This window comes from Acinetobacter sp. FL (genome assembly GCF_040744925.1).
Taxonomy (GTDB): Bacteria; Pseudomonadota; Gammaproteobacteria; order Pseudomonadales; family Moraxellaceae; genus Acinetobacter; species Acinetobacter radioresistens.
In genome coordinates this window covers 576,714-634,384 of the sequence record NZ_CP160437.1, presented here as the reverse complement: position 1 = coordinate 634,384, position 57,671 = coordinate 576,714, and the positions used below count along the sequence as shown (strand labels likewise).

General features: G+C 44.1%; 46 protein-coding genes, 2 tRNA genes and 3 rRNA genes (1 of these 51 only partly in view). 29 read left to right on the top strand and 22 right to left on the bottom strand.

Features of this window, described 5'->3' with window-relative positions; translation table 11 throughout:
• On the bottom strand, positions 1–514 hold the beginning of the coding sequence (locus ABZP31_RS02910) for a multidrug effflux MFS transporter (RefSeq protein WP_026444220.1). 695 nt of this gene lie to the left of the window's left edge; 514 of the gene's 1,209 nt are visible here — the first part of the coding sequence; the start codon lies at positions 512–514; the stop codon falls past the left edge of the window.
• A gap of 138 nt (positions 515–652) precedes the next feature.
• Here ABZP31_RS02910 and yccS point away from each other — a divergent pair, with 138 nt between their 5' ends.
• From yccS to ABZP31_RS02895, 3 genes are all read left to right on the top strand, one after another.
• Positions 653–2,824: a YccS family putative transporter gene (gene yccS, locus ABZP31_RS02905; RefSeq protein WP_034429048.1), complete on the top strand. Its 2,172-nt coding sequence runs from the start codon at positions 653–655 to the stop codon at positions 2,822–2,824.
• A gap of 86 nt (positions 2,825–2,910) precedes the next feature.
• Positions 2,911–3,471 (top strand): hypothetical protein, encoded by a 561-nt coding sequence (locus tag ABZP31_RS02900; protein ID WP_005016053.1) that lies wholly within the window; start codon positions 2,911–2,913, stop codon positions 3,469–3,471.
• Between the two features lie 168 nt (positions 3,472–3,639).
• A complete protein-coding gene (locus tag ABZP31_RS02895; RefSeq protein ID WP_262475395.1) occupies positions 3,640–6,249 on the top strand; it encodes a sulfite reductase flavoprotein subunit alpha in 2,610 nt (869 codons plus the stop codon).
• Positions 6,250–6,310: 61 nt separating this feature from the next.
• On the opposite strand, the gene ABZP31_RS02890 is transcribed toward ABZP31_RS02895, so the two are convergent.
• The 3 genes from ABZP31_RS02890 to ABZP31_RS02880 all read right to left on the bottom strand — a co-directional run bounded on the left by ABZP31_RS02890 (position 6,311) and on the right by ABZP31_RS02880 (position 9,721).
• A complete protein-coding gene (locus ABZP31_RS02890) occupies positions 6,311–6,802 on the bottom strand; it encodes a DUF934 domain-containing protein (RefSeq protein WP_005024839.1) in 492 nt (163 codons plus the stop codon).
• Entirely contained in the window at positions 6,795–8,438 is a 1,644-nt protein-coding gene (locus ABZP31_RS02885; RefSeq protein ID WP_248134417.1) for a nitrite/sulfite reductase, read from the bottom strand. The genes ABZP31_RS02890 and ABZP31_RS02885 overlap by 8 nt, the downstream gene beginning before the upstream one ends.
• A gap of 149 nt (positions 8,439–8,587) precedes the next feature.
• Positions 8,588–9,721 carry a CaiB/BaiF CoA-transferase family protein gene (locus tag ABZP31_RS02880; protein ID WP_248134419.1) on the bottom strand — a complete coding sequence of 378 codons (1,134 nt, stop codon included), beginning with the start codon at positions 9,719–9,721 and terminating at the stop codon, positions 8,588–8,590.
• Positions 9,722–9,926: 205 nt separating this feature from the next.
• Here ABZP31_RS02880 and ABZP31_RS02875 point away from each other — a divergent pair, with 205 nt between their 5' ends.
• From ABZP31_RS02875 to ABZP31_RS02855, 5 genes are all read left to right on the top strand, one after another.
• Positions 9,927–10,937 (top strand): AraC family transcriptional regulator, encoded by a 1,011-nt coding sequence (locus ABZP31_RS02875; RefSeq protein WP_005016061.1) that lies wholly within the window; start codon positions 9,927–9,929, stop codon positions 10,935–10,937.
• Between the two features lie 188 nt (positions 10,938–11,125).
• Positions 11,126–12,331 carry an acetyl-CoA C-acetyltransferase gene (locus ABZP31_RS02870; RefSeq protein ID WP_248134421.1) on the top strand — a complete coding sequence of 402 codons (1,206 nt, stop codon included), beginning with the start codon at positions 11,126–11,128 and terminating at the stop codon, positions 12,329–12,331.
• Between the two features lie 10 nt (positions 12,332–12,341).
• A complete protein-coding gene (locus tag ABZP31_RS02865; RefSeq protein WP_248134423.1) occupies positions 12,342–14,480 on the top strand; it encodes a 3-hydroxyacyl-CoA dehydrogenase NAD-binding domain-containing protein in 2,139 nt (712 codons plus the stop codon).
• Positions 14,481–14,687: 207 nt separating this feature from the next.
• Positions 14,688–15,014 (top strand): hypothetical protein, encoded by a 327-nt coding sequence (locus ABZP31_RS02860; RefSeq protein ID WP_005016067.1) that lies wholly within the window; start codon positions 14,688–14,690, stop codon positions 15,012–15,014.
• A gap of 19 nt (positions 15,015–15,033) precedes the next feature.
• Positions 15,034–15,903 (top strand): patatin family protein, encoded by an 870-nt coding sequence (locus ABZP31_RS02855; protein WP_075040890.1) that lies wholly within the window; start codon positions 15,034–15,036, stop codon positions 15,901–15,903.
• Positions 15,904–15,996: 93 nt separating this feature from the next.
• Here the strand turns inward: ABZP31_RS02855 and ABZP31_RS02850 are convergent, their stop codons facing one another.
• Entirely contained in the window at positions 15,997–17,217 is a 1,221-nt protein-coding gene (locus ABZP31_RS02850; protein WP_248134426.1) for an SAM-dependent methyltransferase, read from the bottom strand.
• A gap of 102 nt (positions 17,218–17,319) precedes the next feature.
• On the opposite strand from ABZP31_RS02850, the gene ABZP31_RS02845 reads away from it, so the two are divergent.
• Positions 17,320–17,961, top strand: coding sequence for a hemolysin III family protein (locus tag ABZP31_RS02845; protein WP_248134428.1), 642 nt, complete (start codon positions 17,320–17,322; stop codon positions 17,959–17,961).
• Between the two features lie 139 nt (positions 17,962–18,100).
• Positions 18,101–19,414 (top strand): MFS transporter, encoded by a 1,314-nt coding sequence (locus tag ABZP31_RS02840; RefSeq protein WP_034683950.1) that lies wholly within the window; start codon positions 18,101–18,103, stop codon positions 19,412–19,414.
• Between the two features lie 68 nt (positions 19,415–19,482).
• Here the strand turns inward: ABZP31_RS02840 and ABZP31_RS02835 are convergent, their stop codons facing one another.
• Positions 19,483–20,493: a metallophosphoesterase gene (locus tag ABZP31_RS02835; RefSeq protein ID WP_248134430.1), complete on the bottom strand. Its 1,011-nt coding sequence runs from the start codon at positions 20,491–20,493 to the stop codon at positions 19,483–19,485.
• Positions 20,494–20,629: 136 nt separating this feature from the next.
• On the opposite strand from ABZP31_RS02835, the gene ABZP31_RS02830 reads away from it, so the two are divergent.
• The gene (locus tag ABZP31_RS02830; protein WP_005404333.1) at positions 20,630–22,228 is read left to right on the top strand and encodes a phospholipase D family protein; all 1,599 of its coding nucleotides are present in this window, start codon (positions 20,630–20,632) and stop codon (positions 22,226–22,228) included.
• 67 nt (positions 22,229–22,295) lie between these two features.
• On the opposite strand, the gene ABZP31_RS02825 is transcribed toward ABZP31_RS02830, so the two are convergent.
• Positions 22,296–23,132: a 1-acyl-sn-glycerol-3-phosphate acyltransferase gene (locus tag ABZP31_RS02825; protein ID WP_005016092.1), complete on the bottom strand. Its 837-nt coding sequence runs from the start codon at positions 23,130–23,132 to the stop codon at positions 22,296–22,298.
• Positions 23,133–23,285: 153 nt separating this feature from the next.
• On the opposite strand from ABZP31_RS02825, the gene ABZP31_RS02820 reads away from it, so the two are divergent.
• The 5 genes from ABZP31_RS02820 to ABZP31_RS02800 all read left to right on the top strand — a co-directional run bounded on the left by ABZP31_RS02820 (position 23,286) and on the right by ABZP31_RS02800 (position 26,489).
• Positions 23,286–23,426 (top strand): hypothetical protein, encoded by a 141-nt coding sequence (locus tag ABZP31_RS02820; RefSeq protein WP_158695751.1) that lies wholly within the window; start codon positions 23,286–23,288, stop codon positions 23,424–23,426.
• Between the two features lie 89 nt (positions 23,427–23,515).
• Positions 23,516–24,856, top strand: a complete 1,341-nt coding sequence (gene hflX, locus ABZP31_RS02815) for a ribosome rescue GTPase HflX (protein ID WP_005016093.1) — start codon at positions 23,516–23,518, stop codon at positions 24,854–24,856.
• A 38-nt stretch (positions 24,857–24,894) separates the two neighbouring features.
• Positions 24,895–25,266, top strand: coding sequence for a hypothetical protein (locus ABZP31_RS02810; protein WP_005016094.1), 372 nt, complete (start codon positions 24,895–24,897; stop codon positions 25,264–25,266).
• A gap of 12 nt (positions 25,267–25,278) precedes the next feature.
• Positions 25,279–25,947, top strand: a complete 669-nt coding sequence (locus ABZP31_RS02805) for an LrgB family protein (protein ID WP_005406959.1) — start codon at positions 25,279–25,281, stop codon at positions 25,945–25,947.
• 95 nt (positions 25,948–26,042) lie between these two features.
• Positions 26,043–26,489: a DUF2147 domain-containing protein gene (locus ABZP31_RS02800; protein WP_005404335.1), complete on the top strand. Its 447-nt coding sequence runs from the start codon at positions 26,043–26,045 to the stop codon at positions 26,487–26,489.
• Positions 26,490–26,600: 111 nt separating this feature from the next.
• Here the strand turns inward: ABZP31_RS02800 and ABZP31_RS02795 are convergent, their stop codons facing one another.
• From ABZP31_RS02795 to pdxA, 3 genes are read right to left on the bottom strand one after another with little or no spacing between them, the layout of a single operon-like run.
• A complete protein-coding gene (locus tag ABZP31_RS02795; RefSeq protein ID WP_005016098.1) occupies positions 26,601–27,443 on the bottom strand; it encodes a symmetrical bis(5'-nucleosyl)-tetraphosphatase in 843 nt (280 codons plus the stop codon).
• Positions 27,444–27,446: 3 nt separating this feature from the next.
• Positions 27,447–28,259 carry a 16S rRNA (adenine(1518)-N(6)/adenine(1519)-N(6))-dimethyltransferase RsmA gene (gene rsmA, locus ABZP31_RS02790; protein WP_005016100.1) on the bottom strand — a complete coding sequence of 271 codons (813 nt, stop codon included), beginning with the start codon at positions 28,257–28,259 and terminating at the stop codon, positions 27,447–27,449.
• 20 nt (positions 28,260–28,279) lie between these two features.
• Complete coding sequence (gene pdxA / locus ABZP31_RS02785; protein WP_005016104.1) at positions 28,280–29,245, bottom strand: 4-hydroxythreonine-4-phosphate dehydrogenase PdxA; 966 nt, start codon at positions 29,243–29,245, stop codon at positions 28,280–28,282.
• 553 nt (positions 29,246–29,798) lie between these two features.
• Between pdxA and rplM the strand changes: the two genes are divergently transcribed.
• The 5 genes from rplM (at position 29,799) to ABZP31_RS02760 (ending at position 32,760) form a co-directional block, all read left to right on the top strand.
• The gene (gene rplM / locus ABZP31_RS02780) at positions 29,799–30,227 is read left to right on the top strand and encodes a 50S ribosomal protein L13 (RefSeq protein WP_005016108.1); all 429 of its coding nucleotides are present in this window, start codon (positions 29,799–29,801) and stop codon (positions 30,225–30,227) included.
• A 12-nt stretch (positions 30,228–30,239) separates the two neighbouring features.
• Positions 30,240–30,626: a 30S ribosomal protein S9 gene (gene rpsI, locus ABZP31_RS02775; protein ID WP_005016111.1), complete on the top strand. Its 387-nt coding sequence runs from the start codon at positions 30,240–30,242 to the stop codon at positions 30,624–30,626.
• A gap of 336 nt (positions 30,627–30,962) precedes the next feature.
• Positions 30,963–31,616, top strand: coding sequence for a glutathione S-transferase N-terminal domain-containing protein (locus ABZP31_RS02770; protein WP_005016115.1), 654 nt, complete (start codon positions 30,963–30,965; stop codon positions 31,614–31,616).
• Between the two features lie 9 nt (positions 31,617–31,625).
• Positions 31,626–32,054, top strand: a complete 429-nt coding sequence (locus ABZP31_RS02765) for a ClpXP protease specificity-enhancing factor (protein ID WP_248134432.1) — start codon at positions 31,626–31,628, stop codon at positions 32,052–32,054.
• Positions 32,055–32,073: 19 nt separating this feature from the next.
• Positions 32,074–32,760 (top strand): hypothetical protein, encoded by a 687-nt coding sequence (locus ABZP31_RS02760; protein ID WP_248134434.1) that lies wholly within the window; start codon positions 32,074–32,076, stop codon positions 32,758–32,760.
• 360 nt (positions 32,761–33,120) lie between these two features.
• On the opposite strand, the gene rrf is transcribed toward ABZP31_RS02760, so the two are convergent.
• The 5 genes from rrf to ABZP31_RS02735 form a co-directional block, all read right to left on the bottom strand.
• Positions 33,121–33,235 (bottom strand): 5S ribosomal RNA (rrf, locus tag ABZP31_RS02755).
• 190 nt (positions 33,236–33,425) lie between these two features.
• Positions 33,426–36,315, bottom strand: a 23S ribosomal RNA gene (locus tag ABZP31_RS02750).
• A 363-nt stretch (positions 36,316–36,678) separates the two neighbouring features.
• Positions 36,679–36,754 (bottom strand) — tRNA-Ala (locus tag ABZP31_RS02745).
• Between the two features lie 55 nt (positions 36,755–36,809).
• Positions 36,810–36,886, bottom strand: a tRNA-Ile gene (locus ABZP31_RS02740).
• A 61-nt stretch (positions 36,887–36,947) separates the two neighbouring features.
• Positions 36,948–38,484, bottom strand: a 16S ribosomal RNA gene (locus tag ABZP31_RS02735).
• The 16S, 23S and 5S rRNA genes sit together here with 2 tRNA genes alongside, the layout of an rRNA operon.
• 549 nt (positions 38,485–39,033) lie before the next feature.
• Between ABZP31_RS02735 and ABZP31_RS02730 the strand changes: the two genes are divergently transcribed.
• The 5 genes from ABZP31_RS02730 (at position 39,034) to ABZP31_RS02710 (ending at position 43,048) form a co-directional block, all read left to right on the top strand.
• Positions 39,034–39,939, top strand: a complete 906-nt coding sequence (locus tag ABZP31_RS02730; protein ID WP_248133978.1) for a VacJ family lipoprotein — start codon at positions 39,034–39,036, stop codon at positions 39,937–39,939.
• Positions 39,940–40,063: 124 nt separating this feature from the next.
• On the top strand, positions 40,064–41,032 hold the full coding sequence (gigA, locus tag ABZP31_RS02725; RefSeq protein ID WP_005016128.1) for an RsbU family protein phosphatase GigA: 969 nt from the start codon (positions 40,064–40,066) through the stop codon (positions 41,030–41,032).
• A 113-nt stretch (positions 41,033–41,145) separates the two neighbouring features.
• On the top strand, positions 41,146–41,676 hold the full coding sequence (gigB, locus tag ABZP31_RS02720; protein ID WP_248133976.1) for an STAS domain-containing protein: 531 nt from the start codon (positions 41,146–41,148) through the stop codon (positions 41,674–41,676).
• A gap of 23 nt (positions 41,677–41,699) precedes the next feature.
• A complete protein-coding gene (locus tag ABZP31_RS02715; RefSeq protein WP_248133974.1) occupies positions 41,700–42,524 on the top strand; it encodes a carbon-nitrogen hydrolase family protein in 825 nt (274 codons plus the stop codon).
• Positions 42,525–42,622: 98 nt separating this feature from the next.
• On the top strand, positions 42,623–43,048 hold the full coding sequence (locus ABZP31_RS02710; protein ID WP_248133972.1) for an organic hydroperoxide resistance protein: 426 nt from the start codon (positions 42,623–42,625) through the stop codon (positions 43,046–43,048).
• 71 nt (positions 43,049–43,119) lie between these two features.
• Here the strand turns inward: ABZP31_RS02710 and gspE are convergent, their stop codons facing one another.
• Positions 43,120–44,607, bottom strand: coding sequence for a type II secretion system ATPase GspE (gspE, locus tag ABZP31_RS02705; RefSeq protein ID WP_248133970.1), 1,488 nt, complete (start codon positions 44,605–44,607; stop codon positions 43,120–43,122).
• A 103-nt stretch (positions 44,608–44,710) separates the two neighbouring features.
• On the opposite strand from gspE, the gene ABZP31_RS02700 reads away from it, so the two are divergent.
• Positions 44,711–45,532, top strand: coding sequence for a hypothetical protein (locus ABZP31_RS02700; RefSeq protein WP_005023544.1), 822 nt, complete (start codon positions 44,711–44,713; stop codon positions 45,530–45,532).
• 9 nt (positions 45,533–45,541) lie between these two features.
• Positions 45,542–46,465, top strand: coding sequence for a mechanosensitive ion channel family protein (locus ABZP31_RS02695; RefSeq protein ID WP_005023542.1), 924 nt, complete (start codon positions 45,542–45,544; stop codon positions 46,463–46,465).
• Here the strand turns inward: ABZP31_RS02695 and ABZP31_RS02690 are convergent.
• Complete coding sequence (locus ABZP31_RS02690) at positions 46,455–49,304, bottom strand: DUF2339 domain-containing protein (protein WP_248133968.1); 2,850 nt, start codon at positions 49,302–49,304, stop codon at positions 46,455–46,457. The genes ABZP31_RS02695 and ABZP31_RS02690 overlap by 11 nt on opposite strands.
• Before the next feature lie 153 nt (positions 49,305–49,457).
• Between ABZP31_RS02690 and polA the strand changes: the two genes are divergently transcribed.
• Positions 49,458–52,217 carry a DNA polymerase I gene (gene polA, locus ABZP31_RS02685; RefSeq protein WP_034679536.1) on the top strand — a complete coding sequence of 920 codons (2,760 nt, stop codon included), beginning with the start codon at positions 49,458–49,460 and terminating at the stop codon, positions 52,215–52,217.
• Positions 52,218–52,287: 70 nt separating this feature from the next.
• Here polA and ABZP31_RS02680 read toward each other — a convergent pair whose 3' ends face one another.
• The 5 genes from ABZP31_RS02680 to ppx are packed head-to-tail and all read right to left on the bottom strand — an operon-like array spanning position 52,288 to position 57,412.
• Positions 52,288–52,857, bottom strand: a complete 570-nt coding sequence (locus ABZP31_RS02680) for a YggT family protein (RefSeq protein WP_005016149.1) — start codon at positions 52,855–52,857, stop codon at positions 52,288–52,290.
• A gap of 26 nt (positions 52,858–52,883) precedes the next feature.
• A complete protein-coding gene (gene proC, locus ABZP31_RS02675; RefSeq protein ID WP_171057103.1) occupies positions 52,884–53,720 on the bottom strand; it encodes a pyrroline-5-carboxylate reductase in 837 nt (278 codons plus the stop codon).
• A gap of 10 nt (positions 53,721–53,730) precedes the next feature.
• A complete protein-coding gene (tilS, locus tag ABZP31_RS02670; protein WP_248133965.1) occupies positions 53,731–55,095 on the bottom strand; it encodes a tRNA lysidine(34) synthetase TilS in 1,365 nt (454 codons plus the stop codon).
• Positions 55,032–55,856, bottom strand: coding sequence for an acetyl-CoA carboxylase carboxyltransferase subunit alpha (locus tag ABZP31_RS02665; protein ID WP_111280460.1), 825 nt, complete (start codon positions 55,854–55,856; stop codon positions 55,032–55,034). Before ABZP31_RS02665 ends, tilS begins: the two co-directional genes overlap by 64 nt.
• Before the next feature lie 35 nt (positions 55,857–55,891).
• Complete coding sequence (ppx, locus tag ABZP31_RS02660) at positions 55,892–57,412, bottom strand: exopolyphosphatase (protein WP_111280458.1); 1,521 nt, start codon at positions 57,410–57,412, stop codon at positions 55,892–55,894.
• Positions 57,413–57,671: the final 259 nt, after the last annotated feature.

Sequence of the window (57,671 nt, the reverse complement as noted above, 5' to 3'; positions counted from 1 at the left end):
AAATAGCATGCCATTCAAAATAGATGAGGAGCCAGGCGCCTAAGGCCGGTGCCATAACAGGCGCGATTCCCATCACAATCATCATACTGGCAAAAGCTTGTGCAGAAGCTTGAACATCTAGCCGGTCACGGATTGCAGCACGGGCAATCACAACACCCACACATCCGCCTAGAGCCTGTAATATTCGGCTGAAAATCAGGCTCCATTCACTGGTAGCGAATGCACATAGCAGACTGGCCACGACGTACAGAAGCAAACCAAAATAGAGAGGTTTTTTCCGTCCAATACGGTCACTGACCGGACCATAAATCAGCTGCCCGACAGCAAGTCCCAAGAAATAGGCTGGCAAGGTATTGGCCACCATTTGTGTACTGACGCCAAATTCCTCTGCCATGCCGGGTAAAGCCGGCAGATACATGTCGATCGAAAGCGGGCCTAAAGCAGTCAGCGAGGCCAGCAGCATCAGCCACGGTAAGCTGTAGTGCGAACGACTATTATCCTTGGATAGGTCCATAGATGATTGATGAATTTATAAGATTAAAGACAAGCTTACACGCTCCATAGTATGATTTGTCATAGTGATTCGTGAAGTTTCACATTATGCAGTGTCTTTGAATAATTTTTATACAACCTGTTCTTAAAAAGGTGTCGATTGAAAGCTTGGCTTACCCGTGTTCAGCAGGCCACGTACAATACGTCCTTCATGTATAACGTGCGCATGATTATTGCCTTTACTGCAACCGCATTTGTGCCTTATCTGCTGGGTCAGCAACTGGCGACCATTCCTTTAACTTTGGGTGTAGTCGCGGCTGCACTAAGTGATATTGATGACCGTTTTTCAGTCAGGATTATGAATCTGGTCTATACCTATATCGGATTCTTTATCACGGCTGCTTCTATCCAGTTTCTGTTTCCCTATCCAGTCCTGTTTGCAATTGGGCTGATCATTTCCTGTATTGGCTGGATATTGCTCGGTTCTCTGGGCCGGCGTTATGCCACTATTTCATATGGCTGTCTGGTTATTTCAGTTTACTCAATGTTGGGAGTACACCTGTTTGATCACTGGTATAGCCAGCCTTTGCTCTTGGTCGCAGGCGCAGTCTGGTATGGAGTGATTTCCACCATCAGTTTCCTGCTATTTCCAGTACGTCAGGTACAGGATAAACTTTCCCAATGCTATTCGGCACTGGGTGATTTCCTGTTTGCCAAATCTGCCCTGTTTGATGTTGATATGACACCCGACAGCTATCAGCAAAGTATGATTGACCTGTCACTTGAAAACGGCAAGCTTGTGGGTATTTTCAATGAAATGAAAACTGCCCTGCTCACCCGATTAAAAGGTGACCGGGGTCAACGTGATACCCGTCGCAGTCTGCACTATTATTTTGCGGCCCAAGATATTCATGAGCGGGTTGACTCAGCTCATATTGACTATCAGAAACTGGCAAAAATCTTTGAACATAGTGACATCTTGTTTCGTTTTCAGCGCATTCTCACTATTCAGGGCAAGGCCTGTAAAGACTTGGGTGAAAGTATTTTAAAGCGGACGACGTACCAGCATAACCGCCGCTTTAAGCATGCATTTGAAAATCTGCGTATTTCATTAGAGAAGCTGCGGGATGAACAGCATTATGATCAGGTATGGGTAAATGCACTGTTTGCCTTGTATCGCAACCTGAAATCGATTGATGCCCAGCTGCGCAATGTTGAAACTGAACGTTATGTAGTTGAAAGAAGCAGATACCTTGAAAACCAGCTTAAAGATGATGATTTAAAAGGCTGGGATGATATTGTAATTCGTATCAAACAGCATCTGACACCAGAATCTGTCCTGTTTCGCCATGCTGTGCGTTTATCAATTGTACTGTTTATAGGGTATGTGTTCGTACAGCTCACCAATATTCAATATGGTTACTGGATTTTGCTCACCGCCCTGTTTGTAAGCCAGCCCAACTTTAATGCTACCAAGCGCCGCTTACGTTTGCGTATTGTAGGTACACTGGTCGGTATTATTATTGGATATGCCATTTTATATTTTGTACCTTCAATAGAAGGCCAGCTTTGTTTACTGGTATTAAGCGGCGTTCTGTTTTTTGAGCTGCGCAGTAAACAATATGCCCAAGCTACTGCATTCATTACCATTTTAGCCCTTATCAACTTCAACTTGGACGGAATGGGATTTACCGCCGCCTTACCGCGTATGATAGATACCCTAATCGGCTGCGCGCTGGCATGGTTCGGTGTCAGCTTTATCTGGCCTGACTGGAAATTTCGCCGATTGCCACGCAGTATTCAGCGAGCACTCAGTGCACAGTGCGACTATTTAAATGAAGTCGTTCAGCAATATCATGAGGGCCGTAACAATGGTTTAACCTATCGGATTGTTCGCCGTAGCGCGCACAATACCGATGCTGAAATGGCATCTCTCATTTCTACCCTGGCAACTGAACCCGATTTTGATCCGTTACAGAAAAGTCGGGCATTCGAATTTTTATGTCTGAGCCATACCTTTTTAAGTTACATCGCAGCATTAGGTGCTCATCGGGAACAGGTAAAAGACCAAGAGATTCTTAAACTGCTAGATCAGGCTTTAGATGACATACGCGGCGCCCTGTTACGTGATGAGACACCAGACCTGAGTGCCCAGAATATACTTATTGCAACTCGCGAACGTCTCAGACAAAATCATGAAGAAGATCAAAAGTCTCTGATTATTCTGCAACAACTTTCACTAATGCTCAGTATTTTGCAACAGCTCAGTACGCTCAAGCAAAGCCTTAGCAATGAGCAGGATAATGCTGCGACCGAATTGGCTTCCTTGTAATTCAGTCTTAAATTGGCACAATATACTCCCTGAACGGGCAGAATTAATGCTAAACTTTGAAGAGTTTACCATTCATTATTTGCACTATGAACGCGAAAAATACTTATAGCTATACTTTACAGCCGGTCAATTACGAAGTTTCAGAAGCCGAACAGCGTCAGGTTCAGTTGCTGATCTGGCGTAGTACCAACAAGATCGGTATGAAAGCCTGGGCCATTATGGGCGTAATTGCCGTTCTGGCTATTTTGGGGATTATCTTTCTTAAAAACTACTCAACCATTTTCTGCTGGGTAGCTCTGGTTGGTGTAGCGCTTTACCTGCTGGTACGCAAATATGGTCTGGAGTGGTATGTTAAGCGCAAAATGACTGAATTTCCGGTTCAGGAAATCAAGGGAATTCGTTTGGGCGTTCAGCCACATGGCATTGTTATGCGCCAGAAAATGGGTATGCAGGAAGGTGTAGGAACCATCGGCTGGAAAGATGTTTATGAATGGTATGATGCGCCGGACTTTATTCTGATGAATTTTAAAGTAAAAGATCAGCCAGGTGCATATATCCTGCCAAAGCGTATGGACAGCAAGAATTTCTCTTTTGCCGTTATTCGCAAGCATCTCAAAGAAGCGGTGGGTGAACCTAAAACCATCTGAGTATTTTAAAATTCAGAGTTAAAAAACCTCCTGCTTATGGAGGTTTTTTATAAATTACTTAAAATAAATGATAATGAGAATGTCTATTAATCGCAAAATCCATTTTATCTACTTAATTTTTGTTTATAATCGGTGCCATTCTTGGCACATGATAATTCCACTACGCACATGTTTAAAAAAACATTTTTCCAAGTTCACTGGTTTCTGGGGATTACTGCGGGGCTGATTCTCTCGATTATGGGAGTAACGGGAGCAATTTACTCCTATGAACAGCAAATCTTAAAATGGATTAATCAGGACAGTTATGTAGTTCAGGCCGAACAACGTGACAAGCTGACACCTGCCGAGCTGTATCAACATTTCCATCAGCAGTCGCCTGAACTTAAAATTAACAGTATTACAGTCGACACTGATCCAGCTGCTTCTTCTACAGTCAATATCGAGAAAAAAGGAGAGCGCCGCGGTTATAACATGATGGTAAACCCCTATACCGCAGAAGTTCTACCTGAAATTCAAGGACGCAAGTTTTTCCAGTTTATTCAGCAGCTGCACCGTAATCTAACAGTAGGCCCGGTCGGCAAACAGATTACCGGTGCCTGTACATTAATGCTGATTTTCTTTGTGCTAAGCGGACTCTATTTGCGCTGGCCCAAAAAACATTCATGGCGTCAGTGGTTTTTCATTAAACCCCGCTTAAAGGGACGCAACTTTATCTGGGATTTGCATGCCGTAGTTGGGACTTGGGTAGTGATCTTCTATCTGATTTTGGCCTGTACCGGCTTATTCTGGTCATATGAGTGGTGGCGTAATGGTATGTTTAAGGTACTGGGTGTAGAACGTGAACAGCCTGCTTTACAGGGAGGTAACCAGCCACGAGGGCAAGAAAAAGAATTGCAAGCGTCTACCGGTAGAAGCGGTGGACAGCAGACAGGTGACCGTGAAGCTGATCGTAAGCGTGGTCAGGGCCTTCCTCCCGAACAGGTTCAATTGGCACTGACTCAAGCCTGGACAGGCTTTAATGCACAAATTGGACGTGAATATTCAAGTCTGACCCTGACATTACCTAAAAAACCGGATGGTAAAATTGAGCTGTCCTTTACAGATGCTGTGCCTCAACATGAGCGCGCCCGCAATAAAGCAGTCTTCGATTATCGGACGTCTCAACTTGAAAATCTTGAGCTTTATGAAGATAAAAAGCTGAATGAAAAAATCATGAGCAGCATGTTACCCGTGCACCGGGGCAGTTTCTTTGGATCGGTTTATCAGTTTTTGGTTATGCTGGCAGCACTGGCCATGCCACTCTTCTTTGTTACAGGCTGGATGCTGTATTTAAAACGCCGCAAGCAGAAAAAACTGACACAGGCTGCACGTAACAGCAGTACTGCTCATTCTATTGATCCGAATGCAAAATCCTGGCTCATTACCTATGCTACTCAAACCGGTATGTCTGAACAGCTGGCGTGGCGTACTGCAACCAGCTTACAAGAAGCCCGACAACCGGTTACTGTCAAACCGATACAGCAGCTGCATGAGGCTGACCTTAAACAGGCAGAGCATGTATTATTTGTAGTGAGTACCTACGGTACTGGTGAAGCTCCAGATCTGGCCACTGGTTTTGTTAAAAAGCTAATGAAGAGTGATCTGGATTTAAGCCACTTGAACTATGCTGTTCTGGCCTTGGGTTCACAGGAATATCCTGACAGTTATTGCAGCTTTGGGCATGAGGTGAATCACTGGTTAAAACGCTCTGGTGCTCATCCCCTATTTGATGTCATTGAAATTAATAATGGCAGTAATGAAGATATTCAGCGTTGGAATCAGGCCCTGGCTCGGGCTACCCGGCTTGATTTAAGCAACATGAATATTGAAAAAGTATTTGACCAGTGGATACTGGATAAGCGCGAGCTGCTTAATCCGGGCAGCTTGGGTCGTCCGGCCTATAATGTCGAGCTGAAAGCCAAGCATGATGTAATCTGGCAGGCGGGCGATATTGCCGAGATACAGCCGGGCAATAGCCAAGCACGTATTCAAGACTTTCTGAACCAGTATCAGCTGGATGGCAATACGCAAGTAAATTCAATAAATATGAGCCTTGCAGAGGCTTTATGGGATCGTGACCTGACCGGAACGGTTGAAGTCTTTAATAGCGTTGATCAGTTACTGGAACAGTTACCTGCCCTGCCTTCACGCGAGTATTCGATTGCCAGTATACCTTCACAGCAGGTTTTGCGTCTGGTGGTACGTCAGTGTGAAGGAGCAGATGGTCTTGGTTTGGGGTCAGGCTGGCTGACCAAGCATGTACCCTTACACTCACCGGTGGCACTACGCATTCGTACCAATGAATCTTTCCATCTGATCGATGATAATCGTCCAATTATCTGTATTGGTAATGGAACAGGTATCGCAGGACTGATGAGCCTGCTGCACAGCCGTGTACGCCAAGACTATACGCAAAACTGGCTGATTTTTGGTGAGCGCCAACGCAACTGTGACTACTTCTATCAGTCTACCCTAGAAGCCTGGCAAACTACAGGTATGTTGCAACGTCTGGATCTGGCCTTTTCACGTGATCAGGAGCAGCGTATGTATGTACACCATATTTTACGTGAACATAGCGAAGAGCTAAAAAGCTGGATTGAACGTGGCGCAGTAATTTATGTCTGCGGCAGTATTAACGGAATGGCAAGCGATGTAGATCAGGCCCTGATCGATATTTTGGGTGAGTGCTGTGTGGATGATCTTCGCCAAAATGGCCGCTATCGCCGTGATGTTTATTAAACTTTAGACTAGATGTAAAAAACCGGGCATATAGCCCGGTTTTTATTTACAGTTTTTGAAATTAACGGAAAAGACCCGTCTGATAATTGGCCTGTCCTACACCCGTCGAGGCCTGATAAGGATGAGTAAAGTCTTGCAGACCAGCCGCAGCTTCCTCAACATCTTTACCTTCCTTAACTACGAAACTGTCAAAGCCGGAACGTTTCATATAGTTCAAAACGTCCTTAAAAATATCACCTACTGCACGTAGTTCACCCTGAAAGCCCTGACGACGCAGTAACGCTGCAAAGGAATAACCACGGCCATCATTAAAACCGGCAAACTCAATAAAGATGGCATCCAGTGCATCTAACGGAAACTGGTGATCTTCTGGTGAGTCATTGACTGTCAAATAAAGTGCCTTTTTACCTTGTACTTGTGCCAGCTGCTCCAGCTGTGCTGTAGTCAGTAGGACATCTCCCGTAGGTAACTGACCATCTTCACCAATCAGCTGATAGGTATTATCCGCAATCGTGCCATCTTTATAAAGTACAGGTAATGCTGTATTAAGCATATGCACGCTCCTTAAAGGTCTGAATTCCTACGCGGCGGTAAGTATCAATGAATTTTTCATTGTCTGTACGCAAATCCAGATATGTATTTAAGATTTCTTCAATAATATCTGGTACCACTTCAGCTGCAAATGAAGGCCCGAGAATATCGCCAATAGAAGCGTCATGGTCAGCATTACCACCGAGTGTAATCTGGTAAAACTCAGCGCCTTTTTTGTCTACCCCTAAAATACCGATGTTACCGACATGGTGATGACCACAGGCATTCATACAGCCTGAAATATTCAGATCAAGCTGACCCAGATTATACAGCGTATCCAGGTCTTCAAAACGGCGGGTAATCGCTTCAGCAATCGGAATAGACTTGGCATTTGCCAGTGAACAGAAATCTCCGCCCGGACAGCAGATAATATCTGTCAGGAATCCGATATGTGCACGTGCCAGGTTCTGTGCATCAAGAGTCTGCCATAATTCAAACAGGTCTCTTTGCGGCACATCGACCAGCGCAATATTCTGCTCGTGCGTAGTACGCAGTTCACCAAATGTATAACGGTCTGCCAGGTCAGCAATCAGATTCATCTCTTCCGTAGTCATATCACCAGGCGCCACACCAGCACGCTTGAGCGAAATGGTTACAATACGGTAACCCTGCACTTTATGAGCATGGGTATTGATATTAAACCAGTGCTTGAATTTAGGATGAGCTTCAAACAGTTCAGTAAAGTCTTCATCAGCCAGATTCTGGTAATCAAATGGTGTGAATTCTTCATCCAGCTTTTTAAGAACTTCTGGCTGAATTTTCAGACTTTCACGAGTATGTGCAAATTCGGCTTCGACTTTCTCTGCAAATACTTGTGGTGTCAGGGCTTTAACCAGAATCTTGATCCGTGCTTTATATTTATTGTCACGGCGTCCATGCAGGTTATAGACACGTAATACTGCTTCCAGATACGCAATCAGGTCTTCACGTGGCAGGAATTCACGGATTACACTGCCAATGATAGGAGTACGGCCCAGACCGCCACCTACCATAATTTTATAACCCAGCTCGCCCTGTGCATTACGTATAATATAAACACCAATATCGTGAAACGCAGTCGCAGCGCGGTCAACTTCTGCAAGTGCTGAAACAGCAATCTTGAATTTACGCGGCAGGAAAGCAAATTCCGGGTGAAATGTACTCCACTGGCGGATCAGCTCGCAAGTTGGTCGCGGATCAGCAATCTCGCCTGCAACCACACCGGCATACTGGTCAGTCGTCGTATTACGTATACAGTTACCCGAAGTCTGGATCGCATGCATCTGTACTGTTGCCAGTTCAGCCAGAATATCAGGCACATCTTCAAGTGCCGGCCAGTTCAGCTGGATGTTCTGACGGGTAGAAACATGTGCATAACCACGGTCATATTTTTTTGAAATTTCAGCAATTTTTCTTAACTGCTTGGAATTCATCAGGCCGTAAGGTACCGCCATACGCAGCATAGGTGCGTAACGTTGTACATATAGACCATTCTGGAGGCGCAGTGGACGGTACTCATCCTCGGTAAGTTTACCGGCTAAATAACGTTCTGTTTGATCACGGAACTGTGCAACGCGTTCATTGACCAGCTGTTGATCGAAATCAGTATATAAATACATGGCGTACGGCTAGATTCATTATAACGGCTGATAGCATAACGAGCTTTGGTTCATCAACAAAATGCGTTTTTTACATATTTAATAGCGGTTTTATTGATAAAGAGCCAAAACACGATGATCAGCTGTTATTCTACCTGTTCCTGTGCAATTTACTGAGACGATTCAGGCCAGTTTCCCTCTCCTAGGCTCTGACCGCTAAATGTATAGCGTGCTTGTGATCGGGAGAACTTGATAGGACAAGCCAGCTGCGGTTCGGTTTTTTTCAGGTCTGCTGCTACAGGCACTTGAACAATCCATTTACGGGCTTGTGCTAAAGGAGAATTTAGGGCTTCATCCAGCCTCAGCACCGGTTCGACACAAATATCCAGTGCTGCAAAAGTATTACTCCACTCTGCCCAGGTTCTCCTTAAGATTTTAGCTTGAATAGCCTGTTTGACTTGTTTTCGGTCATCACTATCAAAAGAAGCACCTTTTTCCAGCAGAACAGGAAGATCCAAGACTTGGGCCAGACCTTGCATAAACTGCGGTTCCAGACTGCCGACAGATAGATAACGGCCATCTTTAGTCTGGTAATAGTCATAATATGTGCCGCCATTTAAGTGTTCCTGTTCTGGCATCTGCGGAGTTTGCCCGGCCAGAGCAGCGGAAGCAGCCATACTGTTTAAAGTCGCTACACAGTCTGTCATGGAAATATCAATATATTGTCCGAGTCCGCTTTGCTGACGCTCGATCACTGCAGTGAGAATACCGATGACTGCATGGAGTGAGCCTCCTGCAATATCTGCCACCTGAATGCCCAGAGGGGGTGGACCATCTTTTTCTCGTCCGCTATGGCCTGCGATACCAGCAACAGCAAGGTAGTTAATATCATGTCCTGCCCGGTCCCTATAAGGACCATCTTGACCATAGCCAGTGATTGAACAATAAATCAGTCGCGGATTAAGTTCGGCCAGTACAGCATAGTCTAGGCCTAAACGTTTCATTACGCCTGGCCGGAACTGCTCCACTACAATATCGAATTCACTTATTTTTTGCCTGATCAGTTCAATACTGGTCTTATCTTTCAAATTCAGAGTTACTGACTGTTTATTCCGGTTTAAATAACTGTGTGCAGTTGCCTGTCCATTAGCATAAGGCGGTAAAAGCCTGATCAAGTCGGGGCGAGTTGCAGACTCGACATGAATAACTTCTGCACCGAGATCGGCCAGATACAAACTGGCAAAAGGTCCAGGCAATAAAGTCGAGAAATCCAGTACCTTCAGTCCATTTAAGGGGGTAGTCATTATTGTTTTATCCAGATAAGGTTTCATTTCATCTTAAAAAGATAAAATCGGGTAAACAATGTCATGTTCAGCCATTTACCTTGATCATTTCGGCAATTTATCATGTAAAAATGGTAGTCTACCTATTGTAAATTGCCAATTAAATAATTTTTAGCGTCATTTAGGTCAACCACACGTGAACATAAAAGAGACTGAAGGATTTAACATGAGCCGTGATACGATTAGTATCCATTTCGTTAATGCGGCTCTGACTGGTGTAAAACGCCTCGGCATGGATGTAGAAACCTTACTTTCACATGTCGGTATCGAGGCCGAACTGCTACGCCAGCCGAAAGCTCGTATCTCGCCTGAACAGTACACCCGTTTCATTAAAATGCTATGGATGGTCACTCAGGATGAACACGTCGGTTTTGACGTACAGCCACGTCGGCTCGGCACCTTTGCCATTATGTGCCAGCTGATTATACATGCCAAAACTCTCGGTGATGCACTAGAACTTTCTTCACAGTTTTATAAGCTGTTTGGTGATGAATGGTCAGTTACGCTAGAGCGTGACAAGCATGAAGCACGGTTGGTGCCATTAATTCCTAAAAGTATGGACCCGGACCACTTTATTACTGAAAGTATGCTGATGATCTGGCATGGTCTGGCTTCTTGGCTGATCGGACGCCGCATACCGCTAGAACGGGTACATTTTGGTTATGCCCGCCCTGCCCATGCAGATGAATATGATGCGCTATTTTTTGCGCCGGTCATGCAGTTTGATGCACCACGTACTGAAGTAACTTTCGCTGCCGACTATCTGGACCTGCCCATTCGTCAGAATGATGAGTCATTGGAAGAGTTCCTGAAAACTGCGCCAGCACAACTGCTGGTGAAATTCAAAAATGTAAATTCTCTTACATCGCGTATTCGTGATGTGTTAAAGAGCCAGATTGGCGAAGAGATGCCAACCTTAAACGATGTTGCTTCCATGCTTTATCTGTCACCGCAGACCCTGCGCCGCCGTCTGGCCGCAGAAGGTAAAAGCTATCAGGGAGTTAAAGATGCCTTACGCCGCGATGCTGCCATTCACCTGCTGCTTAATCCGGAATTAACCCTGGAAGATGTTGCACAGCAGGTCGGTTTTAGTGAAACCAGCACCTTCCACCGCGCTTTCAAGAAATGGACTGGCGTCACCCCGGGTCTGTACCGCCAATTACATGGTTATCATTAAGTCTTAACTCAATTTCCGAGTTTTCCTCCGCCCAGGTGTAAACACTTGGGCTTTTTTATAATTATTTATATTCAGTATTGGCAAAAACCAACATTTAGCCTGATTCGTTCTCGTCATTGCACTCTGTTTGCTTTGCAGTACACTCAAAAATTAGAAAAACCAGTCATTCAATATAAAAAGGAAAAATTATGAGCGAGGCTTATATTATTGATGCCATTCGCACCCCGCGAGGAAAAGGGAAAAAAGACGGCTCACTTTATGAAGTTAAACCGATCAGTCTGCTCACCGGATTACTCAACGAATTACAGCATCGTCATCAGCTTGATACTTCTAAAGTTGATGATATTGTTTTGGGCTGTGTAACGCCTGTAGGTGACCAGGGGGCAGATATTGCCAAAACCGCAGCTGTCGCAGCGGGCTGGAATGATGACGTTGCCGGTGTACAAATTAACCGCTTCTGTGCTTCAGGCCTTGAAGCGGTCAATATGGCGGCAATGAAGGTTCGCTCTGGCTGGGAGGATCTGGTGGTGGCAGGTGGTGTCGAGTCTATGTCACGTGTACCGATGGGCTCAGATGGTGGTCCTTGGGCACTTGACCCGGAAACCAATTTACACAGTGGTTTTGTGCCACAGGGTATCGGAGCTGACCTGATTGCTACACTGGACGGCTATACCCGTGAAGACGTAGACCACTTTGCGCTACATTCACAGCAGAAAGCTGCACAAGCCCAGGCCAGTGGTTATTTCAAAAAGTCTGTAATACCGGTTAAGGACAAAGCAGGTGTTGTTATTCTGGCAGAAGATGAATTTATCAAGCCGAATACCACGGCTGAAGGGCTAGCCAAACTTAATCCGAGCTTTGAAATGATGGGCCAAATGGGCTTTGATGCAGTAGCCCTACAAAAATATCCGGTAGCACAAAAGATTCATCATGTACATCATGCCGGAAACTCTTCTGGTATCGTTGATGGCGCTGCACTGGTACTGATTGCCTCTGATAAAGCAGTGAAAGAACAGAATCTGAAACCTAGAGCTAAAATCTTGTCGACCGCTCTGGTTGGCACCGATCCGACGATCATGCTAACCGGGCCAGCACCTGCTGCACGTAAAGCACTAGAAAAGGCTGGACTGAGTATTGATGATATTGACCTGTTTGAAGTCAATGAAGCTTTTGCAGCAGTGGTCATGCGCTTTATTCATGAGCTCAAGGTTGACCCAGCCAAAGTAAACGTCAATGGCGGTGCAATTGCAATGGGACATCCGCTAGGTGCAACTGGCGCCATAATTCTTGGGACCTTACTGGATGAACTAGAGCGTCAGGATAAAAAACGTGGCCTGGCGACTTTATGTGTCGGCGGCGGCATGGGAATTGCTACTATTATCGAGCGCGTATAAGGAGAACAACATGAGCGCAATTCAATACGAAAAGAATACAGACCATATTGTAGTGCTGACCCTAGATTCAAGCGGCCAGTCAGCTAACACCATGAATGCCGAGTTCCGTGAATCGCTAGACAAAGTTGTTCAGCAGCTCAGAGCTGAAACTGAAGTAAAAGGTATTATTTTCCGTTCAGCCAAAAAAACATTCTTTGCCGGTGGAGATCTTGACGAGCTGGTGACTACTACACCGGCACAGGCAACTGAATTTTTTCATATGGTACAAAAACTCAAAGCAGATTTGCGCTATATCGAAACTCTGGGTATTCCAGTGGTCGCCTGTTTAAATGGTACGGCTTTAGGTGGTGGCTGGGAGCTGGCACTTGGCTGCCATTACCGTATCGCTTTAAAAGACTCTAAAACCAAATTCGGCTTACCTGAAGTGACCTTGGGTTTGTTACCGGGAGGTGGAGGTATTGTGCGGATGATCCGACTACTGGGCATTCAAACTGCCCTGCCTTATTTAATTGAAGGAAAACAGTTTGGTGTAGAAAAAGCTTTATCACTGGGTCTAATTCATGATACGGCAGCTCATGAAGAAGAACTATTACAGAAGGCCTTTGACTGGATTCAGGCTCATCCGCAGTCACAGCAGCCTTTCGATGTTAAAGGCTTCAAGATTCCGGGCGGAGATCCAAAACACCCTGCGGTTGCCCAGATGCTGGCGATTGCTCCAGCCATACTGATTGATAAAACGAAAGGCTGCTACCCTGCCCCTGAAGCGATTCTGGCAGCAGCTGTTGAAGGTGCGCAGGTCGACTTTGATACTGCACTTACGATTGAATCACGCGCTTTTACATATCTGGCCACCGGACAGGTGTCTAAAAATATGATAGGAACATTCTGGCATGGCTTAAATGCCATCAAGTCAGGGGCTAGCCGTCCGGCAGGATATGAAAAATGGCAGGCTAAAAAGGTAGCTGTTTTAGGCGCTGGCATGATGGGAGCAGGAATCGCCTATGCTATTGCAATTAAAGGAATTCCAGTAATACTCAAAGATGTATCTATAGAAAATGCTGAAAAGGGTAAAGCCTACAGCCAGAAACTGCTTGATAAAAAAGTCAGTCAAGGCCGTATGAGTGCTGAAAAACGTGACCAGATTTTACAGCTGATCCATCCTACAGCTGATATGAGCACCCTGGAAGGTTGTGATCTGGTGATAGAAGCTGTATTTGAAAATCAACAGCTTAAAGCACAGGTTACTCAGCAAGCAGAAGTTTATTTAAATGAAACGGGTGTGATGGCATCAAACACCTCGACCCTACCCATTTCTGATCTGGCACAGGCCAGTCGTAATGCTGCGCAGTTTATTGGTCTGCATTTTTTTAGCCCGGTCGACAAAATGCAACTGGTCGAAATTATTAAGGGACAGCAGACCTCGGCAGCCACACTGGCTAAAGCCTATGACTTTGTGCAGCAGATTGGTAAAACTCCTATTGTGGTCAATGACAGTCGTGGTTTCTTTACCAGTCGGGTGTTTGGCAAGTTTGTACAGGAAGGTCTGCGCATGCTGGCTGAAGGAATCCATCCGGCACGTATAGAAATGGCAGCGCTCAAGGCAGGTATGCCCGTCGGTCCACTCGCAATTCAGGATGAAGTTTCACTAACTTTAAGCGAGCATGTCGCAAAAGAAACCCGTAAAGCGTTACAGGCCATAGGTCAAGATTTACCCCTGACACCGGCTGATGAAGTGATTCAAACCATGATTCATGAATTTGACCGTAAGGGTAAAGCCGCAGGTCAGGGTTTTTATGAATATCCGGCCCAAGGTAAAAAATATTTATGGAAAGGCTTGAGCCGCTGGAATAAAAATAAGGAAGTACCAGAGCAGGAGCTGATTGAACGCTTTCTTTTTGTTCAGGCTCTAGATACATTACGCTGTTTAGAGGAAGGTGTGCTGGAATCTGTAGTCGATGCCAATGTAGGCTCTATCTTTGGCATCGGTTATGCACCATGGACCGGTGGTGCCATACAGTACCTGAACCAGTACGGATTGGAACGTGCCTTGGCTCGTGCTGAACAGCTGGCTGCAGAATATGGCGAGCGTTTTGCTCCACCACAGCGGTTAAGACAACATGCACAATCTGGACTACCAATCGCTGCTTAATGATCAGAACAGAAAGACGCGATTGCGCGTCTTTTTTGTTTCTCATGTAGACATTTCATATTTAACCATTTTTAGCTTTTATATTTTAAACAAAAAATTCTTTTTTCATTTTCAGTATATTAGAAATCCCCAGTCTATTTCTTGACAGTTTTATGCTATAACTATATCCAGTTTATTCAGTATTTTTTCTTACTTTGGATATTTATTATGGTAGATCATTCTTCTCCTGAGCATTCTCCATGGGGCTGGAAAGCACTGATTGTTGCCGTGATTCTAGGCTGTTTCTTTATGGGCTTTTTTTATCTGGCTGTAACCAATGAGCCAGACTATATGCCAAGTCAGCAGCAAAAAAATACTCAGCAGCATGCCTTTAAAAATGCACCGGCCATGTCACCTGAAGCCATGCAGGCAGCACAGGCTAACCAGCAAAAGGCTAATGCAACTCAGCAGCCGGATCAGCCCTCTACTGAAACCTCAACCGCTCCGGGCGAACATATTGAACATAGCCACGGTGATCAGGAACATTCTCATTAAACTGATGAATTAAAAGCATATGACAGATTTAACACGTAATGCACTTGTAGTAGAGGGCGGCGGTATGCGCGGCTCTTTCACCTGTGGTGTGCTCGATGCTTTCTTAAAATATGATTTTAATCCTTTCAGTTTATTTGTCGGGGTTTCTTCTGGCTCAACCAATGTAGCCAACTATCTTGCAGGCCAGATAGGAAGGAATATTGATATTTATCTGGATCATTCCCTGCGCCGTGAGTTCATCCATTATGGTCGTTTTCTTAAAGGGGGTGATCTGCTAGACATGCAGTGGATGTGGGATGTTGTTGAACAGGAATCACCTTTGGATCAGGATGCACTGTTCAGGCAAAATCCAGATTTTTATATGGTTCTGACTCATGCGATTCATGGCCATGCTGAATATGTACGTGCCAGTCAGGAGAACATTTTCAACGGATTACGTGCGTCTAGTTCCATTCCGGTACTGACCCGTCAACCCGTCCTGGTAAATGGTGAACCTTATTTCGATGGTGGCGTAGCAGATGCCCTGCCAATACAGTGGGCAGCAGCCCAGCCTGATATTACGCAACTAATGGTGATTCGTACCCGGCCAAAAAACTATTTTAAAGCCAGCAGTAAGGGTGACCAGTTTCTGGCAAAATATGTAGTTAAAAAGAATCAAGGATTTGCCTTAAGTTTGCAAGAACGCTGTGAACGCTATAATCAGTCGGTAAAGTTCATTCGACAGGCTCAAACTGCACCGGTGACACAAAAGATTCTGGAAATCTGCCCACCAGATGACAAACGGCTTGCCAACCGGCTCTGCAAGGACAAACGAAAACTACAATATACCTATGAAGTGGGATTAGATGTGGGTCTGCAGGCTATTGAAGCGTGGAAAGCCTTGAGATAGTCCAAGGCTTTTATAATATTTTCAGTTTTGCGCTATTTCATTCTGGTTCAAAGCGCACTAGTGCTTAGTTAAAGACTGAACAGATTTTTCAGGTTAACATTTGCAGCCAATATCCTGTTGATCCCATTGATCATTTAACAACAGTTCCAGAGAATGCTTGCGGATACCATACATCTCCTTTAAAGCCCTGATCTGTTCCAGTACAGACTGGTCAGGCTGCTTGAAGTTCTTGCGCTTGGTCGCGAGTATCATTTTATTCTTACTGGTATGTTCTAAAGATATAAATTCAAAGACTTTGGGATCATAGCCATAAGCTTTGAGTAATAAGGCACGGATAGTATCTGTCAGCATCTCGGCCTGTTGTCCGGCATGAATCCCAAATTGTAGCATTGGCTGGAGAACCTCAGGACTTTCTAGCTGAGGGCGTAATTCTTTATGACAGCATGGTGCACACATAATCATGGATGCATTTAAACGGATACCGGTATGAATGGCAAAATCGGTTGCCACATCGCAGGCATGCAGGGCGATCATGACATCAAGATGCTCAGGATGATAGGTCCGCACATCCCCTTCAAAAAAATCAAGATGTTCAAATCCAGATTTCTGTGCGATTTCCTGACAGAAACTGACCAGATTAGGCCGCAGTTCTACTCCGGTAATTAAAGGCAATTTCTGTTTCTGCTCTTGCAGATAGTCATATAGGGCAAAGGTTAAATAGCCCTTGCCTGAACCAAAATCAACAATTCGTACTTTATCTTGTGTAGTAATCTGTTCAAAAGCACCTGAGAAAATTTCAATAAACTTATTAATCTGTTTCCATTTACGCGCCATGCTCGGAATAATCTGGGCCTTTTCGTCGGTAATTCCTAAATATTTTAAAAATAGGCGATCTTGTGCAACATAACGCTGCTTTTCCCGGTTATGAGTAATAAGTGGTGTATCTTTGCTGGTTATGTCTTTTCTTTTTGTACGGGTAAGCATGACCTTTTTCTTGTTTTTCTTCAGCTGTAGCTCATGAGATGCATTCAGCAGGTTAGCCTGTTTACAGACATGAAGCAGAGATGTAATGTGCAGCACTGCCTCTTCCAGAGTATAGTTTTTTGTGACATCTTGAGTCTGATAATGATACAGGCCAGAGAGTTTTACTTGATTTTGCAGCTCAACCAGACGGAAAGTAATCTTTTGCAGCCCCTCAAGCTTACCTTGATACTGACTTAATATCAGACGTTCAAAATGATTTAAATCAAGGGATTGCTGAAATTCTTTTAAAAATTGCTGTTCCTGTTCAGAAAAGCTTTCAGGAGATGTCATGGAAAGAATCCTGGATAAATTAGTAATAATTTTAAATGTTCTTACCTGAAAAGCAAAACTGTATTAATATACACTTGTACTTTTAAATATATTAGTTGGTTTATGACTTCTCCACTTGCGGAATCTTATCATCCAAGAGAAGAACAGTTTAATGCATATAGCCATGCAGTCGGTGCAGTACTTGCCGTGATCGCCGGTGTCCTGATGGTCATAAAAGGCAGTGATCTCCCGACTGGTCAGTGGATTGGATTATGGATATATGCAGGCAGCATGGTATTACTGTTCACCAGTTCAACGTTATATCACTTTTCCAGAACCGAGCAGCGCAGATTCTGGTACAAGAAACTGGACCACACAGCCATTTATTATCTCATCGCAGGTACTTATACGCCTTTTTTAAGTATTGCATTGCCTACCGCTAAAGCACATAACCTGCTTATTGCCTTATGGGTCATTGCTGGTATTGGCACAGTATTTAAATTAATTTTTATTCACCGTTTTCAAAAGATTTCCCTGCTGGCCTATCTGTTGATGGGCTGGATGGCATTGCTAGTTATGGATGACATGCGGCAGTACCTGTCAAAACAGACCTTAACACTTTTAATTGCAGGCGGTTTGGCTTATACGATTGGTGCATTGTTTTATGCCTTAAAAAGAGTAAGATATACTCATGCTATCTGGCATATTTTTGTATTGTTAGGCGCAGGATTACACTTCTTGGCGATCTATCTTTACGTAATCTAATTCATTTGTACTCACTTTTCAGTGACCCTGAACGAGATTAATGGATTAATTTTCGTTGTTTTTTTAAGAAATTACGCCTTTTTTAAAAAGATTACGCTTTTAAAACTAATATTTATTTTTACGAAGTGTAAGGTTACCCATGGCGTCATCAACTACTACAGCTGCTACCACCGAAGTAGCGACTAACTCTAAGGCTCGTGTTTTATTCGCGAGCCTCGTCGGCACGACGATTGAATTTTTTGATTTTTATATCTATGCGACTGCCGCAGTGATTGTTTTCCCTCACCTGTTTTTTCCGGCAGGAAGCGGTAGCGCGGCAGTACTCCAGTCTTTAGCGACTTTTGCTATTGCGTTTATTGCCCGCCCAATTGGTGCAGCACTATTTGGCCATCTCGGTGACCGGATTGGCCGTAAGGCAACACTGGTAGCTGCCCTTCTGACGATGGGTATCTCCACAGTCTGTATTGGTTTATTACCCACCTATGCACAGATTGGTATTATAGCTCCGTTATTATTGGCACTTTGCCGTCTGGGCCAAGGTTTGGGGCTGGGGGGTGAATGGAGTGGTGCAGTATTGCTGGCTACTGAAAATGCACCAGAAGGCAAGCGTGCCTGGTATGGCATGTTTCCTCAGCTTGGTGCTCCAATTGGCTTTATTCTGGCGACTGGCTCATTTCTGCTCCTAGGCGCTCTGATGTCTGAAGAAGCATTTTTGCAATGGGGCTGGCGTATTCCTTTTATTGCAAGTGCGGCACTGGTTATTGTAGGTCTGTATATCCGACTGAAATTACATGAAACCCCTGCTTTTCAGAAGGTGCTTGATAAACAGAAAGAAGTTAATATTCCATTTAAAGAAGTATTTACCAAGCACTTTTCAATGCTGGTTTTAGGTACTGTGGCTGCTATCTGTACCTTTGTTGTCTTTTATCTAACCACCGTATTTGCATTGAACTGGGCCACAACACAGTTAGGTTATTCACGGGGCGAGTTTCTTGAACTGCAACTGATTGCAACTTTATGTTTTGCTGCTTTTATTCCACTCTCCGCAGTATTTGCAGAAAAGTTTGGCCGTAAAGCTACTTCTATTGGGGTATGTATAGCGGCTGCCTTATTTGGTCTGGTATTTTCTTCCATGCTGGAATCAGGTAGTACCTTGGTTGTATTCCTGTTTTTATGTACCGGCCTTGCAATTATGGGAATGACTTATGGGCCAATTGGTACGGTTTTATCTGAGCTGTTCCCGACTTCAGTACGGTATACTGGTTCTGCTTTAACATTTAACCTCGCAGGTATTTTCGGTGCATCATTTGCACCGCTAATTGCGACTAAGCTGGCTGAAAATTATGGCCTGGCAGCAGTTGGTTATTATCTCTCAGCTGCTTCTATTCTTTCACTGATTGCGTTTATGCTGATCCGTGAAACTAAAAATGAAGATGTAAATAACCAGATCTAAGCTGAAGCAGTTATAAAAAAGACGGGAGAAGCCCGTCTTTTTTATATCAGGTGATGAATCTGTCTTCATCAAATCAATTCAATAATATCAATAGTTGGCGGTACACGAAAACGAAAAGGTACCCCAACCATTCCAGTCCCTACCGTTACAAATACATCTGCATGCTCGTGCTTATATAAACCGCGTTTATGCCCCAGTATCGAGACTTTCTTCATAATATAGTTGGTTACCCAAGGCAATTCGACCTGTCCACCATGAGTGTGGCCTGAAAGCATGAGAGGACGTGTCGGTAAAGCAGGTACCATATCTACTGTATCTGGATTATGCGACAAAATTAACCAAGGCTTATCTTGAGGTAACTCTGGAAGTAAGCGCATGTCTGTTTTACCTGCCCACAAGTCACCTACTCCAATCAGTCGGAATTCATCAAATTCAACAATCTTCCCCTCAATGTCGATGACATTGTTACTCTCTAATGCGTGTCGTAATAATTCCTGAATAGGTGGTCCCGGATACTGTTCGTCATGATTGCCGGTCACCGAATATACGGGTGCCTTAATCTCACGCAACATCTCAAGTTCTTTTGCCAGCTGGTTTTCAGGTTCATATGTCCAGTCTCCGGCAACCACAACAATATCAGGATTTTCCTGATTAATTTTATTTACAATAATCTTAAGCTGGCGTTCATGTCCGGAAAATAAACCTATATGCAAGTCAGCAATCAGAGCAACCTTAACCGGTTTTTGGAAAGGTTTTTCAGGATTTAAAGAGAACTGGTGCCGATGTACATGCACTAAATGAGGCTCAATAAAACGTGCATAGATCAGCACACTGCTGAGAAGAAAGACAAATACAGCTTCATGGATACTGAAATAACCACTCCAGCCTGCATATAGGCTAAAAAAGAATAAGGGAAAAAGCAGATAAGAAAGATAGAAAGCCAGTAGATGCACAAAGGCTTTAAAAGGATGAATCGTTTCGGTACACGACTGGCTGATCCAGGCTTGAGAGACTGCCCAAAGCGCAATGAGTCCAAAGCTCAGATAAAAGTAAAATACTAGGGATGTCAGTTTCAGCATACTCTATCTCTGATCCATATCGCCCCGAATGGGCTATATATTTATATTTTGTTACGACCCAATTATACTCTAGCTCAGTTCTGTACTCGTAAGCATATTGCTACGGTTTCTTCTGTCCTATCGGTCACTCTTATTTATGCGTTTACGATCTTTGAAATCTTCGTCTGGCGCTGTGCTATTAGCGAGCTGCAGTTTACTGCTCACTGTTCCGGCTTGTACCACGCTACCTCGACAAATGCCTCAGGTTCCTCAGTACGCCCATGATATTGATGCAAGCCAAACCAGCCTTTCGCAGATCGTTACACCACTACGTGAACAGAATCCGGGCCTGACTGGTTACCATGTGCTATATGATCCACTTGAAGCATTGGCAGCACGTCTACGTCTCATCGATAAAGCTGAAAAATCTTTAGATCTGCAATACTACATCTGGGACAACGACCGGATTGGTGCACTGGCTCTGCATGCCCTGATTCGTGCTGCAGACCGCGGTGTTAAAGTCAGGCTCCTGATAGATGATAACAATGCCAAGAACATGGAAGGAATTTATTTAGCGTTATCACAACATAAAAACATTGAAATTAAACTATTTAATCCGTATCGCTTCCGGAAATACCGTGCCATGGACATGGTGCTTGACCTAAAACGCATCAACCGGCGTATGCATAATAAAAGTTTTATTGCTGACCACCAAATTGCCCTGATCGGTGGACGTAACATGAGCAACCAGTACTATAACGTTAGTGAAACCTATCAGTTCTCAGATGTTGATGTCATGCTGGTAGGGTCAGCAGTTGATGATATTGTGCATTCCTTTGATGACTACTGGAATGATGATTATGCCTATCCGGTTAAGGAAATTGTCAGTGCACAGCGGCATCATTTACGCTATGAAAGCCTGAAACGTCAGCTCGACATCCATAATCAGGAAGTGAGTGTACAAAACTATCTGGATCTGACGAACCGTTCTAAAGCATTTGATGAATGGCTTTATCACAAAATTGGTTTTGACTGGGTAAAAGCAGAGGTCGTTAAAGATCCACCTGAAAAAATTAAAGCAAAAGCAAAAAAGGAAGGTTTACTCAATTTTCAGTTATTAAAATATCTGGATAAACCAGAACAGAGTGTTGATCTGATCTCGGCCTATTTTGTTCCTGAAAAGCAAGGTGCGAAAATGCTGAGCCAGCTGGCAGAAGACGGTATTAAAGTTCGGGTACTCACTAACTCTTATGCAGCAAATGACGTCGCCGTTGTACACGCATTTTATGCCAAGTACCGTCAACAGTTGCTCGAAAATGGTGTACAGCTTTATGAGTTTCTACCTGCTGTCACGGATGAAGAACTAAATGAAGTAAATCAGGAGATTTCAAAAAAAGCCAAAGTCAGCATGAAAGGACTCAGTCGCTCCAGCCTGCATGCCAAAATGATGGCACTAGATGAAAAACAGGTATTTATTGGTTCTTTTAATTTTGATCCCCGTTCAGCCTATTTAAACTCTGAAATTGGAGTCATTCTTAACAGCCCTCAACTGGCGAACGCTGTGCATAAAACTATGGATGAAAATCTTAAAAAATATGCATATAAACTGGTTTTAGATGCCAATAATAAACTGACCTGGGAATTCCAGCCACAAGAGCCGGGTGGAAAGATCTATCATAAAGAGCCACGAATGAAATGGTGGGAACGTGCCGGCATTAAGGCCCTGTCTTGGTTACCTCTAGAAGGCTTTATGTAAAGTATTCAGAACAGAAAATAAAAAGCTCAGACGACCGAGCTTTTTATTTTCAAATTGGCTATTCAATTTAAGATATAGCTGTAGTTTTTAAAACATTTTGATGTAGTTCGGCCAGACCGTTGACCATAGCCTGCTGGACTTCAGCAGTTAAGCTCTCAAGCGTATGGCCTTCTACTGAAATAGCGGGTAAAGCCATCAGGTGGGCTGTAACAGGTGGCATTTCAAGTACACGGCGCACATGTTCAGCAAAAGTCAGATCATCAATAAACGGAACAATCGTATCTAACTTTCCCTGCTGGTTAACATAACAGATCAGCGCAATCTGTACCGGTTTGTGTGCAGCCAATGCGGCGCCCAGCAAACGGCCATATACCCGCTTGATATAACTGCCATCAGATGTAGTGGCCTCAGGAAAAAATAGAACCGGAATATCCTGTTTCAAAAAATCGGTAAGCTGCTCACGAATTCTGGTTGAATCACCAGAACCCCGTTTAATAAATAACGTACCGCCTGCTTTAGCCAGTTTACCCAGCACTGGCCACTGTTCAATTTCGGCCTTGGCCAAGAAAAATACCCGTGCTGCTGAACCAATTACTGCGATATCCAACCATGAAATATGATTACTGACCCAAAGTGCTGGCTGGCGAGGAATAGTGCCATGAATCCGCACCTCGACATTAAATACCTCGCCAAGACGGCGACAGAAATACTGTACATAACGGGTATTTTCTACTTTATTAGGATGCTTATATAACCTGTGACGATAAACCAGATAAAAGCCCTCTATGATAAGTGCTATACCCGTGACGATTTTTTTACTGTAAAGCCAGATTTTAGAAAGCCCGGAGACCGGCACAGGCTGAGTGGAAAGCTGAGACATAGAGTTATCACTAAAACTGATCATATTTTAACAATTTCAATTGCAGCTCCATTCTATACTTTTAAAGCACTCCTTGCATTGATGATAAAAACCGAACATAAGGATAAAAAAATTCAATTTTAATTATTTTATCCAATCAAATATTATATATTCATCGGATTAATAAATAGAGGTAAGGTGATGAAAGTATCTAACCAGCAGCAGCCCCCTGTAGAACATATTGAAATGTTTTCTACCTTAAAAACTATTTTAGGCTGGTCAATTCTGTATGCCGGTGGAATGATCTTAACAGCTCAGGCCTTTTCCAGCATGATCTAAAGCTTGTTACCGAATTTAATTAATTAAGCTCGCGTAGGATACAGCTTTTATTTAAAATGAAGTTTTAATGCTAGAGAGTCTACAGATTAGTGGAATATTTTGAGCGACATCAAGGTGGTGAACGAGCAATCCTGGTCAGTGTTTCGGTCCAGTTATTGGAAGATATCGATACCGAAGAGTTTCGCCTTTTAGCTCAATCAGCAGGCGCTGAAATCCTACACCATGTAACTGCACAACGTATTAAGCCAGACCCAAAACTTTTTATTGGTTCAGGTAAAGCAGAAGAAATTGCTGAACTGGTCAAGACTGAAGAGATTGATCTGGTTATTTTTGACCATTCCCTGTCTCCTGCACAGGAACGTAACCTCGAACGAGTCATGCAGTGCCGTGTCATTGACCGGACTGGCCTTATCCTGGATATTTTTGCACAGCGTGCTCGGACTCATGAAGGTAAACTGCAGGTTGAGCTGGCACAACTTGAACATTTGTCTACCCGTCTGGTGCGTGGCTGGACTCACCTAGAACGACAAAAAGGCGGGATCGGCTTGCGTGGTCCGGGGGAATCACAGCTAGAAACAGACCGTCGCTTACTGCGGATCCGTATGGGCCAGCTAAAAGACAAACTTGAAAAAGTACGCCAGACCCGCATGCAAGGTCGTGCTGCACGTCAGAAAGCTGCTATTCCAACTGTTTCACTAGTGGGTTATACCAATGCCGGTAAGTCTACCCTGTTTAATATATTGGCAAATACTGAAGTCTATGCGGCTAACCAGCTCTTTGCCACATTAGATCCAACCTTACGGCGACTGGAATGGGATGGTATTGGCAGTCTGGTACTGGCTGATACGGTAGGGTTTGTACGTAACCTGCCCCACTCTCTGGTAGAGTCATTTAAGGCTACGCTCGAAGAAACACTGGAAGCGACTTTGTTGCTGCATGTGATTGATAGCAGCACCCCTGATATGATGGAACAGATTGATGCCGTAGAGTCAGTGCTTAAAGAAATTGGAGCTGATGTACCTGTACTGCGCGTATACAATAAGATCGATGTAAGTGGTGAAGCAGCCAAAATTATCTATGCCAAACCGCACATGCCGGAACGAGTGTATGTATCGGCACATTCAGGCCAGGGACTTGAACTGCTACGTCAGGCTGTTCAGGAATGCCTGATGGGCCAACTCCAGCAATTTGAACTGGTCCTCAATCCTGCTTATGGCAAGCTACGTACACAGCTTTATGCTCTGAATGTGATCCAATCAGAAGCCTATGATGATGAAGGTCAACTTCATCTGACTGTGAATATGGCCCCCCACAAACTCGAGCAACTGATCAAGCAAGCTCATTTACCCATTGATGAAATACTTGGTCAGAACTCTCAACAGTTCAAACGACCACTGGAAGAGTTTGAAATCAGGGACCAGATAGGTTAAAACGTGATAAATAACGTTTTAAAAAAGCTGAATAAGACATGGACCGAATTAAAAATATAGACTGGGCCGCTTGGGCAGGTACGCTTGCCCTGATTGTTATCTTCCGTGAAGCTGCTGTTTGGGTCATGTCAATCTGGAATCATCCTGAACTGGGTAATCTGACTGGACTGATCAGCCTGCTGATTATCCTGTTGATCTGGCGTAGATTTAAAAAATTGCCACACCGTCTGGTGGATACCAATAACAAGATCATGAAAGAAAGCGCTTTTGCCTTTTTGCCCATCTGTGCCGGCTCACTTATGATGCTGATACATATGGGTAAAGATATTCCGTTATTTCTGGTAGTGCTGGTGATCAGTACCCTGTTCCCGTTATGGGTTTATGCAAAAATGGCAAAACGCTGGTTATAAGGAATAAAAACGATGCTCATGATTATTTTTGGCTTTTTGCTAACTACAGTCAGCTACTTCTGTGCAAAATATTTGAATCAACGATTTCCTCAGGTCCCTCTACTGGTTTTTGGTATGTTCATTGTGGTCGGACTGCTAGCCTTGCTTCAGCAGCCTTATGAAGATTACATGCAGAATGTCAATCCAATTTTTAATCGACTGCTGGGTTATGTAACTGTTGCTTTAGCTGTCCCGCTGGCGGCCATGCGTTATGACGATCTTCCCTTAAAATCAATGGTCGGCATTCTGGTCTTTGCCAGTGTTAGTGCGGTTGCATTACCCATGACTCTTGCTTATTTATTGCACATGTCTGAGCCCACTGTTTTAGCTTTTGCAACCCGGGCAGTCACAACACCAATTGCACTGAACATTGCTACCTTGTTACATGCACCTTTGACTCTCGTCACCCTGATTGTAATTCTATCCGGTGTGATTGGGGCTGCTTTTTCACCTTTGCTCTTGAGACACATTAATGATGAACGGGCGTCTGGCCTTGCACTGGGGTTAGCAGCACATGCAATTGGTACAGCTCAAGCTTGGCAACGTGGACAGGTTGCCGGTCGTTATGCAGCATTTGGAATGGCTGTCAATGGTGTATTTACCGCAATCTGGCTTCCAACATTCTTGCTTTATTTACAATAAATGTGACCTGGTAATCATAAATAAAGATTGAAGAGTTTAAAGTTTAACCTTACTATAACATTTGTGATCATTTTCATACAAAAAGGATTTGAATGATGCAGAAAATTAAGTTTGCCAGCGCCATCATTTTTTCCGCATTGTCGAGTGCAGCCTTTGCACAGGATATTTCGGGGACCTGGAAAAATATTGACGATAAAACTGGCTCATCTAAAGCATTGATTGAGATCAGGCAGGAAGCCAATGGTTCATTTACTGGTCGTATTATTAAAGTTACACCACGTCCAGGTTATACACCTAAAGAAACATGTGTAAATTGTCCAGCGCCTTATACCAATAAACCAATTCTTGGTATGGATGTATTAACTGGTCTAAAACATACTGAAGGTGAAAATTATACGGGCGGCCGTATTATCGATCCTTTAAGTGGAAAAATTTACAGCATGAAAGCCAAACTGAGTTCGAATGGTAAACGTCTTCAGTTACGTGGTTATGTTGGCGTTTCTGCTTTGGGGCGTAATCAGACTTGGATTCGTCAGGACTAATTCAATCTATAAAATCTTTTCATTAAAAAACCACTCATACCGAGTGGTTTTTTATAGATTATTTCTAACAATTTTTTCTAGCATATTGCTCATTAAGAAATTAATAAGCCTCTAGTCAACGCAAGGATTATCGACTTTAAATAATTGCTGATCTTCCAGACGAAATGCAACCAGCTGATTTCCCCAGACACAGCCTCCATCAACATTCTGGATATTCGTACTGACAGTCTTAGCCTGTAAGGCTGCCCAATGACCAAATACAATCTGATGTGTTTCTGCGGCTTTAGAATCAAATTCAAACCAGGGCTGAAAGCCTGCCGGCATTGGATCATCTAAAGAATCCTTGAAGCTGAACTCAAGACGGCCTTCTGCATTGCTAAGGCGCATCCGGGTCAAATAATTGGTAATACAGCGTAAACGCGCATTACCCTGCAATTTATCTGACCATATGTCTGGTTCTGTGCCGTACATCGCGCTTAGAAAGTCATCCAATACTGTAAAATTTTCATGAGCCAGTATAGCCTCCACCTCATGGGCCAAGCAGGCAGCCTGTTCTGCGGTCCAGATACAAGGCACGCCGGCATGGGTTAGTATTGTTTTCTCGTCAGGAAATAGACACAGGGGCTGTTTTCGCAACCAGTCAATCAGCTCGTCACTATCTATAGCATCAATCACTTCCTGAGTTTTATCTTTAGGTTTGGTTTCTTTCAAACCACGGGCACAGGCCAAAAGATTCAGATCATGATTTCCCAGAACTGTAGCTGCTGCCCCATTCTCAACCAGTTTTTTGACAAAGCGCAATGCACCCAGTGAGTTTTCACCACGTGCGACAATATCACCAGCAAACCAGATAAAATCTTGGCTAGCGTCAAACTGAATATGCTTGAGTAATGCTTTTAAAGCCTCAAAACAGCCCTGTATGTCTCCGATAATATAGTTATAGCGTTTTGCCATATCTTAGTTCACCATATTGTCAGAAAGAGCAACAAATTCGGCAAGTGTTAATGTTTCCGGACGTGCCATCGGATTAACCCCGGCTTTTTCAAAACCATTTTCTGCCAGCATTCCTTTTAAGCTGTTACGCAGAGTTTTACGACGCTGGGTAAAAACATGCGAAACTAAACGTGCCAAAGCCTTTTCATTCTGGGCTACGATCGGTTTGTCTTTGTAGGGTTCCAGACGAAATACTGCAGATGTCACTTTTGGTGGTGGATTAAATGAACCGGGTGGCACTTCAAACAAATAGGTCGGCTTGCAATAATACTGAATCATCACTGACAGGCGCCCATATTCTTTAGTATTTGGTTCAGCGGTAATTCTATCTACAACTTCTTTTTGCAGCATAAAATGCATATCTTTGACTTTATCGCCAAACTCCAGGAGATGAAACAATAATGGCGTAGAAATATTGTAAGGCAGATTGCCTACTGCACGTAATGGCTGACCTTCTTTAAAAAGCTGACTGAAATCATATTTTAATGCATCGGATTCTATAATGGTCAAACGCTCAGGATAAGGTACCCGTCCAGGCAAACCTGCTGCAAGATCACGGTCCAGTTCCACCACGGTCAGTGCTTCACACTCGGCAATAAGAGGTGCAGTTAACGCAGCCAGTCCAGGACCAATTTCTACAATATTATCACCCGGCTGAGGATTGACTGAACGTACAATTTTTTCAATTACCCGTTGATCATGCAGGAAGTTTTGGCCAAAGCGTTTTCGCGCCTTATGCCCTTCATCTTTAGGGTTTAGGGCATTAATATGATACATAGAACGATTTCCAACAAAAATTAGTGAGCTAACTCAAGCGCCAGGTCAACCGCAACCTGCAGGCTTGAACTTTTTGCCCGACCAGTTCCGGCAAGCGATAATGCAGTGCCGTGATCAACTGAAGTACGAATAAACGGTAAACCCAATGTAATATTGATGGCTTCACCAAAACCTTGAGATTTTAGCACAGGTAGCCCTTGGTCGTGATACATGGCCAAAACAGCATCAGCATCTTTTAGGTTTTCTGGCGTAAATAATGTATCAGCGGGCAGGCTCAGACTCATATTAATATCTTGTGCACGGTAATGTTCTAACACCGGGTTAATTACTTCAATTTCTTCACGGCCCAGATAACCATTTTCACCTGCATGCGGATTTAGTCCACAAACCAGAATCTTCGGTTGCTCAATCTTAAATTTAGTTTTTAAATCATGAAGCAGAATATTGATCACCTGATGCAGGCGTTCTTCTGTAATGGCATCTGGAACAGCACGCAAGGGCAAATGAGTAGTGACCAGTGCCACTCTTAAGGTTTTGGTTGCCAGCATCATCACTACACGCTCTACCCCGGCAAACTCCTGATAGTACTCAGTGTGTCCACTAAATTTTATTCCAGCTTCATTGATTACAGATTTTTGTACAGGTGCAGTCGCTACCCCCGCGCTTTTTCCTGTCATGGCATAAGCCGCCGAGCGCTGTAACTGCTCAAGTACGTATGCTGAATTTTGGGGATTTAACTCACCATTTTTACAAGGTACTTTTAGAGGAACATGTTCGACATATAATTCACCGGGAACACAAGCTTGCTGCTGTCCTGTATAGTCTATCAGTTTAAGGCTATAGCCCAGCTGTTCCGCACGGTCGAGTAACAATGTGCGGTCAGCCAGAATAACAATCGGCCGTCGATCCATACGTTCTGCCAAACTGAGACAAATATCTGGACCAATTCCTGCCGGCTCACCACTGGTCACATATAAAGGCAGCATACTTAACGACTCCTGAGTTTTAAGGATGATTAACTTCAGACCTAATCATCTTTAATTTATATTGTACAGCTGAGAGCATTGTATAGGGTCTTAAATTGTATGTAGCAGCGTTATGCTTATTAAAATAAAGAAGCTTCCAGATAAAAGATTCTATAGCTTCATCAATTTTATTTAAAACTCTATAGATATAGAGAATACCAGCAGTAAAATTAATATTTAAAATATTAGGGCTCGTCATATAGTGCTAATACAGACTATAAACTGACTAGCCCTTTTTGAATCCCTTCATTCTTTATGAAGTACAAGCACTTCACACAAATTTAGTGCCGTATTTTTAAAAAGGCCTACCTTTCTTTAACTAAGATATCTTTATACAAATTTGCTTTAGAAGGATCCAGTAAACAACCTTCTCTTTTTATAATTTAAAGCGTAACATTAGAAGCCTAATACTCGATTTTTTTATTGTGGTTCTCCTGATTATCGGATAGAATTCGGTCTCCTTTTTGTTTGGACAGCTTCTTTGTCCAAACCAACTATAATAGGTAGTGGTTGAATGAAAACTCTCAGCGCGAAGCCAGCTGAAGTACAACACGACTGGTACGTTGTTGATGCTTCTGGCAAAACTCTTGGTCGTCTAGCGACTGAAATCGCTCGTCGTTTACGCGGTAAACACAAGACTTCTTATACTCCTCACGTTGACACTGGTGATTACATCGTTGTGATTAACGCTGAGCAAGTTCAAGTAACTGGTAACAAGGCACTTGACAAGAAATACTATCGCCACACTGAATTCCCAGGCGGTTTAAAAGAGACTAACTTTGAAAAGTTAATCGCTCACAAACCTGAAGCAGTTCTAGAAAAAGCTGTTAAAGGTATGTTGCCAAAAGGTCCTCTTGGTTATGCAATGATCAAGAAGATGAAAGTGTACGCTGGTAGCGAGCATCCACACGCTGCTCAACAGCCACAAGTTTTGGATATCTAAGGGATACAGCACATGGCTACTAACTATGGCACAGGTCGCCGTAAGACCGCAACTGCACGTGTTTTCCTATCAGCTGGTACTGGTAAACTCGTGATCAACAACCGTTCTTTAGAGCAATATTTCGGTCGTGAAACTGCTCGTATGGTTGTACGTCAGCCTTTAGAGCTTCTTGAAGCTACTGAAAAATATGACCTTTACATCACTGTTAAAGGTGGTGGTATCGGTGGTCAAGCTGGTGCAATCCGTCACGGTATTACCCGTGCTCTGATCGCTGCTGACGAAACACTAAAACCGTCTCTTCGTCAGGCTGGTTTCGTAACTCGTGATGCTCGTGAAGTTGAACGTAAGAAACTTGGTCTACGTAAAGCACGTAAACGTCCTCAGTTCTCTAAACGTTAATTCGTTTACCGAATCGGTCAAAGAAGCTCTGGTTTTTATCAGGGCTTTTTTATTGATTCATCCTTCTATTCTAAAGCAGACGATTAGGTTTTTATTGCTCATGAACATCCTTACCCCAGATTCCTTCATGACACCAGAATGACTTGTTTAGATAGTAATTAATTACCCCGATCATAACAAAAAATATTAATAGCATTAATTTAATCATCATTTTATCCCACTCCTGTCATTTTTCTTATAATCTATCCCGTCTTAATAGGATTAGTCCTTTATGGTTCGTGCTTTTTAGGTTGAATTTTAGTATCCTAATTTATCCACTTTGCTTCTTGCTGGTTTATGTCTTTGGAAAATACACCACTACAGGGTATTACGTTATATAGTCATGCAGATGACTTCCGCTCACACTGGATTCGTTTGGTACTGGCTGAAAAACAGATTAAATACCATCTGGTATTGGTTGATCATGAAGATGAAGACCTAGCCAGCCTGAATCCTTATAACCGCTTGCCAATGCTGGTTGAACAAGATCTTAAGCTCTTCAATACAGTCATTATTTCTGAATATATTGATGATCGCTATAGACAAAATAAGCTTTATGCGGATGCACCTATGCAGCGTGCAGAGCAGCGTCAATATATCTGGCGTCTTGAACAGGACTGGCTCAGACTTGCAGACATCCTGCTATGCCATAGCGACACATTGAGCCAGCCAGAACAAAAACAGGCACGGCAGGAGCTTAAAGATACCTTGGTTTCATTAACTCCGCTTTTTCAACATTTTCCCTATTTTATGTCTGAAAACTTTACAATATTAGATTGTATGCTGGCACCTATTTTTATACGGTTAAAATCTATGGGAATTGAACTGCCAAGACAGCATTGCCGGCCAATCCTGCTTTATTGTCAGCGTATTTTTAGCCGTCCTGCTTTTGTCAAATCGATGACCCAGCAAGAAAAAAACCGTTTCAATGAAATTCTAGTTAATCAATAGAGCTCGATTATGACTGAACAAGAACTTAACTTGTCCCCTACCCGTCCTTATCTGGCCCGGGCAATATATGAATGGATTTGTGATAACCAGCTAACACCACACTTGCTGGTCAATGCAACCCATCCTCAAGCGATGGTTCCAGAACAGTTTGTTCAAGACGGACAGATTGTGCTTAATATTGCACCTCATGCAGTACATCAATTTCATATGAGTAATGAGGCTATTACTTTCTCCGCACGTTTTTCCGGCGCATCTCGCGAACTCTATGTTCCTATTGAGGCAGTACTAGGCTTATATGCACGTGAAAATGGTCAGGGCTTATTTTTCGATCCAGCAGAATATCCAGATACCCAAATAGAAAAAGATACTTTAAAATCTGCTGAACAAGAAACAACTGATTCAACTAAGAAAAAACCGAGTTTGAGACTTTTAGATTAAAAAAATTAGGGAGTTCACCATGGCTTTTGATTTAGTCCAATATTTCGCTGAGCAAATACAAATTCAAAAGCCTCAGCTGCTTAAACAATGCCCAGCTGACCAAAGAAAAAAGTATATTTGTGAAATTAATACGCTTGCTTTAGCAAAGCTGATTACCTTATGGCGTTATGATGCTAACAAGGTTTATCAAGAAATTCGTACTCAAGATCAGCTGTATATACAGGAAATCGCCCGGCATTTAACTACCTGCCCTAAGAATCAGTCCAATTTAAGTAAATCTAAGCTGGAAGATGCGATTACACAGGTATTATCAGTACAGTTCTCTGAAATTAAACAGTTAGATGATACAGGGAATTTCGGACCTTCAGGACTGAAAGAACTCTTACTAGGACAAATTGAACACTTATCCGGACAGGCAGATGACTGGGTTTGGGCAACAAGTGAGCTAACTGAGTTGATAGGTTCTAAACCAATTGAGCAAGAAGAGTTATCATTAGAAGAAACCATGAAGGAGTTTAATCAAATGGTAAATCAGCAAAATATTCAAGAGAGCCCTCATCAGCAGCCTGTACAGGCACTACAATCCACTGCAGAGTCTACTCTACTTGTGCCTAGATGGGCACGGGTCCTTGAGCCAGTTGTAGCACTTGTGATTCTTTGGATTCTGTTCAGTGCTTATCATAATCTGATGGATCAACTAATATAAAAATTATAAGAACTAGGGCTGAACTGCCCTTTTTCTTTATCCTCACAATTTTTTATTCGATTAATTTATGAATAAATTGAATATATAAGAATAAAAAAGTTCTATTTTTTTATAAGGTTAAATAATTTTTTTAATACTCAGCCCCTTAAAAGAAATTTAAATATTAAAATGTTTATACGCTAGAGCAAGCTTCTTGAATATTCATTAAATTTTATATTGTTTAACCCTTATATAGGGCTACTTAACATTAGATGAATTATTGACTATTATTTAAAAGAGTTCAAAAAATATCATTCTAATATTATTTAACCCCCGCATAAAAAAAGCCCCCTCATGTGAGGGGGCTTTTTTAGAATAATGAGCTGGCGATGACTTACTCTCACATGGGTAACCCCACACTACCATCAGCGCTAAGAGGTTTCACTTCTGAGTTCGGGAAGGGATCAGGTGGTTCACTCTTGCTATGGTCGCCAGCACAACTGTTGATGGACTTGTTCGGGTCTGATTTAACTGCGGTGCAGTATATGCCGTACTTTGGTCCAAATGAGTTATTAACAGAGGGCAGATCTGGGTCTGAATTGTATGTTCCAGCATCAGGCTGAATCAAGGGATATTGCATATTTATGAATCGATTGATGCTTTGTATACAACTGTTTGGGTGTTGTATAGTCAAGCCTCACGAGCAATTAGTATTGGTCAGCTTCACATATCACTATGCTTCCACATCCAACCTATCAACGTCCTGGTCTTGAACGGCTCTTTAGGTGACATAAAGTCACGGGGAAATCTTATCTTGAGGTAGGCTTCCCGCTTAGATGCTTTCAGCGGTTATCCCTTCCGAACATAGCTACCCGGCGATGCGACTGGCGTCACAACCGGTACACCAGAGGTTCGTCCACTCTGGTCCTCTCGTACTAGGAGCAGATCCTCTCAAATTTCCAGCGCCCACGGTAGATAGGGACCGAACTGTCTCACGACGTTCTAAACCCAGCTCGCGTACCTCTTTAAATGGCGAACAGCCATACCCTTGGGACCTGCTTCAGCCCCAGGATGAGATGAGCCGACATCGAGGTGCCAAACACCGCCGTCGATATGAACTCTTGGGCGGTATCAGCCTGTTATCCCCAGAGTACCTTTTATCCGTTGAGCGATGGCCCTTCCATACAGAACCACCGGATCACTAAGACCTACTTTCGTACCTGCTCGACTTGTGGGTCTCGCAGTTAAGCGCGCTTTTGCCTTTATACTCTACGCGTGATTTCCGACCACGCTGAGCGCACCTTCGTACTCCTCCGTTACTCTTTAGGAGGAGACCGCCCCAGTCAAACTACCCACCAGACACGGTCCTCGACCCAGATTATGGGTCAGAGTTAGAACCTCAACATTACCAGGGTGGTATTTCAAGGATGGCTCCATAGGAACTGGCGTCCCTACTTCAAAGCCTCCCACCTATCCTACACAAGTAAGGTCAAAGTTCAGTGTCAAGCTGCAGTAAAGGTTCACGGGGTCTTTCCGTCTAGCCGCGGGTACACTGCATCTTCACAGCGATTTCGATTTCACTGAGCCTCTGCTGGAGACAGCGCCGCCATCATTATGCCATTCGTGCAGGTCGGAACTTACCCGACAAGGAATTTCGCTACCTTAGGACCGTTATAGTTACGGCCGCCGTTTACTGGGGCTTCGATCAAGAGCTTCGCTTACGCTAACCCCATCAATTAACCTTCCAGCACCGGGCAGGCATCACACCCTATACGTCCACTTTCGTGTTTGCAGAGTGCTATGTTTTTAATAAACAGTTGCAGCGGCCTGGTTTCTGCGGCTGCCGACAGCTCAAGGAGCAAGTCCTATCACCATCAGCAGCGTACCTTCTCCCGAAGTTACGGTACCATTTTGCCTAGTTCCTTCAGCAGAGTTCTCTCAAGCGCCTTGGTCTACTCGACCTGACCACCTGTGTCGGTTTCGGGTACGATTCCTGTGTAACTGAAGCTTAGAGACTTTTCTTGGAAGTATGGTATCGGCCACTTCGCCAGTAAACTGGCTTGCTATCGACTCTCAGCATAGAGCACCCCGGATTTGCCTAAGATGCATGCCTACTGTCTTCCACCTGGACAACCAACGCCAGGCTGACCTAACCTTCTCCGTCCTCTCATCGCATTACACAGAAGTATTGGAATATTAACCAATTTCCCATCGACTACGCCTTTCGGCCTCGCCTTAGGGGTCGACTCACCCAGCCCCGATTAACGTTGGACTGGAACCCTTGGTCTTTCGGCGAACGGGTTTTTCACCCGTTTTGTCGTTACTCACGTCAGCATTCGCACTTCTGATACCTCCAGCAGACTTCTCAATCCACCTTCATCGGCTTACAGAACGCTCCCCTACCACGCACATAAATGTGCATCCGCAGCTTCGGCACATAGTTTTAGCCCCGTTACATCTTCCGCGCAGGCCGACTCGACTAGTGAGCTATTACGCTTTCTTTAAAGGGTGGCTGCTTCTAAGCCAACCTCCTAGCTGTCTATGCCTTCCCACATCGTTTCCCACTTAACTATGATTTTGGGGCCTTAGCTGGCGGTCTGGATTGTTTTCCTCTTGACTACGGACGTTAGCACCCGCAGTCTGTCTCCCGGATAGTACTCATTGGTATTCGGAGTTTGCATCGGTTTGGTAAGTCGGGATGACCCCCTAGCCGAAACAGTGCTCTACCCCCAATGGTATTCGTCCGAGGCGCTACCTAAATAGCTTTCGGGGAGAACCAGCTATCACCGAGTTTGATTAGCCTTTCACCCCTATCCACAAGTCATCCCCCGGCTTTTCAACGACGGTGGGTTCGGTCCTCCAGTTAGTGTTACCCAACCTTCAACCTGCTCATGGATAGATCACCCGGTTTCGGGTCTATACCCAGCGACTAGACGCCCTATTAAGACTCGATTTCTCTACGGCTCCCCTATTCGGTTAACCTCGCCACTGAATATAAGTCGCTGACCCATTATACAAAAGGTACGCAGTCACACCACGAAGGTGCTCCCACTGCTTGTATGCATGCGGTTTCAGGATCTATTTCACTCCCCTCACAGGGGTTCTTTTCGCCTTTCCCTCACGGTACTGGTTCACTATCGGTCAGTCAGGAGTATTTAGCCTTGGAGGATGGTCCCCCCATATTCAGACAAGGTTTCACGTGCCTCGCCCTACTCGTCATCATTATGTGTGCCCTTTCGTGTACGGGACTATCACCCTCTACGGTTGCACTTCCCAGAGCATTCCTCTAAAACACACATAACTTAATGGGCTGATCCCCGTTCGCTCGCCGCTACTGAGGGAATCTCAATTGATTTCTTTTCCTGAGGGTACTGAGATGTTTCACTTCCCCTCGTTCGCCTTGCATGACTATGTATTCATCATGCAATACCTACCTTATGGTAAGTGGGTTTCCCCATTCAGACATCTCCGGATCACAGGATATTTGCCGCCTCCCCGAAGCTTTTCGCAGGCTATCACGTCTTTCATCGCCTCTGACTGCCAAGGCATCCACCACATGCACTTAATTACTTGACTATACAACCCCAAACAGTCGACGTTACCTACAAGGAGCAACTTCAACATTACAGTTTAGAGTACTGTGCACTTAAGCACTGTACAGCTTCAATCTAAATTCATATACCAAAACGCTTGATTCAGTTAATTTGCTAGTTCTCAGTTCAATCTACGTTAGTCAACAGGTTGCCCTGTAACGTCTATTGAATGAGTTGAACAATTTATTTCAGACTCAAATTTGCCAATCTGTTAATGATTCACTGCATCCTCGTCGGACTGCAGTCAACTGTGATAAATCACAGAAGTTAATAAACCAGGATTCTTGAACCTTCCATTTACTAAATTCTGTAATCTCTAGCTTCGAATCAAATCATGTTTGATTCGTGGTGGAGACTAGGAGAGTCGAACTCCTGACCTCCTGCGTGCAAAGCAGGCGCTCTACCAACTAAGCTAAGTCCCCAGCTTATCAATAAGTCAACATATCTGTTTTTCTGCATTACTGCTTTCGTCAGTAGTGGTGGGTCTGACAAGACTTGAACTTGTGACCCCACGCTTATCAAGCGTGTGCTCTAACCAACTGAGCTACAGACCCTCAGATACATCGTCATGAAGAACAACTTGTTGTGGATTCTTACCAATCGTCAATCTTTCGTTAAGGAGGTGATCCAGCCGCAGGTTCCCCTACGGCTACCTTGTTACGACTTCACCCCAGTCATCGGCCACACCGTGGTAAGCGTCCTCCTTGCGGTTAGACTACCTACTTCTGGTGCAACAAACTCCCATGGTGTGACGGGCGGTGTGTACAAGGCCCGGGAACGTATTCACCGCGGCATTCTGATCCGCGATTACTAGCGATTCCGACTTCATGGAGTCGAGTTGCAGACTCCAATCCGGACTACGATCGGCTTTTTGAGATTAGCATCACATCGCTGTGTAGCAACCCTTTGTACCGACCATTGTAGCACGTGTGTAGCCCTGGCCGTAAGGGCCATGATGACTTGACGTCGTCCCCGCCTTCCTCCAGTTTGTCACTGGCAGTATCCTTAAAGTTCCCACCCGAAGTGCTGGCAAATAAGGAAAAGGGTTGCGCTCGTTGCGGGACTTAACCCAACATCTCACGACACGAGCTGACGACAGCCATGCAGCACCTGTATCAGAGTTCCCGAAGGCACCAATCCATCTCTGGAAAGTTCTCTGTATGTCAAGGCCAGGTAAGGTTCTTCGCGTTGCATCGAATTAAACCACATGCTCCACCGCTTGTGCGGGCCCCCGTCAATTCATTTGAGTTTTAGTCTTGCGACCGTACTCCCCAGGCGGTCTACTTATCGCGTTAGCTGCGCCACTAAAGCCTCAAGGGCCCCAACGGCTAGTAGACATCGTTTACGGCATGGACTACCAGGGTATCTAATCCTGTTTGCTCCCCATGCTTTCGTACCTCAGCGTCAGTATTAGGCCAGATGGCTGCCTTCGCCATCGGTATTCCTCCAGATCTCTACGCATTTCACCGCTACACCTGGAATTCTACCATCCTCTCCCATACTCTAGCCAACCAGTATCGAATGCAATTCCCAAGTTAAGCTCGGGGATTTCACATTTGACTTAATTGGCCGCCTACGCACGCTTTACGCCCAGTAAATCCGATTAACGCTCGCACCCTCTGTATTACCGCGGCTGCTGGCACAGAGTTAGCCGGTGCTTATTCTGCGAGTAACGTCCACTATCCTAAAGTATTAATCCAGGTAGCCTCCTCCTCGCTTAAAGTGCTTTACAACCAAAAGGCCTTCTTCACACACGCGGCATGGCTGGATCAGGGTTCCCCCCATTGTCCAATATTCCCCACTGCTGCCTCCCGTAGGAGTCTGGGCCGTGTCTCAGTCCCAGTGTGGCGGATCATCCTCTCAGACCCGCTACAGATCGTCGCCTTGGTAGGCCTTTACCCTACCAACTAGCTAATCCGACTTAGGCTCATCTATTAGCGCAAGGCCCGAAGGTCCCCTGCTTTCTCCCGTAGGACGTATGCGGTATTAGCGCTCCTTTCGGAACGTTGTCCCCCACTAATAGGCAGATTCCTAAGCATTACTCACCCGTCCGCCGCTGAATCCGGTAGCAAGCTACCTTCATCCGCTCGACTTGCATGTGTTAAGCCTGCCGCCAGCGTTCAATCTGAGCCATGATCAAACTCTTCAGTTAAAATCATTTGTACCTTATTTATAGACAAGGTACCAATTCTGGCTCATTAATCTTCTGACTAAAAATTTACTCAAATAAACTTCGAGAAATTTCTACCATTCAATCAATGAAAATTATTTCGATCGATCAACCAGTAAAAATCCACACAAGTTGTTCTTCATATTCTCTTAATGATCTTCTTACTGCTTCGTCAGCAGCAAGCTAGGTCGGCTATATTACGCTTTCTTTTCAGAAAGTCAACTGGTAATTCAGATTATTTTAAACCTATCTAACAAAACCTGACTTAATTATATTTAACTAAGTTGCTGTTTTATCAGAAGTTTTAATCTTCATCACCGCCGATGGATGTGCATTATAGGCCATTTATTTCTCAACGCAAGCGGTATTTTATAAAATATCTTTCATCTGGATAATTCTTAAACAAAACATCTTTTTTTCACCATATTTCAAACAAATTTGCTTTAATAGTGTGATTCAAGGAACTGTTTAAATAAGTTCTCATCAAATTTGTGGACCATTTGACTGCTTGTAGAAGTTTTAGGAATTTTTATGCCTCACTTTCATTTTTTATGGGCAAGCTTACTGGCTGCCGGTTTTGCTTCTTCTAGTTTCGCTCAGGAGATTGACCAGCCTGTTTCGGCTTCAGCAGAACAGGTTCCTGATACTGAGGTGATTGATCCGGACCATCCGTCTCATCCTTCTCGTTTAGAAGCTTTAAAGCAGCTCAAGAATGTTACCCGTCAAGACTTAAAGGTAAATGCTAATGCAGCACAGCCTGAGGAGGTCAAAGATCCTTTACAACCTCTGAATCGTCAGATCTATGAATTAAACGATGCGCTTGATCGCACTATTATTCGACCGGTTGCTGTGCAATATGTAGAGAAAATACCTACTGATGTGCGGGGAACCTACCGTAATTTCCGCAAGAATTTAGGTGAACCCTGGAATGCAGTAAACCAGCTTATGCAAGGACATCCGGCCCGCGCAGCAAAAACTCTTGGTCGCTTTACAGTAAATACCCTATCCAGTTTAGGTTTTGCTGATCCAGCGAGACGTGTAGGTTTAGAGAGTGAAGACGAGAACTTTGGTACAACTTTGGGCTACTGGGGAGTGCCGTCCGGGCCTTATCTGGTATTACCTGTTTTAGGTCCGAGTACTTTTCGTGATACTGTAGGTCGCGTAGTAGACAGCCAGGCGCGACCACAAAAATATATTTTTGAAGATCACGAGGGTCTTTACTGGGGGGACCAGATGCTACGTGGTATCGATATTCGTTCCCAGCTACTTGATGTTGAAGATGTCTTACAGGGCGACCGTTATGCGGCCATCCGTGATATTTATTTACAGCGTAAAAACTATGAGATTGCCCAGAAAAAAGGCACTGATGCTGAAATCACTTTTATTGATGATGAAGCAGATGATGAAAATGCGGATCCTGAAATTATCTCGGATTAACTAATTGATAAATAGTTTTGCTAGATCCTTTCTAGTTACTCTAGCAACACTTTGATTTATATAATTAGTATATCTATTATGATGAACTTAAAATTTGTTTAAAACAGGTAAATCAACGCCTCTTATGTATTTTATTCAGCCCACTCGCCCTATTCCTTATTTGGATCGGGCTTTACATGCGCTTCCGAATCTGCAAATGATTCATATTGAGGATATCGATTTATACGACCCGACAATTATTGCAATTGCAGATGTAGAAGATTTCCTGGTTTATCAGTGGAATTTACCTACTGTAGTTATTGCTTTTCAGCATGAGGGGGCTGCACTTGCCAAAGCCTGGGAACAGGGAGCGTTAGCTGGCTGGATTTGGAATGATCTACCGGATCAGCCTGATCAGGCGTTGTTAAAAATAGATGCACAGTATAAACGTAATCAGGATAGTCGTGATCTGCCCTCAGCCGCAGAACTGCAAAAACGTCTTTTACCTAATCCTTTAGCCTTAAAAGATTATGAAATAGAAACTTTTTTTCAACCTTCAGCCTATCTGTCCGGTGACTGGTATGACTACTGGAAGCTGAATGATAAAGAAATTATTTTCTATTTAGCAGATGTTTCAGGCCATGGGGTAACCAGCAGCTTGTTAACCTCATGGATGGCTGCCTTTCATGGACGCTCTAAAACACCCTGTGAACTGATCAAGAAACTAAACGGTATGCTGATGCAAGAAAATATTGAAAAGCATATCACCATGATTGCCGGAATTTTAAACCTCGAAACCCATCAACTCCGCTGGTCCAGCGCGGGACATTATCCGCCCGCTATTTTGTTTGAACCACATAAACCACCGAAAATTTTAAGTACGAGCAGCTTTCCATTAGGCTTGACAGACGATCTAGAAGTTGAAGAGTTTGAATGTTATCTGAACCAGCATGCACGGTTCATTATCTGTTCAGATGGCGCCCTTGAACCCTTTGATGGGCGTTTGAATGAACAGTTTGAACAACTGGTCCAACATCTGGAAAAACAGTCATTTGAGCCTCCGAGTCATGTTGCAGATGACATTGCTATCTTAAGTCTATGTCGAAAGAATTAACTGATTTATCAATATAATACTCTTTAGCTATAGCTATGATGACTATCGGCCACTTGAGTCTGTAGCCCCCCTATGTGATAATTTTCATATCCTTCTCTGCAAATGGCATTTATATGTCAACAGGTCATGTTGAATATGCAAGCTTGAATGGAACGCATATTTTCAAACTTATTGGTGAAGTGCGAGCCCAATCTTGTATAAGTCTAGACAAACTACTTGGTAAAATTGAGCAACAAGCAGGTGTCGTGGGTGCAATCGTCGATTTGACCCAGACCACTTTTATTGACAGTACTGTATTAGGTATTTTGGCGAAGCTGGGCTTAAAACTTAAGCAGACCCATAATATTCAGGCTGTCATGCTCTCTACCAATTCCGATATTACGACTCTGGCCAATAGTATGGGGCTGGGGCAGGTTTTTGTAATTTTAAATTACTGCGGTGATCCAAACGTTTGCACACGTACACTTGTTGAAGAGCATATAACTCATGGTGCTATGTTGACTACTGTACTCGATGCTCACCGAACCCTAATGAAACTCAACCAGAATAACCAGAACATGTTTGAACCTCTGGTGAAACAGTTGCAAAAAGAACAGGATACACTGGATCAGGTATCTGAACGTAAAAATGCGCCTTCGACCTGAAGCCTAAACAAACGGAGTAACTGATGCCATTACTTTCTGTTGTTCAAATGAATTCCCAAAATCTGATTGAAGATAACTTCATCGAGATTGAACGTTTGATGCAGCAGAGTAAGGCTGAAGGTGCCGAGCTTATTGTATTTCCGGAAAATTTCGTCTGTTTTGCAGCAGGTAAACAGCGTGAAACGGCTGAACAGTTTGAACATATTCAGCGCCGGTTAGAGCAGCTGGCACATCATTATAATCTTTGGATCATTGCAGGTACATTGCCCTGCCCGTTTCGTCCTGATGGCTCTACCATAAAAGATGGTCGGGTACGTACGACCAGTTTATGTATCAGTCCGGCAAAAACCGAAGGACGTTATGACAAAATTCATCTGTTTGATGTTCAGGTTGGGGATGCTGTAGGTGGTTACCAGGAATCTAAAGTATTTGAACCTGGTGACAAGTCTGTAGTTATTCATACACCATTTGGCCAAATCGGGCTTATGGTGTGTTATGACCTTCGCTTTCCAGAGCTGGCTCTAACCCTACGTCAGCGTGGTGCTAATATTTTAACTGCGCCAGCTGCTTTTACTTACACTACAGGCCAACTACACTGGCAGTTACTTTTACAAGCTCGCGCAATGGATAGCCAATGTCAGGTTTTAGGTGCAGCGCAGCAGGGTTGGCATGGTGAAAAGCGCCAGACTTGGGGACATGCAGCCGCAGCAGACTCACGCGGCCAATTGCTGGCTATGGTTAACAATGAAGGTCCGGGCCTGATTACCGTTCCTTTTGACCTGCAAGAACAGCAGTCTGTACGTAGCTCTATGCCTCTCATGCAACATCGAAAACTGGTCACGTTCTGATTTAATTTGGTTTTAGATTTTTTTTACAAAAAAACCAATTTATTCTGGTCTTTAATACGCCACGATAACACTACAACTATTCGCTTATAGGTAATAAAATGGCTTTAGAAAAAGTAGTTTATCGTGCACATGCAAAAGCAACAGGTGGCCGTGATGGTCGCGCAACCTCATCTGACGAGATTTTAGATGTAAAACTGGCTGTACCAAAGGAAATGGGCGGTCCTGGTGGTGGCACTAACCCTGAACAATTATTTGCGGCTGGCTACTCTGCCTGCTTCTTGGGTGCAATGAAATTTGTTGCGGGCCGTGATAAATATAGCATGCCTAGAGATGCTTATATTGACGGCGAAGTAGGAATTGGGCCGATACCGACCGGTTTTGGTATTGAAGTCACACTTAATATTCATTTAGAAGGAATGGACCAGACTGAAGCGGAAAAACTGGTTGAAGCTGCTCATATTGTCTGTCCATATTCAAACGCGACTCGCAATAATATTAATGTTGATTTAAAAATTACGACTTAAAAGTAAAATGGCATTATAAAATTCAAAAACAGAATTTTATAATGCCCTGATTAATATTCTTATAAAATGACTTATTCGGCTGCTTCATTGGTAACACGAAGCACTTCTTCTAAAGTTGTCTTACCCTGCAATACTTTACGCAAGCCGTCTTCGCGAATTGAACCTGCATGTCTGCGGGCAAAATTTTCCAGCTCATACTCTGCTGCATTCCCATGAATCAGACGGCGCATCTGCTCATCAATCGGAACAATCTCATAAATAGCTGTACGCCCAGTAAAGCCGGTATGGGCACAGTGTTCGCAGCCCTTAGGTACAGGTAAACGAACTGGTTCTATCTGTTCAAAAGAGTTAAAGATATGCTGCTCAAAACTATCAGCCTCACGCCAATTAACACAATGTGCACATAAAGTACGTACCAGACGCTGAGCCACCACACCAATTAAAGAACTTGAAAGTAAAAAAGGTTCAATACCCATATCTTTTAGACGTGTTACTGCACCAATGGCTGTATTGGTATGCAGTGTAGAAAGTACAAGGTGGCCGGTCAAAGAGGCCTGCACTGCGATTTCAGCTGTTTCCAGATCACGAATTTCCCCGACCATAACCACATCTGGGTCCTGACGCAGCATAGCTTTTAAAGCCCGCGCAAAAGTCATATCTACTTTGGTATTAACCTGGGTCTGGCCAATTCCTTCAAGTTGGTATTCAATAGGATCTTCGGCTGTCAGGATATTACGGCTACCATCATTCAGATCAGACAAGGCCGCATATAAAGTCGTAGTTTTACCGGAACCGGTTGGACCGGTCACCAGAATAATACCATGGGGTCGGTGCACCAAAGTTTTTAACCGTTCATAATCTTCTGCAATCAGGCCGAGATGCGTCATATTAAGACGACCCGCCTGTTTGTCGAGCAGACGCATAACAACCCGCTCACCATGCGAAGAAGGTAAGGTCGAAACACGAACATCAACTTCGCGTCCGGCAAGACGAAGTGAAATACGGCCATCTTGTGGAATACGTTTTTCGGCAATATCCAGACGGGCCATTACTTTAATCCGGGACACCAGCAAAGGTGCCAGCTCCCGCCGTGGCTGAACGATTTCTCGTAACTGTCCATCGACCCGCAGACGAACTGAAAGTTTTTTCTCAAAAGATTCAATATGGATATCGGACGCACCGACACGAATTGCCTCAGACAGCAAGGCATTAATCAGGCGAACGATGGGTGCATCATCTTCCTGATCCATCAGGTCTTCTGCTTCAGGCACCTGATCTGCCAGGCTCAGCAAGTCCGGATGGTCTTCAAGTCCTGCAGCCACCTGCTGTGATTTACCGGTATCGCCGGCATAACTGGATCCTAATAAACTATTGAACTCTTGCGCACTGCATAACTGATAATGTACCGGGCGGCCCAGTAGCCGACGAGCCTCCTGCAAAGCAAGGGGAGTCGTGTCTTCACGACGCATGATATAGACTTGGTCCCCTTCATAACGCAAGATGACGCCATGACGTTTTGCAAAACTGTAAGGTATTTGTAGTTGTTTAAGTATTTGCATCACAACTTATAATAATAGAAAAATTGGTTTTGAGTGTACTCTATGCATATGACAGCGTGAAGTCTGTTTTTTGCTAAAGATGTGATGAAAGGAATAACTGGTCTTGACAAATTACAATGAAAATTTCGAGCCTGAATCTTCTACTATCAAGTGGTGGGGTGAACAGCAATTTGATATGAACCAGAATAAAGCCTGGCAGTTCGGTTCATTATTTTTTCGTCTGACTCGCAGTCAGCGCGAGTGGCAACTTGAATATCATCGACCACAGTTTCAGCATGATGATGAGCAGGAATGGCGTATCATTGAAGAACCAGATTTTATCTTTCCACAGCCGGTTGAGATTGAACGTTATATGTTTAAAAAAACACATAGCAAATTCCAGCTCATGCCTCGTCTGGCTGACCGCTCTGTCGTAATTAAACCGGTCAATCCAATTTACATTCCAGCAGGGCAACGCGGTACGCTTTATATCAGCACTCCCTTATGGATTGCCGGTTTTGTAGAAAGTCAGCGAGATCCTTTATTCGATTTACCGGTCATTCTTTCTAAAGATACTTGGTTTGGCCCAGACCAGCGTACCGGTGAAATGTGCTATGCCACTGCAGTGGATGGCCGTACTGAACTAAGCCAGCTTAAACCGCGTGCTTTTCGCGCCGTAACCCCTATTCATTTTCATAATACCAGCAATCAGCAGCTGCGTTTTGACCGCATGAATGTGCCTGTACCTGCCTTGCCTTTGTTTTATAGCGGAAAAACTGGCCGTTTATGGACTTCACAGATTAAAGTTCTGCATGAAGGACTGGACCGTCCTCCGCGGGTAAGAATTGAAAACCAGACCCCGCCTCTGGCTGGCGAGGTTCAGTATATTCATCCCCCGCGCTCTCCAGGTGGAGCACTATTTAACATGTTTGATTCATTCTTCTAAGAGGTGGTCATGGCTGATACAAATATTCCAAAAGAAGTGACCCAAAGCCTCAAAGGAATCTTTACCAATATTAATCTGGACCGTTTAAGTGAAATCTTGGTGGGGCTGGTACTTTGCCTGATTGGTTTCTTGATTGCCCGGGTAATTTCCAATACTTTTATCCGTACGGTAGGTTTACGTTTTAATGCTCATCAGCGCCTAGTCTGGCGCCGCGGTATTTTTTATTTTATCTTTCTGCTTTTTGTAATTGCCAGTTTAAAGGAAGCCGGTTTCAAACTTAGCGTTTTTCTTGGCGCCGCCGGTATTTTAACAGTAGCTTTAGGTTTTGCTTCGCAGACCTCTGCAACCAACCTGATTAGCGGTCTCTTCCTGATTGGTGAAGGTTCCTTTGAGGTCGGTGATACCATCCAGATTACTCTCATCCGTGGCCATGTGATTGAAGGCGAGGTTCTGTCAATTGATCTGCTTTCGGTCAAATTGCTCACCCTCGATAATGTTTATGTGCGTTTGCCGAATGAACAGCTGATTCGGGCACCAGTCATGAATCTGTCAAAATTTCCCATACGGCGCATCCCCATTACCCTCGCGATTAATTTCCATGAAGATATTATTAAAGTACGGGAAGTTCTGCTGGAAGTTGCCAATAAGTATCCTCTGGTTTTGGACGAACCTAAACCGGCAGTGACAGTAACGGCATTTCGAGAATCATCAATTGAACTATTGTTCGCCGTATGGTGTAGCCGGGAAAATTATCTGCAGGTCCGTGATGAAATGCAGGAATTGATCCGTAATGGCTTTGTCGATAATCAGATTGAAATTCCTGTTCCCAAAATGGGATTTGTTGACCGCCCCCCTCTCACTGCTGCATTGGCTAATGAAGATATTGATACATATGCGAATGCCAGAGAAATAAAACGTGAGCCTAAACTTTAGGCTCATCATCTGTCGACTGTTGTATGGCAGGTGGCAGAGGTGCCAGGTAAGCAATAATCAGCATCACGATTCCGGCCCCAATAAACGAGAACACCCGGGTAATAGTGCCACTTTGCGATAGATCCAGAAAGACCAGTTTTGCCACTACAATAGCCAGTAAGGCTGCACCGATAAACCAGATCTGTCGCAACAAGCGGCGACTAGCCAGCGTCATCAGGATAAAAGCAAGGATAACCCACAACAGGGTTAAACTGAGCTGAACTGTCCCATTACTCCAAATTGCTGTTCCCCAAAGTGGCGTACCAATGTAATGATGTAAGCCACGTACCATGATACTGCTCATAACCAGCAAGCTCACCAGAATCGAACCAATCTTGAATGTCCATTCCAGATTTTTATCATGGAATCGATATTGATAAATCGCCCCGAGTAAACCAGCCATTACTCCAATCGAAAGCAGATCGGCAGGATTAAGAATTACTGTCCAGTAGGCATATTCAGCAACCTGAACATCAATGCTCAGGCCAGTCAGCCACAACAGACTTAAACACCACACTGTAATAGAATGCATCAGTAAAGGTGTTTTTGAGTAAATTGCCCAAGCGCCATACAATGCAGGAATTAAGCCCAGTGCCAGAAGTGGCGTTGTTGGCAAAATAGCCAAACCAGTAACAGCCAACAATAACCAACTAACCGCAGCCCAAAATTCTTTTACTAATTGACTGTTATGTTCAGGTTTTGCCCATAATGTTATAAAAGCAGTAACGGCCGAAGTAAACAGGAACGAATATTGAGACCCCGATGTACTCCATGCCAGATTAGTCCACAAATTTTCCTGCCAGATCGCAGCACCTAAAAATAATAAAAATAGCGTATTAATAAATAACTGTACCAGCAACCAATTTACTTGGGTTTTCCACTGCATAAATGCTGTAAATGCTGCAGATAAAAGAGCTGCCATAGCCAGATATGGGCTTAAACCCTGCCCTTGCAGGCCAAGACTGTGTACAGCGGCGGCGGCTCCCGCATAAAGACCTAAAGCCAGTAAAATACAGCTTAATACACTGCTACTAAAATACTTTTCTTCAGAGGACTCATGCTGTAACAGGTAATATACTGATATCAGCTGGGCAAACGCATAAATTGCTGTACTTAAAACCGGAAACTGGATTTGGCTCCAGATTTGATAAAACAGGGTCACTGAACTTAGCAAAAGTAATGCTACCCCAATATAACGGCTAAATCGGTAGCGTTCAGTTACGCCCCAGACAATTAGAGCGGCGCCTTGTACGACCCAGCCAATGGTGCTCCAGTGTGCCCCTTGGGCCAGCGGAAAAATTAGTGCAATAAAAGCAACCGATAAAATAAAAAAACTTTTAGCGAGTAAAGATAACTCCTGCTGTCGCTGACGAATCCAGAATGTCAATCCGGCATAGATGAGCGCCAGCGAGGCAGCACCTAGAGTCAAAGCCAATGTGTTATCGCGCATCAACCAGGCATGCAGGGAAAAACCCAGCACGGGCACACTAAAGATCAGGCTCACATCAAGCAATGGCTGTAAACGGCCCTGTTCTTGCTCAGGATGGCTAAGTAGTTGTCTTAAACTTAATGCATGTTTACGTGCAATTAACTGGCTGTAGCGAATGCTTAGCCAGATAAAGAGCAGAATATGCAGCCAGATGATGAGATCAAGGATGAGATACTGTTTTGCTTCGCTATATATGACGATGACACTGCCACCTAACAGCATGGTGACGAAGAATGCAATGTGATTAAGAATTTTCCAGGACTGAACAAAATTAACTACAGCCACTGCCAGATTAATTAATAAATAATAGCCCAGCAAAAACACTGTATCCGGATGATACTGTGGGATGACCAGGGGCGCCGCATAGGCCATTCCTAAAGCTAGTATAGCCAGATAAACAGCATGCTGTTTGAGGCTCAAATAACTGGTCAATATCAACAGTGCTGCAAAGAGCATACTGGCTATAGACAGGCTGGCAATAACTCCATAATGATGGGCAAATACCAGTGTCAGGAAAATAACAGCGAGTCCTACCCCCTGCAATGCAACAGCAAATAAAAGATTTCTCTTTTGCAGGCTATAACCAAAAAATGTAATAGCACCGCCAATACAAGCAATAAACCCTAAGCGAAAACCCAAGCTGAGTTGCCAGTGTTCACTGGCAAAGCGGAGTAATAATATGACTCCGATCATCAGCACTGCTACAGCGACTCGCAAGATTGGATTACCATGTACCATCCAGTCAATGGCAGGCTGCCACCAGCTTGAAGCAGCCGGTTCTGGTGCTACTGCTGGCACTCTATCTGGTTCGGTAACAGAAGATCCGGTATGAGCTGGCCCTGAAGGGAAAATCTGTTCGGAAAGTATTTCTGCTTCTTGCCTGCTTTGCAGTTGCCGGGCGGGTAACGGAAGTAAAGAAGGTTCAGCCAGTGAATGATGCTGCTCCAGATTAGCCAAACGTTGTTGCAACCGGTTAAGCAAATGAATCAGACAAATGATAAAAATTATAATTGCAAGCCAGAGCATACTGCGCCAGTCACTTAAATAGATCACTGCCCCAAACAGCACACTTGCATACATCCCTGCTTTTTGCCAAACCAGATCGGCTACTGGCTGTATAAATTTCGCCCGCTGTTCTAGCTGCTGCAAACGCTGTTGCATATTTGAAACCAGCTGGATGAGTAATATGCTGAAAAATAAACTGGCGCCGACCATGCCAAGCTCAAAATTAACAACTGCAGAGCCAGCAAAAATAACGACAAGTATGATCAGAAGAAAAATGAAATATCCCTGCTTATCTTTGTTATACATGGGCAAATTGAGTATTCCTGTCCAATTTTGGCTATCTTAACCGATCTCTTATCAGATAAAAGAATTTGCATACAAACTGCTGCAAAATTCATATTCTGCATTGCAGAGAAAATTCACGTAGAATAAAGCCATTCGATTGTAAGGAAGTATTCAATGCCACCATTTGTCTTGGTTGACGGGTCCTATTTTTTATTCCGGGCATTTCATGCGCTGCCTCAATTAACCACTTCAACCGGGTTACATACCAATGCAATCCGTGGCGCGATTTCTGCAATACAAAAACTGATGCGCCGCATCCAGCCCACCCATATGGCTGTAATTTTTGATACACCCGAGCCTACTTTCCGCCATGAGCTGTCGCCACTTTATAAAGGTGACCGCCCAAGCATGCCAAGTGAACTCTCCCAGCAGATTCCTTATCTGCATGCCCTGATCCGGGCTTTAGGTATTCCCCTTTATTCCCTGCCGGGTGCCGAAGCTGATGACATTATTGGAACACTGGCAAAACGCGCTGAAGCTGCCGGCCATCAGGTCCTGATCTCTACTGGTGACAAGGATATGGCACAGCTGGTCACAGATAAAGTGACACTGGAAGACAGTTTTAAAGACAAACCGATGGATATTCAGGGAGTCTTTGAGAAGTTTGGAGTATGGCCTCACCAGATTATTGACTACCTGACCCTGATGGGTGATGCCTCAGATGGTATTATGGGTGTACCAGGTGTAGGGGCAAAAACTGCTGCTAAACTACTCAATGAATACGGTTCACTCGGAGGCATCCTAGAAAATGTAGAACATATTAAGGGTAGAGTCGGCCAGAGTATTAAGGACAATCTCGAAGGTATAACCATTGACCATCAGCTGGCTACCATTGTATGTGATCTTGACTTGAATATAAGCTGGGAGGATCTAAAACTGGCAGATCCACATGTAGAAACCTTGCGCAATCTGTATACCGAACTTGAGTTCCGTAATCAGCTACAATCCCTAGATCACCCCCATAATCCAAATAACACTACTTATAAACAGGCTTCAGCTCAAGCTACGGCTTTACCTGCAAATAAAGACATACCAGATGAACATGCTACTTTGAGCAGTGAAGAAGACCGGCTGGGCGAAGCAACTTATCATACCGTGCTGACCCAAGCAGACTGGGAACTGCTATTTCAGCGTATGTCTAGCGAAACCCGTTTTGCTATTGATACTGAAACAACAAGTCTGGACTACCGTGTAGCAGAAATGGTCGGCTTCTCTGTCGCCTTTGATGCAAAAGATGCATATTACGTTCCTCTGGCACATGACTATGCAGGTGCACCTGAGCAGCTGAACCGTGAACAGGTTCTGGCTCAAATCAAGCCTATTCTGGAAAATGATCAGGTTGAAAAAATTGGCCATCACCTTAAATATGATGCCCATATTTTTGCCAATCATGGAATTGAACTCAAGGGCTGGTTTTTTGACACCATGCTGGCCTCTTACGTGCTGAACTCGGTGGCTACCCGTCATGGTATGGATGATGTCGCGCGCCTATATTTAAGTCACCTGACCACTACCTTTGAGCAGGTTGCGGGGAAAGGTGCCAAGCAGAAGAGTTTTAACCAGATTGAGCTGGAAGTGGCTTCACCTTATGCAGCCGAAGATGCTCACGTTACTTATCGTCTCTATGAAGTACTGGCTGAAAAATTAAAAGCTCATCCGGAACTTTGCAATATTTTATATAATATTGAAATGCCGGTTGCCCGTATTCTGACGGGTATGGAAGAAGATGGTATACGTCTAGACCACGGCTTTCTGGACCAGCTTAGCGTAGAGTTTGCCAAAACCATGCAGGAGCTAGAACAGCAAGCGATGGAAATGGCTGGTGAAACGTTCAATATTGCTTCTCCGAAACAGGTAGGTGAAGTGCTTTTTGAAAAGCTCTGCATTAAAGGTGGTAAAAAGACTGCCACAGGCCAGTTCAGTACCAGCGAAAGTATTCTGGAAAAAATCGAGCATCCAATTGCTGCTGTAATTCTGGAACACCGCAGTCTTGCTAAATTAAAGAGCACCTATACAGATGCTCTGGTCAAGCAGTCCAATAATTCTACCCATCGGGTACATACCAGCTACCATCAGGCACTTACTGCCACCGGACGTCTGTCATCATCTGATCCGAACTTACAAAACATTCCAATTCGCGGAGAAATTGGCCGACAGATTCGTAAAGCCTTTATTGCTCCGGCTGGTCGTGTCTTGCTGGCTGCTGACTATTCGCAAATCGAATTGCGTCTAATGGCCCATTTCTCGCAAGATGATGCCCTGCTAGATGCTTTCCGCCACGGACAGGATGTTCATCGCCGTACAGCAGCTGAAGTTTTGGGAATCGCCCTTGAAGATGTCACCAATGACCAGCGCCGGCAGGCTAAAGCTGTAAACTTTGGATTACTGTATGGCATGTCTGAGTTCGGTCTGATTCGTCAGCTTGGTTTTACCCGTCAGGAATCGCAGGATTATATCAAACAGTATTTTCACCGTTATCCGGGAATTTATGAGTATATGCAACGTACCCGTCAACTGGCTTTGGAACAGGGCTTTGTAGACACGCTATTTGGTCGCCGTTTATATACACCAGATATTGATGCCCGTAACATGATGGTACGCAAAGCAGCTGAACGTGCTGCGATTAACGCACCATTACAGGGAAGCGCGGCAGATATTATTAAACTGGCCATGATTGCGGTAGATAAAATCTTGCCGAAAGATCAGGCACGTTTATTACTTCAGGTTCATGATGAACTGGTATTCGAGGTTGATGAAAATATTGCAGATGAGCTGGCCCCTCAACTGGCTGAGGTTATGGAGTCGGTAGTCGAAATCTCTGTACCTTTACTGGTAGAAGTAGGTAAAGGCTGTAACTGGGAAGAAGCACACTAAGTTACGACTTGCTTTACCCAATCACCAGAAAATAAAAAAGGACCTAACGGTCCTTTTTTATTTTAGCGCTTTATAAACCTACTAACAAAATCCGGGCAACTTCATTCATCAAAATCTCGGCAATATAGAGCGCCAGGAATGCCAAAATTGGAGACAGGTCAATCATCCCCATATTGGGCATCAAGCGGCGAAACGGTGCCAATAAAGGTTCAGCCAGATCTTGAATGACTTCAATATAAGGCCCACGCGACTGGGTAAACATCACCACCCAGCTTAAGATAATCGTTGCAAAAATCAGATAGCGACAGAAACGTAATAAATCCTGAATCATGGTCACAAAAGTCAAGATCACCAGATGCACAGGGCTGTTTGGCATAACACCAGACAGATACATCAGGCCGAAAATCTTAAGCAGATATAACACCACGATCAGAACCAGAGCTGCCAGATTTACACGGCCTTTACCGAGTGTTGGCAGGATACGGCCGAACACATCAACAATCTTGGTTGCCTTGACCGTAGACATTACTACCGGGTTATAAGGATTCACCGCAGCCAACTGGACCAAGAAACGGAAGAAGACGAGCAAAATCGCTACGTTAATGATAATGCCAAAAATTAGCGCAGAATTTGCACCCATACTTTAACTTTCCTAATCAAATCAAATTATTTAGTGCTTTCACTCAGCTCTTGTGCGAGTTCCTGGCTGCGTTTTTTCGCTGCAGCAAGTGCAGCCTGAATGTTTTGGGAAATCTGTGCACGATCAAACATTTCCAGTGCAGCCTGTGTCGTGCCGTTCGGTGAGGTTACATTTTTACGTAACTCAGACGGTGAGCTGGAGCTGGTAATCGCCATTTGTGCAGCACCTAAAGCTGTTTGTAAAGTCAGTGCGGTGGCTACTTTCTCATCCAGACCAAGATTTTTACCCGCCTGTATCATACTTTCCATCATATAGAAAAAATATGCCGGGCCAGACCCAGAGACCGCAGTAACAGCATCAATCTGTTCTTCGGTATTAACCCACAAGGTCAAACCGGTCGATGCCAGAATCTGGCTAGCCAGATCACGGTCCGCCTGCTGCACAGCAGGGCTGGCATATAATCCGTGTGCACCAGTCTGTACCAGTGCCGGTGTATTCGGCATTACCCGTACCACCTGATCACTCTCGACCAGCTCAGCGATAGTTGCAATCTGAGCACCTGCTACAATTGAAATAAGCAGTTTTCCAGCAAACAGACCTTTTAAAGGTTGCAATACCTTAGCCAATACCTGTGGTTTAACAGCCAGAACGACCACATCGGCATCATGAATAGCTGCAACATTGTCTTCAGTCACATGAATATCTTTTTCCTGAAGCAACGAACGAATCTGTTCAACCGGATCAGCTACTGTAATACGGGTAGCAGGCAACCCACGTGCTAACAGGCCACCAATTAAGGCTTGTGCCATATTGCCACCGCCAATAAAACAGATATTGCAATTTAAAGCTGTACTCATGTTCAATGCTCGTCATTTACATTTGTTGTTGCTGAGTGATTAATACCGGTTGCCAGCCACCTCGCTCACAATATGGAGATTGCGCCAACCAAAACCCTTTGGGCGTAAAAACCCCAAGCATAACATTATCTCGGCTTAATATTTGAATCTGATGACGCTGCCAAGGAAAAATTTGTGCTTCCTGAATAGCCTTTTTGAGCGGCCATGCACCTACACGGCCATAAAGATGAATTCTTTCCCCACCCTGCCGCGATGTTAATACAAGATTCTGCTTCAATAAATCTGCTGATAAACCCACTGCTTGCGTTTGAATTTGATAATGGCCAGAAGCAGTTTGGTAAACATGAGAAAGCTCGGGAATAAAACTTTGTTCAAAAATGAGCTGAGTATTTTTCTCAGCCAGATATTCATCTGTCTGTAAACGGTGAAGCTGCCCGTGATAACGAATATAATAATACTTGTTCCAGTGTAGCGCCGCCTGTGCATCGGCTTTGGCAGCAATAACTTCATGCTGAATCCGCTCAACCATTTCAAAAGCTGGCCGATATATACCTTCACCTTTCATCCATGCTGAAAGCAGTTGTCGCTGTCGGGGTTTTGAAAGTAATTTTAATCTTGCGAGATCAAGCTGCTGTGCATTGCCACAGTTTTTTAAATCCTCTTGTAATACTTCCTGCAGAATCTCATCGGCATCCTGCATTAATAAAGCTGTGCGGGTGACTGCCTGCTGCATTTTAGAAAAGCGGGAAGCTAAGAGCGGCCAAAGCATTGTTCGGCACCAGGCACGGTCGTAATAGGTATTATTATTTGAAGGATCATCAATAAAACTGATGTTTAATTGTTCAGCCCATTGGCAAATCTGCTCACGGGAGAGGGACAGCATCGGACGCCAGATTGGCATTTCATGACGCTGATCCAACTGTTTCATAGCAGAGAGTCCAGAAATACCCGTGCCAGAAAACAATCTTAACAATACGGTTTCTGCCTGATCCTGCTGATGATGGGCAAGAACAAGTACTTCGCCAGATTTAATATGCTGATGATAAGCCTGATAGCGCGCTTCACGGGCCTGACGTTCAAGATTACCTGCATTTACATGTACAGGCTGCACAATGCATGGAACATCAAGCTTCATACATTCAGCTTGCACATGAATACCCCAGTCCCTACTCTGAGCCTGTAATTGGTGATCAACATAGATAGCCCTGATCCGTCCGGGGCAAAGCGCCGCCATAAAATATAATAGGAGCATGGAATCCATGCCCCCACTACATCCGATCAGGAAAGAAGTTTCTGGTGAAAACTGCTCAAGCTGTTTTAAGCAACCAGACCTGAATTCTCGCTGCCAAACTTCATTAAACGTTGGTAACGTGCCTCGCATCGTTCGCTAGCATCCATTCCTTTCAATTCATCAAGTGCCTGTTTAAGCACTTCTTGAAGACGGTCCATAACCAGTTCAGGATGTAAATGTGCTCCCTCACCTTCATCGACGACATATTCTACAATACCCAGTGCCTGAAGTTTATCTGCTGTTAATGATAACGCTTCACTGGCCTGTTCTGCCTTTTCAGCAGTTTTCCATAAAATAGAGGCACATCCTTCTGGCGAGATTACCGAATAAATACTGTGTGACAGCATAATCACGCGGTCTGCAACCCCGATCCCCAGCGCACCGCCAGAACCACCTTCACCCAGTACCGTTGCAATAACCGGAACTTTCAGGCTTGAAAGCTGGGCAAGACTACTGGCAATAGCTTCAGCCTGTCCCCGCTCTTCAGCCCCTACACCCGGGTATGCGCCCATAGTGTCAATAAACGTAAATACTGGCAGATTGAATCGCTCTGCCATATCGAGTAGACGTTGTGACTTGCGATAGCCTTCAGGATTGCACATCCCGAAATTATGTTGCAATTTTTCACGAGTGCTACGACCGCGGTGCTGTCCTACCACCATCACCGGCTGACCATTGAAACGAGCCAATCCGCCGATCATCGCGCCATCATCGCCAAAAACGCGATCACCATGCAACGCATCGAACTCTGTAAAAATTTCGCCCACATAATCCAGAAATTGCGGACGTTCCGGGTGACGTGCAATTTGAACTGTTTTCCATGCTTTAGATTGAGCAGCTTTGTTCTTCATAGGCCGAGTATTATTCCTGAATTAACAAAATTGAGTTAATTGATAAATTTTTCCGACTGAATATTCAACTCAATATCCCAATGCTTGAACTGCACTTGCTCATCCTGCAAATCTGCAATCAGCAGAGGCCATTGTTTGGCATCACCCGAAACACTGAGTTGCCATTGTTGATCATTTACTACAGACAGTTCAATGGCAGGAAGCACCTGATCACTGCGACTATGATTGATTAAAACTGCTAAACGTAATAACAGGCAAAGATAGGCCAGTTTTTCGCCTCCTGCCCGCGTTACTTCAATTTTTGCTTCATGACGCAGCTTGCGGCGATGAAAGCCCACCAGCCGAGACAGATGATTTTGATCAATCTGGGAGAATCCCGGAATATCAGAATGTTGAAGTAAATAGGCCCCATGACGATGATATCCACCATGACTGATTGCAAGACCAATTTCATGCACATAGGCGGCACGACGTAGCAGATCACGGTCATCACAAGTCAGATTTAATGATTCTGCCACGCCATCAAATAGTTGCTGGGCTGTTTTTACTACACGCTCTGCCTGTTTCGGATCAGCGTTATAGCGTCCCATCAATGCCTGTACACTACGGTCCCGAATATCTTCATGCTTAAAACGTCCCAACAGGTCATACATCACCCCTTCACGAAGTGCACCATCTGAATACACCAGTTTATCTAGCTCCAGGACTTCAAATACAGCATACAAGATGGCAATCCCGGCAGGTAAAACAGCACGCCGATCATCTTTTAAACCTTCGAAATCAATTTCAGAAGCATGCTTAAACTTAAGCAGTTTATCTTTTAATTTATATAGACCTTCACGGGTAACTTTTTCCTGCTCGTCACTCAACCCCATATTAACCATGATCTGACGGCAGGCCTTAATGGTTCCACTTGAGCCTACGACAGTATCCCATCCTTCAGTTTTATAGGTGTTAGCTATTGCAGAGAGCTCTTTACGTGCAGCAACCACGGCTTTATCAAAAGCTTTTACAGAAATAGAGCCGTCAGCAAAATAAGCTTTGGTATAGGCCACACAACCCATCTGTAAGGATTCAGTATGCAAGGGTTCAAACTCTTCACCAATAATCAGCTCAGTTGAACCGCCACCAATATCGACGACTAGCCGGCGGCCACCATTAGCAATAGTATGTGAAACGCCCAGATAAATCAGGCGGGCTTCCTCACGCCCTGCAATGATTTCAATCGGCTTTGGCAAAATTTCGGCAGCTTTTTGAATAAATTCATGCCCGTTTTTCGCTTGACGCAAGGCATTGGTTGCTACAATTCGCATGCGGGTAGGTTGTACTGAACCCAAACGCGCCACAAAACGGGCAAGGCAGGCTAAACCCCGCTGTTGTGCAGCTTCAGTCAAGTTTTTATTTTCATCAAGGCCGGCTGCCAGTTGAACTTTTTCTGACATTGAGGCAACTTTTTTGACTTCCCCATGATCAACTCTGGCAATTGCAAGATGAAAACTGTTTGACCCCATGTCTATGGCAGCAAGCAATTCTTCATCGATCAAAAAATCAGACATTCTTTACACATACCTTCACCGAATTGTCGCTTAGAGTAATTCACATGCTATGAATTTAAAAGACGTTTACTCAACATTTACTCGAGTTTATATTTTTTGTTTTACTTAATGATTGTGTATCACGATTGTCAGTATCGCGAGCTTCCATTAGACAAAACAACAGATAAGAGGAAAAATAACTTTAACTCTTTCATTGAACCTGATGGCTGTGTAATATTCGCAAAATTACAATGCTATCTTTAAAATACTTTTGGAGTCA

Bases quoted from the DNA above. Each gene is read 5' to 3' on its own strand.
- ABZP31_RS02900 (WP_005016053.1), top strand. From the start codon at position 2,911: ATGAACGCGAAAAATACTTATAGCTATACTTTACAGCCGGTCAATTAC.
- ABZP31_RS02895 (WP_262475395.1), top strand. From the start codon at position 3,640: ATGTTTAAAAAAACATTTTTCCAAGTTCACTGGTTTCTGGGGATTACT.
- ABZP31_RS02890 (WP_005024839.1), bottom strand. From the start codon at position 6,802: ATGCTTAATACAGCATTACCTGTACTTTATAAAGATGGCACGATTGCG.
- ABZP31_RS02885 (WP_248134417.1), bottom strand. From the start codon at position 8,438: ATGTATTTATATACTGATTTCGATCAACAGCTGGTCAATGAACGCGTT.
- ABZP31_RS02880 (WP_248134419.1), bottom strand. From the start codon at position 9,721: ATGACTACCCCCTTAAATGGACTGAAGGTACTGGATTTCTCGACTTTA.
- ABZP31_RS02875 (WP_005016061.1), top strand. From the start codon at position 9,927: ATGAGCCGTGATACGATTAGTATCCATTTCGTTAATGCGGCTCTGACT.
- ABZP31_RS02870 (WP_248134421.1), top strand. From the start codon at position 11,126: ATGAGCGAGGCTTATATTATTGATGCCATTCGCACCCCGCGAGGAAAA.
- ABZP31_RS02865 (WP_248134423.1), top strand. From the start codon at position 12,342: ATGAGCGCAATTCAATACGAAAAGAATACAGACCATATTGTAGTGCTG.
- ABZP31_RS02860 (WP_005016067.1), top strand. From the start codon at position 14,688: ATGGTAGATCATTCTTCTCCTGAGCATTCTCCATGGGGCTGGAAAGCA.
- ABZP31_RS02855 (WP_075040890.1), top strand. From the start codon at position 15,034: ATGACAGATTTAACACGTAATGCACTTGTAGTAGAGGGCGGCGGTATG.
- ABZP31_RS02850 (WP_248134426.1), bottom strand. From the start codon at position 17,217: ATGACATCTCCTGAAAGCTTTTCTGAACAGGAACAGCAATTTTTAAAA.
- ABZP31_RS02845 (WP_248134428.1), top strand. From the start codon at position 17,320: ATGACTTCTCCACTTGCGGAATCTTATCATCCAAGAGAAGAACAGTTT.
- ABZP31_RS02840 (WP_034683950.1), top strand. From the start codon at position 18,101: ATGGCGTCATCAACTACTACAGCTGCTACCACCGAAGTAGCGACTAAC.
- ABZP31_RS02835 (WP_248134430.1), bottom strand. From the start codon at position 20,493: ATGCTGAAACTGACATCCCTAGTATTTTACTTTTATCTGAGCTTTGGA.
- ABZP31_RS02830 (WP_005404333.1), top strand. From the start codon at position 20,630: ATGCGTTTACGATCTTTGAAATCTTCGTCTGGCGCTGTGCTATTAGCG.
- ABZP31_RS02825 (WP_005016092.1), bottom strand. From the start codon at position 23,132: ATGATCAGTTTTAGTGATAACTCTATGTCTCAGCTTTCCACTCAGCCT.
- ABZP31_RS02810 (WP_005016094.1), top strand. From the start codon at position 24,895: ATGGACCGAATTAAAAATATAGACTGGGCCGCTTGGGCAGGTACGCTT.
- ABZP31_RS02805 (WP_005406959.1), top strand. From the start codon at position 25,279: ATGCTCATGATTATTTTTGGCTTTTTGCTAACTACAGTCAGCTACTTC.
- ABZP31_RS02800 (WP_005404335.1), top strand. From the start codon at position 26,043: ATGCAGAAAATTAAGTTTGCCAGCGCCATCATTTTTTCCGCATTGTCG.
- ABZP31_RS02795 (WP_005016098.1), bottom strand. From the start codon at position 27,443: ATGGCAAAACGCTATAACTATATTATCGGAGACATACAGGGCTGTTTT.
- rsmA (WP_005016100.1), bottom strand. From the start codon at position 28,259: ATGTATCATATTAATGCCCTAAACCCTAAAGATGAAGGGCATAAGGCG.
- pdxA (WP_005016104.1), bottom strand. From the start codon at position 29,245: ATGCTGCCTTTATATGTGACCAGTGGTGAGCCGGCAGGAATTGGTCCA.
- rplM (WP_005016108.1), top strand. From the start codon at position 29,799: ATGAAAACTCTCAGCGCGAAGCCAGCTGAAGTACAACACGACTGGTAC.
- rpsI (WP_005016111.1), top strand. From the start codon at position 30,240: ATGGCTACTAACTATGGCACAGGTCGCCGTAAGACCGCAACTGCACGT.
- ABZP31_RS02770 (WP_005016115.1), top strand. From the start codon at position 30,963: ATGTCTTTGGAAAATACACCACTACAGGGTATTACGTTATATAGTCAT.
- ABZP31_RS02765 (WP_248134432.1), top strand. From the start codon at position 31,626: ATGACTGAACAAGAACTTAACTTGTCCCCTACCCGTCCTTATCTGGCC.
- ABZP31_RS02760 (WP_248134434.1), top strand. From the start codon at position 32,074: ATGGCTTTTGATTTAGTCCAATATTTCGCTGAGCAAATACAAATTCAA.
- ABZP31_RS02730 (WP_248133978.1), top strand. From the start codon at position 39,034: ATGCCTCACTTTCATTTTTTATGGGCAAGCTTACTGGCTGCCGGTTTT.
- gigA (WP_005016128.1), top strand. From the start codon at position 40,064: ATGTATTTTATTCAGCCCACTCGCCCTATTCCTTATTTGGATCGGGCT.
- gigB (WP_248133976.1), top strand. From the start codon at position 41,146: ATGTCAACAGGTCATGTTGAATATGCAAGCTTGAATGGAACGCATATT.
- ABZP31_RS02715 (WP_248133974.1), top strand. From the start codon at position 41,700: ATGCCATTACTTTCTGTTGTTCAAATGAATTCCCAAAATCTGATTGAA.
- ABZP31_RS02710 (WP_248133972.1), top strand. From the start codon at position 42,623: ATGGCTTTAGAAAAAGTAGTTTATCGTGCACATGCAAAAGCAACAGGT.
- gspE (WP_248133970.1), bottom strand. From the start codon at position 44,607: ATGCAAATACTTAAACAACTACAAATACCTTACAGTTTTGCAAAACGT.
- ABZP31_RS02695 (WP_005023542.1), top strand. From the start codon at position 45,542: ATGGCTGATACAAATATTCCAAAAGAAGTGACCCAAAGCCTCAAAGGA.
- ABZP31_RS02690 (WP_248133968.1), bottom strand. From the start codon at position 49,304: ATGTATAACAAAGATAAGCAGGGATATTTCATTTTTCTTCTGATCATA.
- polA (WP_034679536.1), top strand. From the start codon at position 49,458: ATGCCACCATTTGTCTTGGTTGACGGGTCCTATTTTTTATTCCGGGCA.
- ABZP31_RS02680 (WP_005016149.1), bottom strand. From the start codon at position 52,857: ATGGGTGCAAATTCTGCGCTAATTTTTGGCATTATCATTAACGTAGCG.
- tilS (WP_248133965.1), bottom strand. From the start codon at position 55,095: ATGCGAGGCACGTTACCAACGTTTAATGAAGTTTGGCAGCGAGAATTC.
- ABZP31_RS02665 (WP_111280460.1), bottom strand. From the start codon at position 55,856: ATGAAGAACAAAGCTGCTCAATCTAAAGCATGGAAAACAGTTCAAATT.
- ppx (WP_111280458.1), bottom strand. From the start codon at position 57,412: ATGTCTGATTTTTTGATCGATGAAGAATTGCTTGCTGCCATAGACATG.